The sequence below is a fragment of the Bacteroidales bacterium genome (assembly GCA_016707785.1).
Classification (GTDB): Bacteria; Bacteroidota; Bacteroidia; order Bacteroidales; family UBA4417; genus UBA4417.
Genome location: JADJGZ010000021.1, coordinates 1 through 57,671 on the forward strand (window position 1 = coordinate 1; position 57,671 = coordinate 57,671).

Annotated in this window: 46 protein-coding genes and 1 pseudogene (1 of these 47 running past the window's edge); 15 read left to right on the plus strand and 32 right to left on the minus strand. The window is 41.4% G+C overall.

Going from position 1 to position 57,671, the window contains the following annotated elements; genetic code table 11:
- From IPH84_12595 to IPH84_12615, 5 genes are all read right to left on the minus strand, one after another.
- A partial coding sequence (locus IPH84_12595) for a hypothetical protein (GenBank protein MBK7174043.1) occupies nt 1–620 on the minus strand: 620 nt, incomplete at its 3' end.
- A 138-nt stretch (nt 621–758) separates the two neighbouring features.
- The gene (locus IPH84_12600; GenBank protein ID MBK7174044.1) at nt 759–1,898 is read right to left on the minus strand and encodes a DUF4173 domain-containing protein; all 1,140 of its coding nucleotides are present in this window, start codon (nt 1,896–1,898) and stop codon (nt 759–761) included.
- A complete protein-coding gene (locus IPH84_12605) occupies nt 1,871–2,248 on the minus strand; it encodes a hypothetical protein (GenBank protein ID MBK7174045.1) in 378 nt (125 codons plus the stop codon). Before IPH84_12605 ends, IPH84_12600 begins: the two co-directional genes overlap by 28 nt.
- Nucleotides 2,249–2,353: 105 nt before the next feature.
- Nucleotides 2,354–2,653, minus strand: coding sequence for a transcriptional regulator (locus IPH84_12610; protein MBK7174046.1), 300 nt, complete (start codon nt 2,651–2,653; stop codon nt 2,354–2,356).
- Between the two features lie 371 nt (nt 2,654–3,024).
- Nucleotides 3,025–3,657 carry a hypothetical protein gene (locus IPH84_12615; protein MBK7174047.1) on the minus strand — a complete coding sequence of 211 codons (633 nt, stop codon included), beginning with the start codon at nt 3,655–3,657 and terminating at the stop codon, nt 3,025–3,027.
- 668 nt (nt 3,658–4,325) lie between these two features.
- On the opposite strand from IPH84_12615, the gene rplM reads away from it, so the two are divergent.
- The 4 genes from rplM to IPH84_12635 all read left to right on the plus strand — a co-directional run bounded on the left by rplM (nt 4,326) and on the right by IPH84_12635 (nt 7,223).
- The gene (gene rplM, locus IPH84_12620; protein ID MBK7174048.1) at nt 4,326–4,781 is read left to right on the plus strand and encodes a 50S ribosomal protein L13; all 456 of its coding nucleotides are present in this window, start codon (nt 4,326–4,328) and stop codon (nt 4,779–4,781) included.
- A 5-nt stretch (nt 4,782–4,786) separates the two neighbouring features.
- The gene (rpsI, locus tag IPH84_12625) at nt 4,787–5,173 is read left to right on the plus strand and encodes a 30S ribosomal protein S9 (GenBank protein MBK7174049.1); all 387 of its coding nucleotides are present in this window, start codon (nt 4,787–4,789) and stop codon (nt 5,171–5,173) included.
- A 109-nt stretch (nt 5,174–5,282) separates the two neighbouring features.
- Entirely contained in the window at nt 5,283–6,200 is a 918-nt protein-coding gene (gene rpsB, locus IPH84_12630) for a 30S ribosomal protein S2 (GenBank protein MBK7174050.1), read from the plus strand.
- A 186-nt stretch (nt 6,201–6,386) separates the two neighbouring features.
- On the plus strand, nt 6,387–7,223 hold the full coding sequence (locus IPH84_12635; GenBank protein MBK7174051.1) for an elongation factor Ts: 837 nt from the start codon (nt 6,387–6,389) through the stop codon (nt 7,221–7,223).
- Between the two features lie 98 nt (nt 7,224–7,321).
- Here the strand turns inward: IPH84_12635 and IPH84_12640 are convergent, their stop codons facing one another.
- The 14 genes from IPH84_12640 to IPH84_12705 all read right to left on the minus strand — a co-directional run bounded on the left by IPH84_12640 (nt 7,322) and on the right by IPH84_12705 (nt 23,555).
- Nucleotides 7,322–7,777, minus strand: coding sequence for a GatB/YqeY domain-containing protein (locus tag IPH84_12640; GenBank protein MBK7174052.1), 456 nt, complete (start codon nt 7,775–7,777; stop codon nt 7,322–7,324).
- Nucleotides 7,778–7,823: 46 nt separating this feature from the next.
- Complete coding sequence (gene ftsZ, locus IPH84_12645; GenBank protein MBK7174053.1) at nt 7,824–9,407, minus strand: cell division protein FtsZ; 1,584 nt, start codon at nt 9,405–9,407, stop codon at nt 7,824–7,826.
- Nucleotides 9,408–9,635: 228 nt separating this feature from the next.
- Complete coding sequence (ftsA, locus tag IPH84_12650) at nt 9,636–10,925, minus strand: cell division protein FtsA (protein ID MBK7174054.1); 1,290 nt, start codon at nt 10,923–10,925, stop codon at nt 9,636–9,638.
- Between the two features lie 6 nt (nt 10,926–10,931).
- Nucleotides 10,932–11,732: a hypothetical protein gene (locus tag IPH84_12655; GenBank protein ID MBK7174055.1), complete on the minus strand. Its 801-nt coding sequence runs from the start codon at nt 11,730–11,732 to the stop codon at nt 10,932–10,934.
- Between the two features lie 4 nt (nt 11,733–11,736).
- Nucleotides 11,737–13,107: a UDP-N-acetylmuramate--L-alanine ligase gene (locus tag IPH84_12660; protein MBK7174056.1), complete on the minus strand. Its 1,371-nt coding sequence runs from the start codon at nt 13,105–13,107 to the stop codon at nt 11,737–11,739.
- Between the two features lie 54 nt (nt 13,108–13,161).
- A complete protein-coding gene (murG, locus tag IPH84_12665) occupies nt 13,162–14,280 on the minus strand; it encodes an undecaprenyldiphospho-muramoylpentapeptide beta-N-acetylglucosaminyltransferase (protein ID MBK7174057.1) in 1,119 nt (372 codons plus the stop codon).
- Complete coding sequence (locus tag IPH84_12670; GenBank protein MBK7174058.1) at nt 14,267–15,427, minus strand: cell division protein FtsW; 1,161 nt, start codon at nt 15,425–15,427, stop codon at nt 14,267–14,269. Before IPH84_12670 ends, murG begins: the two co-directional genes overlap by 14 nt.
- A gap of 34 nt (nt 15,428–15,461) precedes the next feature.
- Entirely contained in the window at nt 15,462–16,802 is a 1,341-nt protein-coding gene (gene murD, locus IPH84_12675; protein MBK7174059.1) for a UDP-N-acetylmuramoyl-L-alanine--D-glutamate ligase, read from the minus strand.
- Entirely contained in the window at nt 16,802–18,058 is a 1,257-nt protein-coding gene (locus tag IPH84_12680) for a phospho-N-acetylmuramoyl-pentapeptide-transferase (protein ID MBK7174060.1), read from the minus strand. Before IPH84_12680 ends, murD begins: the two co-directional genes overlap by 1 nt.
- 36 nt (nt 18,059–18,094) lie before the next feature.
- Nucleotides 18,095–19,552 (minus strand): UDP-N-acetylmuramoyl-L-alanyl-D-glutamate--2,6-diaminopimelate ligase, encoded by a 1,458-nt coding sequence (locus IPH84_12685; GenBank protein ID MBK7174061.1) that lies wholly within the window; start codon nt 19,550–19,552, stop codon nt 18,095–18,097.
- 38 nt (nt 19,553–19,590) lie between these two features.
- On the minus strand, nt 19,591–21,687 hold the full coding sequence (locus tag IPH84_12690; protein MBK7174062.1) for a transpeptidase family protein: 2,097 nt from the start codon (nt 21,685–21,687) through the stop codon (nt 19,591–19,593).
- A 16-nt stretch (nt 21,688–21,703) separates the two neighbouring features.
- Complete coding sequence (locus tag IPH84_12695; GenBank protein MBK7174063.1) at nt 21,704–22,102, minus strand: hypothetical protein; 399 nt, start codon at nt 22,100–22,102, stop codon at nt 21,704–21,706.
- Nucleotides 22,086–22,997, minus strand: coding sequence for a 16S rRNA (cytosine(1402)-N(4))-methyltransferase RsmH (gene rsmH / locus IPH84_12700; GenBank protein ID MBK7174064.1), 912 nt, complete (start codon nt 22,995–22,997; stop codon nt 22,086–22,088). Before rsmH ends, IPH84_12695 begins: the two co-directional genes overlap by 17 nt.
- Before the next feature lie 90 nt (nt 22,998–23,087).
- A complete protein-coding gene (locus tag IPH84_12705) occupies nt 23,088–23,555 on the minus strand; it encodes a division/cell wall cluster transcriptional repressor MraZ (protein ID MBK7174065.1) in 468 nt (155 codons plus the stop codon).
- A gap of 310 nt (nt 23,556–23,865) precedes the next feature.
- Between IPH84_12705 and IPH84_12710 the strand changes: the two genes are divergently transcribed.
- The 3 genes from IPH84_12710 (at nt 23,866) to IPH84_12720 (ending at nt 26,434) form a co-directional block, all read left to right on the plus strand.
- Nucleotides 23,866–24,729 (plus strand): 1-acyl-sn-glycerol-3-phosphate acyltransferase, encoded by an 864-nt coding sequence (locus tag IPH84_12710; GenBank protein MBK7174066.1) that lies wholly within the window; start codon nt 23,866–23,868, stop codon nt 24,727–24,729.
- A gap of 18 nt (nt 24,730–24,747) precedes the next feature.
- Nucleotides 24,748–25,683 (plus strand): GNAT family N-acetyltransferase, encoded by a 936-nt coding sequence (locus IPH84_12715; protein MBK7174067.1) that lies wholly within the window; start codon nt 24,748–24,750, stop codon nt 25,681–25,683.
- Between the two features lie 118 nt (nt 25,684–25,801).
- Nucleotides 25,802–26,434, plus strand: coding sequence for a YihA family ribosome biogenesis GTP-binding protein (locus tag IPH84_12720; GenBank protein ID MBK7174068.1), 633 nt, complete (start codon nt 25,802–25,804; stop codon nt 26,432–26,434).
- On the opposite strand, the gene IPH84_12725 is transcribed toward IPH84_12720, so the two are convergent.
- The 3 genes from IPH84_12725 to IPH84_12735 form a co-directional block, all read right to left on the minus strand.
- On the minus strand, nt 26,427–26,726 hold the full coding sequence (locus IPH84_12725; protein ID MBK7174069.1) for an acetyl-CoA carboxylase biotin carboxyl carrier protein subunit: 300 nt from the start codon (nt 26,724–26,726) through the stop codon (nt 26,427–26,429). The two genes, IPH84_12720 and IPH84_12725, sit on opposite strands and share 8 nt — an antisense overlap.
- Nucleotides 26,727–26,898: 172 nt before the next feature.
- Nucleotides 26,899–28,446, minus strand: coding sequence for an acyl-CoA carboxylase subunit beta (locus IPH84_12730; GenBank protein MBK7174070.1), 1,548 nt, complete (start codon nt 28,444–28,446; stop codon nt 26,899–26,901).
- Between the two features lie 205 nt (nt 28,447–28,651).
- A complete protein-coding gene (locus IPH84_12735; protein ID MBK7174071.1) occupies nt 28,652–30,640 on the minus strand; it encodes a tetratricopeptide repeat protein in 1,989 nt (662 codons plus the stop codon).
- Between the two features lie 262 nt (nt 30,641–30,902).
- On the opposite strand from IPH84_12735, the gene IPH84_12740 reads away from it, so the two are divergent.
- Nucleotides 30,903–31,259 carry an MmcQ/YjbR family DNA-binding protein gene (locus IPH84_12740; GenBank protein ID MBK7174072.1) on the plus strand — a complete coding sequence of 119 codons (357 nt, stop codon included), beginning with the start codon at nt 30,903–30,905 and terminating at the stop codon, nt 31,257–31,259.
- A 23-nt stretch (nt 31,260–31,282) separates the two neighbouring features.
- Here the strand turns inward: IPH84_12740 and trxA are convergent, their stop codons facing one another.
- The 4 genes from trxA to IPH84_12760 form a co-directional block, all read right to left on the minus strand.
- Nucleotides 31,283–31,696 carry a thioredoxin gene (gene trxA / locus IPH84_12745; GenBank protein ID MBK7174073.1) on the minus strand — a complete coding sequence of 138 codons (414 nt, stop codon included), beginning with the start codon at nt 31,694–31,696 and terminating at the stop codon, nt 31,283–31,285.
- A gap of 74 nt (nt 31,697–31,770) precedes the next feature.
- Nucleotides 31,771–34,197 (minus strand): Smr/MutS family protein, encoded by a 2,427-nt coding sequence (locus IPH84_12750; GenBank protein MBK7174074.1) that lies wholly within the window; start codon nt 34,195–34,197, stop codon nt 31,771–31,773.
- Nucleotides 34,198–34,248: 51 nt separating this feature from the next.
- Complete coding sequence (locus IPH84_12755; protein MBK7174075.1) at nt 34,249–37,446, minus strand: CHAT domain-containing protein; 3,198 nt, start codon at nt 37,444–37,446, stop codon at nt 34,249–34,251.
- 266 nt (nt 37,447–37,712) lie between these two features.
- Complete coding sequence (locus IPH84_12760; protein ID MBK7174076.1) at nt 37,713–38,924, minus strand: T9SS type A sorting domain-containing protein; 1,212 nt, start codon at nt 38,922–38,924, stop codon at nt 37,713–37,715.
- Between the two features lie 521 nt (nt 38,925–39,445).
- On the opposite strand from IPH84_12760, the gene IPH84_12765 reads away from it, so the two are divergent.
- A complete protein-coding gene (locus IPH84_12765; protein MBK7174077.1) occupies nt 39,446–40,030 on the plus strand; it encodes a sigma-70 family RNA polymerase sigma factor in 585 nt (194 codons plus the stop codon).
- A complete protein-coding gene (locus IPH84_12770) occupies nt 40,020–40,772 on the plus strand; it encodes a hypothetical protein (GenBank protein ID MBK7174078.1) in 753 nt (250 codons plus the stop codon). The genes IPH84_12765 and IPH84_12770 overlap by 11 nt, the downstream gene beginning before the upstream one ends.
- 80 nt (nt 40,773–40,852) lie before the next feature.
- Here IPH84_12770 and IPH84_12775 read toward each other — a convergent pair whose 3' ends face one another.
- Both IPH84_12775 and IPH84_12780 read right to left on the minus strand, forming a co-directional pair.
- The gene (locus IPH84_12775; protein ID MBK7174079.1) at nt 40,853–42,328 is read right to left on the minus strand and encodes a hypothetical protein; all 1,476 of its coding nucleotides are present in this window, start codon (nt 42,326–42,328) and stop codon (nt 40,853–40,855) included.
- Nucleotides 42,329–42,391: 63 nt separating this feature from the next.
- On the minus strand, nt 42,392–43,390 hold the full coding sequence (locus IPH84_12780; GenBank protein ID MBK7174080.1) for a dihydroorotate dehydrogenase-like protein: 999 nt from the start codon (nt 43,388–43,390) through the stop codon (nt 42,392–42,394).
- A 323-nt stretch (nt 43,391–43,713) separates the two neighbouring features.
- Between IPH84_12780 and nifJ the strand changes: the two genes are divergently transcribed.
- Together nifJ and IPH84_12790 are read left to right on the plus strand one after the other, a co-directional pair.
- On the plus strand, nt 43,714–47,247 hold the full coding sequence (gene nifJ / locus IPH84_12785; protein ID MBK7174081.1) for a pyruvate:ferredoxin (flavodoxin) oxidoreductase: 3,534 nt from the start codon (nt 43,714–43,716) through the stop codon (nt 47,245–47,247).
- Between the two features lie 251 nt (nt 47,248–47,498).
- Nucleotides 47,499–48,227, plus strand: coding sequence for a hypothetical protein (locus tag IPH84_12790; protein ID MBK7174082.1), 729 nt, complete (start codon nt 47,499–47,501; stop codon nt 48,225–48,227).
- A 76-nt stretch (nt 48,228–48,303) separates the two neighbouring features.
- Here the strand turns inward: IPH84_12790 and sppA are convergent, their stop codons facing one another.
- Nucleotides 48,304–50,076: a signal peptide peptidase SppA gene (gene sppA, locus IPH84_12795; protein MBK7174083.1), complete on the minus strand. Its 1,773-nt coding sequence runs from the start codon at nt 50,074–50,076 to the stop codon at nt 48,304–48,306.
- A 169-nt stretch (nt 50,077–50,245) separates the two neighbouring features.
- Between sppA and folK the strand changes: the two are divergent.
- From folK to IPH84_12810, 3 genes and pseudogenes are all read left to right on the plus strand, one after another.
- Nucleotides 50,246–51,453 (plus strand): annotated as a pseudogene (folK, locus tag IPH84_12800) (2-amino-4-hydroxy-6-hydroxymethyldihydropteridine diphosphokinase).
- A 133-nt stretch (nt 51,454–51,586) separates the two neighbouring features.
- Nucleotides 51,587–52,465, plus strand: a complete 879-nt coding sequence (locus tag IPH84_12805) for a hypothetical protein (protein MBK7174084.1) — start codon at nt 51,587–51,589, stop codon at nt 52,463–52,465.
- The gene (locus IPH84_12810) at nt 52,465–53,664 is read left to right on the plus strand and encodes an exo-alpha-sialidase (GenBank protein MBK7174085.1); all 1,200 of its coding nucleotides are present in this window, start codon (nt 52,465–52,467) and stop codon (nt 53,662–53,664) included. Before IPH84_12805 ends, IPH84_12810 begins: the two co-directional genes overlap by 1 nt.
- Before the next feature lie 47 nt (nt 53,665–53,711).
- Here IPH84_12810 and IPH84_12815 read toward each other — a convergent pair whose 3' ends face one another.
- From IPH84_12815 to IPH84_12825, 3 genes are all read right to left on the minus strand, one after another.
- Entirely contained in the window at nt 53,712–55,943 is a 2,232-nt protein-coding gene (locus IPH84_12815) for a TonB-dependent receptor (protein ID MBK7174086.1), read from the minus strand.
- A 312-nt stretch (nt 55,944–56,255) separates the two neighbouring features.
- Entirely contained in the window at nt 56,256–56,795 is a 540-nt protein-coding gene (locus IPH84_12820; protein MBK7174087.1) for a hypothetical protein, read from the minus strand.
- Between the two features lie 40 nt (nt 56,796–56,835).
- A protein-coding gene (locus IPH84_12825) for a PKD domain-containing protein (GenBank protein ID MBK7174088.1) crosses the window boundary here: on the minus strand, nt 56,836–57,671 show its 3' end. 1,114 nt of this gene lie beyond the right edge of the window; the window shows 836 of its 1,950 coding nt (coding positions 1,115–1,950); its start codon lies beyond the right edge, outside the window — the gene reads right to left on this strand; the stop codon is at nt 56,836–56,838.

Genomic DNA, 57,671 nt, shown 5'->3' on the forward strand with positions numbered 1-57,671 from the left:
ACCGGGATAAACAATGAAGCATATCCTACCAATTCATCCATTTTCGAACCATCAAACAATTCAGCAAACGGGAACTTCTCCATCATATAGACAGTATATCCTCTCACATAAGCGATGATCACCAATCCTGAACCTGCAATCAAAAGCGACCATTCCAGCAGTGCAAGGTTAAAAATCCTAGTTTTATTCGCCATGATCAATAAAACAGCCAACAGGATCATCATCAATGAGTTGATTACAGGCCCCAGCACTGGCCCGACCCATGTCAGTGGAATCAGGAAAAGGATATCCCATGTCATAAGCGAATCGGGCCAGTTAACCAGCCATTTCAGGAAAATGTAATAGAAAATATCCCAGATTGCGAAAGCATAGATAAACCAGGCAAAACGCGTAGTTCCATTTTTCCCCGCGATAATTCCAACAGTCAGCAGCATCACCAGGGTGGCAAGTTCCCGCAGCAACTCCGTGGAAATGATATGAGGAGCCATCGCCTTCACCGGGAAAACAAAACCTTCCGGATAATACAATTCCCTGAGGTAGATAACAACGATAGTCTCAAGCAACCCCATCGCTATGGCAAAAAGGGTTACGGCTATCCAGGGTTCTCGTTTTTGTAACATACGCATCAAATTATGTGGCTAAAATCTCAAATTCATCTCAATTATTCAGAAACAAGAAGCTTTATCCACGAATTTCACGAATCTTTATATCGGTTGAATTAACAGGTTGCTCAGAACATATTTTGTTTATAATTTTAATTATTCCCGGTTCTCCAGGAATCTCTTTGCCTGCCAGTCTCTGAGGCTGTATGATTGCCATTCTTTTGATGCAAGTGTTTTCTGATAGCTTTCTGACATTTTCCTTAGTTCCTCATCAATATAGCTGGCAACATTGGGATCAGCCTGTCGTATTCTTTCTTTATTCAAATTAAGCAATTTGATATTGTCCTGCGGCATTTGTAATAAATACCATCCATCCACCTTGGGTGCTGTGGGACGCAGATTGTAATGAATAATTAAGGTGTCCCAGTCTATCACACTCAGAATCAGGAAAAGTGCATAAAAACTCCAGGCATTTGCTTTCACAAGGTACCATCCCGATTTCCGTTTCCTGATTTTTGTCATCAGCAATACTAATCCGGTCATTATTAGTAACAGGAAAAAAATGATACCTATTCTTTTATATGTTAGTCCATACTGACTAATATAGAACCAGTTTTTCCATGCTACATTCAACCCCAATACCAGGTTTTGAAAAATCCAGACTATAGCGCCCTTTACCAGCCACTGATTACGGGAATAGAAATTCAGATTCCGCCTGAAGAGCACCATCATCACAATAATCGACAGTATAATGCTGAAGATCAGTAGGAAAGTTCCATCATGCAGGTTCCCTGACATCCGGGCAGCAGAAATTGTATGGTAATCTTTGCCCATTTCAAGGACTTCTGTAACGTTCACCACCAGCAATAGCAGATTCAACATCACCAGCAGGATAATGCCTACTCTGTATTCATCTTTTAACGCCATATTCCGTTGGGAAAAGGGTAGGGTATATCTGCTCTTCTGCCTGGTTCGGATCAGATGATCATTTTTGTGGATCTCTCTTTTTGACCAGTCCACCCACTTGCTTTGGTATAAGCCGCCAATTATAAGGAGTGAGGTGAATATGATAAAGAAAACATGCTCAAGGGTCAGGTATTGTTCAAGCCAGGCGAGGAATTGCCTGAAATACTCATCCAACTGAAGGAAATATTCATTGAACCGAAGATTGGCAAAGCGAAAGATGGTAGTGAAAAGAATCAGGAGCAGAATCGGGATGACAAATAGTTTCACTGCTTTCAATAACCAGGGTAAGCGGTTCCTGATTCTCAAAATATCAGATACTTCCGATAACATTGCGAAAGGCGCAGAAAAAAGTTAAGACCTGATTGCATTACCGCCGATAACAAGGATTTCAGTTCCGGTTTGAAGCTGAATCCAAGGAAGGCGAGAAAACTACCCATATATGCCAGTACGGATATGGGAGAAGTATAAAGTGCAACACCTATTCCTGCTATTCCCCAGCCCAGCAGACTGATTATTAGCTGCGCACTTTTTATTTCAGGCTTCCTGCTTACATAGATAAGGATGATAAGGATAGGCACAAAAAGAAGCGTATTCAGTCCCGGTGACTGATTATAAAACAGGAAATCGAAAATGATGATCCCTGCGAGAAGTGATAAAAGTCTTAACCATTGAGTTTTCATAGAAATAGTTTTAAAAGAACTTTGAAAGACAAAGTGAATTAACCAAAAAAAAGTGTTTGATTTTGTATATAGATGTCAATTTGGAGGGATTAAGGATGTCATGAATTATAACTCTGTTTTAAGCATTTGTTCAAGTCCGTCGATATGTTTTTTAAAAGCTTCCCGGCCTGCAACAGTTGCGAAGAAGGTCGTATTAGGTTTTCTTCCGATAAATTGTTTCTGTACCCTAATAAATTCAAGTTGTTCGAGTGCTGAGAGGTGGCTGGCCAGGTTTCCGTCGGTCAATTCCAGGGTATCTTTGAGTGTATTGAAATCCATCTTCTCATTCACCATCAGCAATGCCATGATCCCCAGACGGATGCGGCTGTCGAATGCTTTATTGAGTTGGCGGATTGGGTTGGTCATTGTGGATTTTAGATGTCGGATGTCGGATGTCGGATGTCGGATGTCGGATGTTGGATGTTGGATGTTGATGTCGGATGTTGGATGTCTGATGTCGGATGTTGAATGTCTGATTTTTGATGTCGGATTTGGATGTCGGATTTTGATGTCGGATGTTGAATGTGATTTGATTTTGGTATGTCTGATGTCGGATGGTCGGAATTCATTTTCAGATTCTTGGATTGTTCCTTGAAATTGTCGAATTGTCGGATTTCAAATTTTGAGCCGCAGGCTGGTGGATGGTAAATTTTCAGTTTTTCAAATCTTTCCATTTTCAATTTCACATCCTCATCATCTTCCAGCCTCATCCCTCACATCCTCAAATTGTCAAATTTTCAAATTTTCAAATTAACTTCATGTTTCCTGTAAACGTAAACTCCAAAAACAACATTCATCACCCCAAATCCCAGTCCCCAGAAGATCAGGCTATATTTCCAGAGGAAGAAAGCGATGAGTCCGAGAAGGAGGTTTACAATTCCCAGCCAGAAGAGTTCATTCAGGCTATACCGGCTGGCACTGATGAGAGCAAGTCCGTAGAATACCAGAGTGAGAGCGATGGCTGTTGGGAAGAGTATGGGTCCGCTGCCACTAAAGTAGGGGAGAAGTAATATCCCGCCACTTGCCATTGGGATCGACCAGAATAGCAGTACTCTTTTAAATATAGGAGTCCATAGCTTTTCTTTATGTTTTTGGGCGTTTCGTTTTGTTAATACAAAGGCCATGATCAGCGAGACCAATAGTATAACGGTTCCATCCATCATTAAAAATGGAACAGTTTGGTAGTTTACGAAAAGGAAAGGTTCGAAGAGGCTATAGCCGAAATAGAGGTAAAAAATTGCAAGTCCGGCTAAAGCTGCCAGTCCTGAACTAATTCCGGCCAGTCCGCTTAACGACTGAAACCTGGCTGAATGGTCCATCAGGTTACGGATGTCGGCTAAGGTTTGTTTGTAATCTTCCTTCGGTTCCATACAGGATATTTAAAGTACTTTGAGATGCAAAGTTAATGTTTTTATTCTTTCCACCTACTTAAAAGTGGTTTTTTTTTTAAAGTCCCATACGCCTAGCGGACCAAGTCTCAAGTCTCAATCGCCAGCTGGCGGACCAACCAAGTCCCAAGTCTTTTCTCGAATGAGCGCAGAAGTTGAATCTATCCTGGCTAGATCTCCAGGTCCACCCTCTGGCTCCGCTCAGGGAGACACTAAAATTTGCTGTTTCTTAGCTCCTCATCTCCAACTCCCCAAGCCAATGCTCCCCTTCGGGGCATCCCCACATCCCCAAATCTCCACCTCTCCTCATCTCCAAGCCAGCCCCCCTGGCATCCCTCCTCTCATCCCCTTCATCTCCACATCCCCAAATCTCCGCCTCTCCTCATCTCCACCTCTCTTCATCTCTAAGCCAAAGGCTCCCCTTCGGGCACAATCCGCAATCCACAATCCGCAATCCGCAATTAGATATTCACCATTAGACATTAGACATTATACATCCGAAATTATACATTAGACATTATACATCCGCCATTAGACATTAGACATTAAAATATTCTCTTTCATTTTTTGTATAATAGAAAAAAGGTTTTACCTTTGCACCCCTTTTAAGACAAAAAGGAAAATTTGATTAACAGACTATTACAATTCACATGAATACACTAAGTTACAGGACGCTGACCCCGAAAGCTGACCAGATCACAAAAGAATGGTTGCTGGTGGATGCTGAGAACGAAGTCGTAGGTCGCCTTGCTACCAAGGTTGCCAGCTTACTCCGTGGCAAGTACAAAACCAATTATACTCCGCATATGGATTGTGGCGATAACGTCATTATCATCAATGCTGAGAAGGTTCGTTTTACTGGTGCCAAGATGGATGATAAGGAATATATCCATTATTCAGGATATCCCGGAGGTCAGAAAAAGGCTACCCCAAGGGAAGTTCTGCGTAAGAAACCTGAATATATTGTGGAAGAAGCCATTCGTGGAATGCTCCCCAAAAACCGCTTAGGTGCAGAATTATTCCGCAACCTGCGCGTATTCGTTGGAAGCGAACACGATCACGGAGCTCAGAAACCAAGATTGATTAACATTAACGAAATCAAATAAATCACATGGAGAATACGAATGCTGTTGGCCGTCGTAAGACTGCAATCGCAAGGGTCTATCTAAAGGAAGGTACCGGTACCATTACCGTTAACGGACGCGACTATAAAGAATATTTCCCGGTGGCTATCCTGCAGGCAACTGTAGAACAGCCTTTCCATATCACCAATACATTTGGCAAATACGATGTTACTGTCAATATGGACGGTGGTGGAGTTAAAGGACAGGCTGAAGCCCTTCGTTTGGGTATCTCCCGCATCCTTTGCGAAATTGATCCTGAAATGCGCCCCCCTCTTAAGGCTAAAGGATTACTTCGTCGCGACCCACGTATGGTGGAACGTAAGAAATTCGGTCAGAAGAAAGCCCGTAAGCGCTTCCAGTTCAGCAAGCGTTAAAATGTGCGTGAAGGTAGTTTAGCATCTAAATTGCCAGGACTCCTCCTAAGGCGGACTACCTGGCAATTGTTTAATTAACGGAAAGTAAACTAAAACAGGAATAATTAAAATGGCAAGAACAACTTTTGAAGAATTACTCGATGCAGGTGCACATTTCGGTCACCTCCGCCGTAAATGGAATCCCAACATGGCTCCTTATATTTTTATGGAGCGTAACGGAATCCACATCATCGACCTCTATAAAACCGTCGCAAAAATTGACGAAGCAGCCTCTGCCCTTAAGCAGATCTCTAAATCAGGTAAAAAGGTGCTTTTCGTTGCCACCAAGAAACAGGCTAAAGCTCTTGTTTCGGAACTGGTAAAGCCGGTAAATATGCCTTACGTTACTGAACGCTGGCCCGGTGGAATGCTTACCAACTTCGCTACCATCCGTAAAGCCGTCAAGAAAATGGCTTCCCTGGATAAACTGATGACAAGCCCCAGTTTTACCAATATTTCAAAACGTGAACGTCTGCAGATTACCCGCGAACGTGCTAAACTTGAAAAGAACCTGGGTTCAATCGCCGACCTGAATAAGCTGCCTGCAGCCATTTTCGTTGTCGATATCATGAAAGAACATATTGCAATTGCAGAAGCCCGCAAACTTAACATCCCTACTTTCGCAATCGTTGATACCAACAGTGACCCGAATCTCGTGGATTTCCCTATTCCAGCCAACGACGATGCTTCAAAATCCATCGCACTGGTTGTAAGGAAAGTAGTTGAAGCCATCGAAGAAGGTTTATCAGAACGTAAACTCGACCGCGAAAAGAGAAGCGATGACGATCACGAAGAGTTTGATGAAAACGGTGTTCGTATCGGTATTGATGATCTGGATGAAGAAGAAACTGCAGCTGAACGCGAAATTGCCCGTAAGAAACGCCTTGCAGAAGGTGAAGAATCCAGTGACGAACGTTCAAAACGTCCCCGCAAAGTGGTAGCCCGCAAACCAGGCCCAAGTAGCGCTCCCAGGAAACCAAGACCATAATCTCTTTTTTGGGTTACTTTCTGATCACACTTTTGAGTATAAGGGGTTTAAGCCCGGCGCGTATTAAGTGGATCAGATTCTCTTAAGCTTTTAACACAAAGTTTTCGATAGAACAATAATATGATAATATGCAGATATGCCTTAAATGGTATATTGCATAAGTTATAACAATAAGAAATAAAACAAATGGCTAATATTACAGCTTCAGAAGTAAACAAACTCCGTCAGCAGACCGGTGCCGGTATGATGGATTGTAAAAATGCCCTCGTAGAAGCCGATGGCGATATTGAAAAAGCAATTGATATCCTTCGCAAAAAAGGTCAGAAATTAGCACTGAAACGTGCCGATCGTGATGCCAACCAGGGTATTGTGATTGCCAGGACCAGTGACGATAAGAAATTTGGTGCTATCATCATGCTGAACTGCGAAACTGATTTCGTGGCCAAGAATGAAGAATTCATTGAATTTGCTAAACGTGTACTTGATCTTTCTATTGAAGTTAAATGTAGTTCACTTGAGGCTCTGAAAGCTCTTACCCTCGATGGACGCAGCATTAGTGAGAGTGTTACTGATCTTACCGGAAAAACCGGCGAGAAGATGGAACTTGCTCATTACGAATGTATCGAAGCTCCCCGCGTTGTTGCTTATAACCATTTTGGAAATAAGCTTGCTACCATTCTTGGTTTCAACATGGACAATGTAGCTGAATTAGATGAGGTTGGAAAGTTTGTCGCTATGCAGGTTGCTGCAATGAACCCTGTTGCCCTTGATAAGGACGATGTGGCTAAGGATTTGATCGAAAGAGAAATGGAAATCGGTAAGGACCAGGCTCGTGCTGAAGGTAAACCAGAAGAAATGGTTGAAAAGATTGCCATGGGCAAACTCAATAAGTTCTACAAAGAAAGCACCCTGTTAAACCAGGAATTTATCAATGATAATAAGCTTTCAATCCGTGATTATATCACTAAGGCCAATAAGGATCTAACGGTAACTAAATTCTACCGTCTGCAGTTGGGCGCATAAGCCTGGCTTCTGAAAAGAAAAAATCCTGTCATTGCTGACAGGATTTTTTTTTGTTACCCATTGATGAATGATGGGTCTTGGTGGTTGGTTTACACCAGTTAAGATCCCAATGCTTGTTTGATCAGATCTGCAACGGTCTTGTTATCGGCCTTTCCGGCCAGTTCCTTGCCTGCTATTCCCATTACCTTGCCCATATCTTTTATGCTTTGAGCTCCGGTAGTTACGATGATCCGCTGGATGACAGCTTTCAACTCATCTTCACTCATTTGTTCAGGAAGGTACTTTTCGATGATAGAGGCCTGGAAAATTTCAACTTCTGCCAGTTCAGGACGCTGCTGGGCTTTATAAACCTCAGCACTTTCCCTGCGTTGTTTTACCAGTTTCTGTAAAAGTTTGAGTTCAACTTCACCGGGAATCTCGCCACTGCTGACATCTTTGCCTGTTTTTTCAAGGAGGAGAGCGGCTTTGATGGCACGCAAGGCTTCAAGTTTGGCTTTGTCTTTATTGAGCATTGCCTGCTTGATATCTTCGTTGATGAGAATTTCCAGTTCCATTTTCTGAGACTTTTATAAAGAAATGGCCAGGTAAAGCCAGTTTAGTTTAATCGACATTATCAGTAAAGAAGGGATTGCCCTCTTTTAGAATGGTTCTTGAAGCATTTTCAGTGTTCAAAGTATACCTCGAGATATTGGTATCATCGGTATTATTCGTATCCTGAAGTTCCACATTCCTGCGCATGTAAGCCGGTTGTTTTTCCATTTCTTCAATGGAGCCTGTATTCTTCGACTTCATGAAACTCAGGTCTTTCAGCTTGCTAACCCTGTCAAGGCGCTGTGATTCAGGTTCCCTTTGATTTGGGAATACCAATGGTTTATGCGTGCTTACAGGAGCCTGGGGAGTGGGAGGGGTTTCAATGCGCGGACGGCTGATTATCTCGAATTCAGGTTCATTTTTGATAACAGGACGAATTTCAAGAGGTTCCGGGGAAACTGGAGTTCTGTCTATAACAGGTTCTTCCTTCACGATAGCTTTTGGAGCCTGTTCGAACAGGGTAAGAGGAGTATCAATATTTATTTCCGGTACAATCTGAATAGGTTCTTCAACCCGGGCAACGGGTGCATGAATACTCTTATCAATAAGTGTAACCTCATTTACAGGTTCGGGTCGGCTGGTGAGAAAGGAAGGCAGTTGAAAGCTGTTCTGGGTCTCCTCATCCATTTTATGAACAATACGGTTTTTTTTATCAAACCCAGTGGCAATCAATGTAATGGCTATCTCATCGTCGAGCGATTCATCGATGCCATCACCCCAGAATACATTCGCGGTTTCGCCTGCCTGTGATGTAATATAGGCAGTAATCTCATTCAATTCTTCAAGAGAGATTTCATTCTTTCCGGAAGTGATATAAAGCAGGACATGGTCAGCACCTTTGATATCAGTATCATCAAGCAAAGGAGATGTAAGTGCGTGTTGAACGGCTTCCATGGCACGGTCGGGGCCACTGGCAATGCCTGCACCCATAATCGCTTTCCCACTGCTGCTCATCACTGTCTTAACATCTTCAAAGTCCACATTGATGCGGCCTGTAACAGTAATGATTTCAGCAATACCTTTGGCTGCAATAGTCAGGACATCATCAGCCTTGCCAAATGCCTGGCTTAACTTGAGGTCACCTTGCAGATCGAGAAGTTTATCATTGCAGATAACCAGTATGGTATCTACATATTTCTTGAGTTCTTCAATACCAACTTCAGCTTGTTGTAGTCGTTTCCTGCCTTCGAAATTGAAAGGTTTGGTTACGATGCCTACTGTGAGGATACCAAGTTCACGGGCAATTCGTGCAATTACAGGGGCAGCACCGGTCCCGGTTCCACCACCCATTCCGGCAGTAATGAACAACATAGAGGTATTATGCTCCAGTATGCCACGAATATCAGATTCCCTTTGCAGGGCAGAATCGCGTCCAACAGAAGGTATTGAGCCGGCCCCGAGACCGGTAGCTCCGAGTGATATCTTATTGGGAACAGGACTCAACGACAATGATTGAACATCGGTATTGCAGATGTAGAAATCAACGCCTTTAATTCCTTGCTTGAACATATGTGTTACAGCATTGCTACCGCCGCCACCAACACCTATGACCTTGATGATTGAAGCCTGTTCCTTTGGCAGGTCGAATTTCAGCATTTCTAACATTTTTCTCCTCCTAAAATTAGATGATTATTAATCCTGTATTGTTTACTATCCTTGAATATTTACTAACAAAATGATTGTTAATTATTAACTGCATTTTATTGAGATTTTTCGTCAATTGGTAATTTCAATTTTAAGCAGTTTTTTTCTTTGCCAGTCTTGATTGTATTATTGATTTGTCGGTGTATTGCACGTGTTTGATGCATTTCCTCACAAACCTTAACTTATACCTTCTTCAAAGAACTTATTGAACCAGTCCACTATACCTTTTCCGGCTCCAGATTTTTTGGCTGTTTTCTTTGGTTTTTCTTTGTCTGGTTCTTGAATTTCTACTTCCTGTGGTAAGGATTTAGTCTGTTCGAAACGATCCAATCCTAACATTACCAATCCTATACCTGTTGCATACATAGGACTTGTGATCTCTTCAGGCACAGTACTTGCCAGGTGTTCGCTGGGATATCCAATCCTGGTATCCATTGCGGTCATGAATTGAGTCAGCTGTTCAATATGTTTCAGCATGGCTCCACCACCGGTGAGTACGATTCCACCAATAAGCCTTCTTTCAAGTCCGGTAGATTTAATCTCCTGGTAGACATATTCAATGATTTCTTCCATTCGGGCCTGTATAATGCTGGCCAGGTTTTTCAGGGTAATTTCTTTTGGTGGCCTGCCTCTCAGTCCGGGTATAGCAACAACTTCTTCATTCTTGTTTTCACGTGCCAGGGCAGAACCAAATTTTACCTTCAGGTCTTCAGCATGTTTCTTGATGATGCTACATCCTGTCTTGATGTCTTCTGTAATGATATCTCCTCCGAAAGGTATTACAGCGGTATGCCGGATAATTCCATCAAGGTATATGGCAAGGTCTGTGGTGCCTCCGCCAATATCAACCAGCACAACACCGGCTTCCTTTTCTTCGTCACTAAGAACCGATTCTGATGATGCCAGGGGCTCAAGTATCATGTTTTCTACATTATACCCTGCCTTCTGAACGCACTTCAGGATATTCATCGCTGCCGAGGTCTGCCCGGTGATAATATGAAAATTAGCCTCTATCTGATGGCCCATCTGTCCTTTTGGCTCTTTTACACCGGATTCTCCATCAATGGTATATTCCTGCGGAATCACGTCAATGATTTTTTCTCCGGGATTCATAGCCAGGTTATACATACTTGATGTCAGGTAATCCAGGTCATCCTGGCTGATCTCAATATCCGGATTCCTGCGGATCATATTGCCACGATGCTGCAAACTGCGGATATGTTGTCCTGCTATTCCGACATTTACCGTGCGGATATTCACTCCTGACCTGGATTCGGCTTCCTTTACAGCAGCCTGTATCGACTGCACAGTATTTTCAATATTGGTGATTACACCCCTGCGCACCCCAATAGATTCACTGCGTCCATATCCGAGGACCTCGATCTTTCCAAGGTCATTCTTACGGCCTACAATGGCTGCTATTTTGGTTGTTCCTATGTCGAGCCCGACAATGATTTCCGATTCCATGATAATTTATTTAGTACAGACAACTTGATTCTTATAGGTGAGGTTGATCACCTTGTATTTTTGCCAACCCGTCCTGGATAAGCCGTGTTTATAAAATATTTTCAGGTTCTCAAACTTTTGACGGGCATCAGAAGTATCCCCAAATTCAACCGAATGTGAACCTGCTTTGGTAGCCATTCGGATGGTTCCGTCCGGTTTGATGTATATCTGCTCAATGAGCGCATTCAGGACACTGTCAGTCTCCAGCATCTCTGCTATCATGTGAATGTCGGCCAGAGATTTTGCATTTGGGATAGCAGTGGTTTTACCATCTTTCTTTGTAAAAATGGACTTTCCCGTTTTAATTGGAATATTGAATTCTCCATTGGCAACAACCACGCGTGAAGGATAAAAAGGATTTGCCGGGATCAGTTTGCCATTCACATCCAGGTAAAAACTGGTACCCATTGAATTGATCAGGCGTACCAGGGGTCGACAGGGTGTAACTTCTACTACTATCTTGCCTTCAATTGTGGTATGAGCATCCACGTAGTCAATGCTTGGGTTCTTACCCAGGAATTCAATGATTTTTTCAATTTCAATATCAAGTAAGAGTTGCTTCTCAAATTTTCCAAAGCGATCATTAAGCTGTTTCTTCAAATCAAAGGCTGTGAAAAGGGGGTCGGGACCGGCATCTCGAAGTTTAACCTCCAGGCCGGAACACGCTTTAACCTCATGGTTCCTGTTCGAAAAGCCCATCAATACAACAGCTCCGGCTGCCAGGCCGAGCCATAATACCAGGAGGAGAATCTGCAGGAATATTTTCATTTTCTTATGATAATTTTAAGGTCAGGTATCGTTCGATGGGTGCAGCCAGAGTATCAATATCGCCTGCACCTAAGGTCATTAGTACTTCTAAATTGTTCACATCCAGGCGTTCCGGAAAATCCTGCAAGCTGGCAAGGATACATTTGTCACCTTGGATTTTTGATTGCAGCATTTCAGAGTTTATTCCGGGTATAGGCATTTCCCTGGCAGGATAGATTGGTAAAAGGATGATTTCATCCAATAACTCCAGGGACTTTGCAAAGTCATCAGCGAAGTCACGTGTTCGGCTAAAAAGATGCGGTTGAAAAATACCGGTAATCTTTTTCCCCGGGAAAAGCTTTCGTGCCGCGGTGATACTGGCTGTTAGTTCAGCCGGGTGATGGGCATAGTCATCAATATACACTTTGTTCTTTCCCCTGAATCGAATATCGAATCTTCTTCTAACTCCCTGGAAAGATTCAAGCGCTGGCCTGATGTCATCTTCATCAGCTCCGCAAAGCCATACTGCTGCCAATGCTGCAACGGCATTTTCAACATTATATAATCCGGGAAGCCCGAGTACTAAATCTTTCCAAACACCTCCGGGGAAGTGGAAGTCAAAATGATAGAGACCTTCCCTTAGTTCCAGATGGGTAGCCTTGAAATCACCGGAGCCTTCCATGCTGTAGTGATATAGTGTGCACTCTTCCTGGAGTTTAAGAGGAAGTTCCAGGCCTGATTTGAGGATCAGGGTTCCACCTGGCATAATATTGCCTGTAAACTCAGTGAAAGTGCTCAGCATTTTGGAGTGGTCACCATATATATCCAGGTGGTCAGCATCAATACTGGTGATCACTGCAATGAATGGGAAAAGCTGTAGGAATGACCGGTCAAATTCATCAGCTTCAGCTACCAGGAAGGGTGATTCATCGGACAGTAAAAGATTGCTTTCATAATTCTTGCTGATTCCTCCAAGAAATGCCTGGCAATCCAGTTCTGATTGTTTCAGCAAGTGGGAAACCAGGGTCGTTGTAGTTGTTTTACCATGAGTTCCCGCAATAGCAATGGTTTGGAAGTCCTGAGCAATTAGTCCCAATACTTCGGCTCTTTTCAGGATACTGATTTTCTTTTGGATAAAATACCTGTATTCGGCATGGTCAATGGGAACTGCCGGTGTATAAACGACAAGATTAACCTGGTTGGGAATCAGAGTTATATTCTCCTCAAAATGGATAACCATTCCTTCTTCCTGCAACTGATCAGTGAGTGCAGTAGGAGTCCGGTCATACCCATGCACTTTCCATCCGGAGGAGAGGAAATATCTTGCCAGGGCACTCATACCTATACCTCCTATTCCCAGGAAATAAATGGTGCCGGAAGTGGGAAGCTGTTGCATAAGTTGATGGTTGTTGCTATTTTGAGTGATGAGTGTAATTTCCTATTTGTTGTTTTAGTTTTTGATTTTAAGCAGACTTAAAGCATGCTTTGCAATGGTTTCAGCCGCATCTGGATGAGCAAGGCCAAGTATGTTCTTCCGGAGTGAATCCTGAAGCACCTTGTCAGCTGAGAGCTTAATCACCTCTTTCACCAGTGTTTGTCCGGCATCCTTGTCCTTTACCATGATTGCTGCATTTTTAGCCGTCAGGGCAAGGGTATTTTTAGTTTGATGATCTTCAGTTACATTAGGGGAGGGTACCAGGATGCATGGTTTTCCAATAGCACATAATTCGGAAATGGCAATGGCTCCTGACCTCGATATCACGATGTCAGCAGCTGCATAAGCCATATCCATCCTGCTTATAAAGGCTGTAGTCATGAGTCCTTTTCCCTTGTAAGGACTCACTGATGTTGCCGCGATTTCAGCATATGATTTACCGGTCTGCCAGATGAGCTGTATATTTTGTTCAGCCAGAAGATTGAGTCCGGAATGAATGCTTTGGTTGATGGTACGTGCCCCTAAGCTTCCTCCTACAACCAGCAGGGTTATTGGGCCTTCCTGCAAGCCAAAGTAACTTAGAGCCTCTGATTTCGTGAGGTTATTTCTTGTGATATCTTGCCGGATGGGGTTTCCGGTAATTCTGATTTTGGAAGCGGGGAAGAATTTTTCCATTCCTTCGTAAGCAACACAGATCAGTTGGACCTTACTGGCCAGCATCTTATTGGTGATACCAGGATATGAGTTCTGTTCCTGGATGAGGGTTGGAATACCCATTGAAGCTGCAGCGTTTAAGGTCGGGCCTGAAGCATAACCACCGGTTCCAATTACGATATCTGGTTCGAATGACCGGATAATGCTGCGGGCTTTGATAAGACTGGAAATCACTTTGAAAGGAAAACTGAGATTATCAAGGGTTAACCTTCTTTGTAAACCACTGATCCATAGTCCTTCGATTTTAAATCCGGCTGCCGGAACCTTTTCCATCTCCATGCGTCCTTTGGCTCCTACAAACAGGAATTCTGCATTAGGTACCTGGTTCCTGATAGCATTGGCAATGGCGATAGCCGGGAAGATATGTCCCCCGGTACCTCCTCCGCTGAGGATTACTTTTATGGAATCAGGTTGTTGCATATTCTGCTTGTTTCTCGTCTTTATTCGATTCCAGTTCCTTGCTCACGCTTAAAATGATTCCCAATGCTATACTGGTAAACCATATACTGGTTCCTCCCATACTTACTAATGGCAAAGGTTGTCCTGTAACCGGCAACAGGTTAACTGCCACGGCCATATTAATCATTGCCTGGAAGACCAGGCTGAATGTGACACCAATCGCAAGGAATGCTCCATAGTTCCCGGGCGATTTTGCCACAATCACTATCCCCCTGTATAGTAAAATCATGTACATAAGCAGGATTAACACAGCTCCAATCATGCCATACTCTTCAGCTATAATGGCATAAATGAAGTCGTTGAAAGGATTTGGAAGGAAATTTTTCTGCATACTGTTTCCGGGTAGTTTCCCTACCAATCCTCCCCTGGCAATAGCGATCTTGGCTTGTTCTACCTGGTAGTTTTCTTCACTATTCCCACTTGAGAAATTAGTCACCCTGTTTTGCCAGGTGCCTAATCGGCCACTGGATTTAGGGGAAATGAATAGTACGGCAATGAAAACTGTAAGTAAGATTACCCCAATTCCAGCCATCCCAAACAGATACTTCATATTCACTCTTCCGATGAACATTAATACAGCACAGGTTGCAAACAGGATGGCAGCTGTAGAAAAGTTAGCCGGGAGAATGAGAAAACAAATTACCAGTATTGGCAGAAGGATAGGAATGAAAGCATTATTGAACTCCTTGATGTTTTCCTGTTTTTTGGCAAGCATACGTGCAACAAACATGATTAATGCAAGCTTTGCAAAATCAGAAGGTTGGAACATGATGTTTACACCTGGAAGGGTTGTCCAGCGTGATGCTTCATTGATGGAGGCCCCAAATACCAATGTATAGAGTAGAAGGGGAATTGAAATAATCATTGCCAGCTGGGAGATCCGGGCATAATATACATACTTGATCTTATGGGCAATATACATCAGGAAGAATCCGAAAAGCAGAATACTCAAGTGCTTCAGCAGGTAGTATTCAGTATTTCCTTGTTTAAACCGGTAAGCTAAAGTTGTAGTGGAGCTATAGACCGCCAGAATAGAGAATACCGAGAGGATAATCACCACTCCCCATATTACCTTGTCACCTTTTATTTTTGGCAGTATCTGCACCATGATCAGTTCCTTTGAATGTTGTATTTTATATCAGTTAAAGGCTTTTTACAGCTTTTTTGAATTGTAGACCCCTATCTTCATAGTTCTCAAATAAATCGAAACTGGCACATGCCGGTGACAATAATACCACTTCACCCGGTTTGCCTATGGAATAGGCCAGCACAACAGCCTGTTCAGCAGAACGGGTTTCATACAATGAGTCTACCTTGCTTCGGAATGCGTCAATAAGGATAGAATTATCAGTGCCCAGGCAAATCAAGGCTCTTACTTTCTTCTGTACAAGTTCGAAAAGCCTGGTATAATCATTTCCCTTGTCAATTCCCCCTGCTATCCAGATAATCGGACGGTCAATACTTTCCAGGGCAAACCAGGTGCTGTTGACATTGGTTGCTTTCGAGTCGTTGATGAAGTCGATTCCATGGATGTGGGCAACCGATTCCATCCTGTGTTCCAGGTTCTGGAAATCACTGAGCGACTGTCGGATACTCTCTTTACGGATATCAAGCAATCGTCCGGCAATACCTGCTGCCATGGAATTGTAGACGTTGTGACGTCCTTGTAGTGCTAATTCTTCCAATGTCATTTTTAGGGGGTCGTTATTTATGTTTATACTCATTTCATTTTTGATCAGGGATGCACCCGGGCTTGTTAAGGCCCTTTCTGTCGAAAAAGGATATTGCTGGCCAATAATTTCCCTTTTCTGTATCTCTTTCCAACTCACTTCATCATCCAGGCAGTAGATAAAAGAATCTGTTGCAGCCTGGTTCCTCAGTATTCCAAACTTTGAGTCAACATAGTTCTCAAAGCGGTGATCATATCGGTCCAGATGATCTGGAGTTATATTGGTCAGTATGGCTATATCAGCTTTGAACTCAATCATATTATCGAGTTGAAAGGAACTGATCTCCAGTACATACCAGTCATGCTCCCCTTCTGCTACCTGTAATGCAAAACTTTTTCCTACATTACCGCCTAATCCTGCATTGATGCCTGCCTGGTTTAGAATATGCCATGTAAGCATCGTAGTGGTTGTTTTACCATTACTCCCTGTGATGCAGATCTTTTTAGCCCGGGTATACCGGCCTGCAAATTCAATCTCAGAGATTACAGGAATTCCTTTTTTAAGGAGTTCCCTGACCAAGGGAGCTGAATCCGGAATTCCGGGGCTCTTGATCACCTCTGTTGCATTCAGGATATTGCTCGCAGTATGTTTTTCTTCTTCAAATGCAATCCCAGCTTGTGAAAGAACGTTTCTGTATTTTGATTTTATTTTTCCGCTATCCGATACAAATACCTCAAATCCTTTTTGTTGAGCCAGGATCGCCGCACCTGTTCCACTTTCTCCGGCTCCGAGTATGGCTATACGCTGGCTCATTACCTGATCTTCAGGGTTATAATGGTCAGCAATGCCAAAGCAATTCCTATAATCAGAAACCTCATGACAATTTTCGGTTCTGAATATCCTTTCTTTTGAAAATGATGATGAAGAGGCGCCATGAGGAAGATTCGCCTGCCTACTCCATATTTCCGTTTTGTTCGTTTAAAATTTGCTACCTGTATCATCACTGAAAGGCTTTCAACAAGGAAGATCCCGCATAACACCGGAATTAGCAATTCCTTGCGGATCATGATAGCAAAGGCTGCGATGGCGCCACCTAAAGCCAGACTCCCGGTATCACCCATGAAAACCTGGGCTGGATAAGAGTTATACCAAAGGAATCCCACACATGCCCCGACAAATGCACTTATATACACTACCAATTCACCCGTGTTTGGGATGTACATGATTTTCAGGTAATCTGCAAAAACGATATTGCCACTTACCCACGCCAGTACTCCAAGCGTGAGTCCAATGATTGCGGAAGTCCCGGTTGCCAGTCCATCCATGCCATCCGTGAGGTTGGAACCATTGGAAACAGCAGTTATAATGATGATGACAATGAGCGTAAACAGAATCCAGGTATATTTCTCATGATTTTTCCCCATCCAGGAAATAAGCATCGAATAATTGAATTCATTATTCTTGAAAAAGGGGATAGTAGTCTTCGTTGATTTTACCGGATCAGGATAGAACTTTACATTATGATCCTTCACTTGCTCAAATGGGGTAAGCTGACCTGGTGTGAGTGTGACTTTGTTATCAGGCATCCTTTCCCTGAGCACGACACTATCATTGAAATAGAGTGTCAGCCCAATAACGATCCCTGCCACTATCTGTCCCATAATCTTGAATTTGCCTGCCAATCCCTCCTTGTTCTTTTTGAATACCTTGATATAATCGTCGAGGAACCCAATGAATCCAAGCCAGATGGTTGCAAACAGCATTAAAAGAATGTAGATGTTATTGAGTTTGGCAAATAATAGGGTAGGGATGAGGATCGCCCCAAGGATAATCAATCCACCCATTGTTGGAGTGCCGGCTTTCTCATTCTGACCCTCGAGTCCAAGTTCTCTGATGGTTTCACCAATTTGCTTGGCCCGCAGATAGTTAATGATCCGCTTTCCATATATCAGGGAGATAAATAGCGATAAAATGGTAGATAGAGCTGCCCTGAATGAAATATACTGGAACAGCCCTGCTCCGGGAATATCATAAACTCTGTCGAGGTATGTGAATAAGTAGTGAAGCATCGTTGATTACGTCGTTGTTATGATCATTCCTGTTTATTACAGATTAAATAGTTCAGCTAAAATTTTCTTGTCATCAAAGGGGTATTTTACACCTGCAATTTCCTGGTACTTCTCATGGCCTTTCCCTGCCACCAGTATGATATCACCGGGTTGCGACATCATCACTGCCGTCTTGATGGCTTCATGCCGGTCGGTTATTACCAGGGTTTTTCTTAGCTGATTGGCATCCAATCCGACCAGCATTTCTTTCAATATTTCAGCCGGATCTTCAGATCTTGGGTTATCAGAGGTAAGTATCAGCTTCTCACTTCCTGAACATGCAATATTTGCCATCACTGGCCTCTTGCTGCGGTCCCTGTCGCCTCCGCAACCAACAACAGTAATAAGCGTTTCTTTGCCTTTTCTGAGTTGATGGATGGTGTCCAGTACATTTTTCAATGCATCGGGCGTGTGGGCGTAATCAATTATGCCCACAGTTCCTTCCTGACTCCTGAGATAATCGAATCTACCCTCAACAGAACCCAGGTTGCTCAGAATCGTGAGAACTTCGGTTGGGTCTTCGCCCAGCAAGACAGCAGCTGAATAGGCAGCAAGCAGGTTGTAACCGTTAAAAAGTCCAACCAGTCTGCACCAGGCCGCTATTCCATCAAATTCCATATGAAGTCCATGCAATGGAGATTCGATGATCTTGCCTTTGAAATCGGCAAGGCTGAGAAGGCTATAGGTTTTCCTTTTGGCAGCTGTATTTTGAATCATCACCCGTCCATTGCGGTCATCGATATTGGTAAGTGCAAATGCTTCCGGGCTTAGTGTATCGAAAAACAGCTTTTTTGCCTTTAGGTAAGCTTCAAATGTTTTATGGAAATCCAGGTGATCATGGGTCAGATTTGAGAAAATGCCTCCGGCAAATTGCAAACCTGTAATCCTGTTTTGAATCACAGCATGGGAACTCACTTCCATGAAGCAATACTTACATTCCTTTTCTACCATCCTGGCAAGCAATTCGTTTAACTGGATGGCATCAGGAGTAGTGTGACTTGCAGGAATTTCCTCTTCGTCAATCTTGTTCTTGATGGTTGAAAGGATTCCTGAATGATATCCTAATTGCCTGAATAGCTGATGAAGCAATGTAACGGTGGTAGTTTTTCCATTGGTGCCTGTAATGCCTAACAGTTTTAGTTTGGCCGATGGATTGCCGAACCAGTTGGATGCTATGATTCCCAACGCTTTACTGCTATCAGGAACTTTAATATAGCAGACTGAATCAATGATGATCTCAGGCAGCACTTCACAGATAATGGCACAGGCGCCGGCTTCAATGGTACTTTGGATGTATATATGTCCATCAGTGTGCAAGCCTTTAATAGCAATAAACAGGGTTCCGGGCTGGATTTTCCGGGAATCAAAGCTGATATCTCTCACCAGGCATGAAGGATCTGCCCCGGTCATTTCCAGGGTTTCCACACCATCAATTATGAGATTCAGCTTTTTCATCTATTGATTTCAATCAGTTTTTTCTGTTTTTACTAATATTACACCCCTAATTCCAGTGCAATCTGTTCTCCAGGGCTAATCTCTTTCCCAGGTAACAGCGATTGTTTTCTTACTAATCCAAACCCGGATAGTTTTACTCTTAGTCCAAGTTTTTCAAGTAGATAGACAGCATCTCTGGCGCCCATCCCGGTAACATTTGGTATGGATTTAACCTTTGGATTATAAGTGGCAAGTTTTTGTCCTGTACTGTCTGATTCTGTTACTATCCAATCAGTGGAGGGTATGGCACTTCCCGGGATTCCCATCCATTTATACAGGTAAGCCAGGTCTTTTCCCATTCCGGATGATACAGGCATGGCATAGGTATTCCTCACAGAGTCCGCCCAGTTCAATCCCATCCCGGGATCTGTGGCATAGACTCTGTCGGCAATTTCTCTGAATACCGGTGCTGAGATTGCTCCCCCGTAATAGACTCCTTTGGAAGGATTATTTATGACTACTATGCAGGAGTATTTCGGTTGTTGTGCAGGGAAGTATCCTACAAAAGAAGCTTTGTAGTCCGATTTATTATAACCGCCTGCATTTTGTGCTATCTGTGCTGTACCTGTTTTCCCGGCAACTTTATAAATAGGATTCTTCAAGGCGCTTCCGGTACCATGTTCAACTACACCTTCAAGCATGATCTTTGCCTGCGTAATAGCCTCCCTGGATGCGATCCTGGAATTGATAATCTCTGGTTGGATCACTTTGACGGAATTGCCGAGGTTCCGGATTTCCTTTACAAAATGTGGCTTCACCATCACTCCGTCATTGGCAACGGCATTGTAAAAAGCTAGAATTTGAAGAGGTGTCAGAGCTACTTCATAACCGATGGATTTCCATGGTAAGGATACCTTTGACCATGTTTTTGACTCAGTTCCTTTTATGCGTGGAGTGCCTTCCCCGGGAATTTCCAGTCCCAGCGGTTTTGCCACGGAAAAGCTATGAAGTCTGTCGATAAAAGCTTGAGGTTTATCAGAATAGCAGCGATAAATTAGCTTTGAGACTCCAACGTTGGACGATTTTTCAAACACCTGCTGAACGCTCATTACACCGCCACCGAGGTGTGAATCACGCATGGTCCGGTTGGCAAATTTTGTGATCCCCCCGGTAACATCAACCATATCAGTTAACTTGATCTTCTGATCTTCGAGGGCTGCCAGCAAGGAAAACAGCTTGAATGTGGAACCGGGTTCTGTGCTTTCACCAATCGCATAGTTATAGGTCTCTTCATAGAAACCTTCTTTGTTTTTCCCCAGGTTGGCAATTGCTTTTACATTACCTGTTTTTACTTCCATCAGGATAACACACCCATGATGGGCGTCATTGGCCTCCAATTGCCTTAAGAGGGCTTCTTCTGCGACATCCTGAAGGTTTATGTCAATTGTACTTATGATATCACTTCCATCCTGGGGTTCTACCTCATTTTCATCATTTATCGGACTCCAGTTCTTATTGGCGATCAGTCGGTATAATCTTTTGCCACTGGTTCCTTCCAGCATTTCGCTGTAAGCACCTTCCAGGCCGAGGTCATTCTTTCTTCCTTCTTTATCCCATCCAATTGTCCTGGAGGCCAGGTGCTGGTAAGGAAGAACCCTTCTATTCCTTGCTACTGCAACTAATCCGCTTGAATTCCCCTTGTTTCTGAAAATGGGGAATTTCCTGAGTTTCTTAAGTTGCTCAAAGTTCACACTCCGCCTGATTAGCAGGTACCGGTTATTCTGATCTCGGCCTTTCTGAAGCATTGAACGGTATTCTTTGCGGCTACGGTCTTTGAACAAGCCTGAAAGGCAGAGGGACAGAGAGTCAACATTTCGGTCAAAAACGCTATCGCTGATTAAGGGTGATGCAACATCCATCCGGACTTCAAAAATGGGAATTGAGGTGGCGAGAAGCTCACCATTGGCATCGAAAACATTTCCTCTTGTGGCTTCAATGTTGAAGTATTTCAGGGAGAGTTTATTGGCTTTCTCTTTCCACATTTCGCCTTGTACGAACTGGATGTATGCCAGGCGTCCGATAATGGCTACTGAAAACAGGAACATACAGGCATACACCAGGTATACCCTCCATAATATGTCTTTTCTGTTTTCCATCTCGTTATGCACTTTTTTAGTTTGCTTCTTCTATGATGATCTTCCTGGGTGGAACCATCGATTCTTTTACACCCCTTGAGGCAAGGCGATTTACTAATTCTGACTGTCTCGAACCTTGCATGAGTTTTGATTTGGTATTGATATAGTTGTATCGAAGTTCCTTGAGTTCTTTTTTTGTGTTGTTGATCTGAATAACCAGCTTATCAGCATAGTTTGAATTGAAGATGTAAAAAACACCCATCAGGGTAATGATGACCAGGAAGGGCAACTGCCGGATCACTTTTTCACGGGTGAGAAACGAACCTTCAAGGAGCACCAGGAATTTGTTCCGGCTCTTTTTCTTCTCTTCAGGCTTTGGTTCCGCCTGTGTCGAAGGTTCTTCTTCCTGCTTAATTGTATTATGCGTTGTTTCCATCTTTGATCTTTATTGCTATGCGCAATTTTGCTGAACGGGATCGTGGGTTTAATTTCAACTCCTCCGGTCCGGCGACCCATGCTTTCCTGTTCACTGATTCCAGGGGTGTTGAGGTATTCCCGAAAAAATCTTTTTCAAGATTTCCCTCAAGATTGCCTGTCCGAATGAAATTTTTCACCAGGCGGTCTTCCAGGGAATGATATGACATCACCACCAACCGTCCTCCAACCTTGAGTGCTTTAGGAGTTTGTTTGAGCATGATGCCTAGAGCTCCAAGTTCATCGTTTACTTCTATCCGGATGGATTGGAACACCTGTGCCAGGTATTTATTTTCTATTTTCCCCGGGATGAGCGGTGTGATAACTGACCGAAGCCTTTCAACTGTAGTAATAGGTTCAGTTCGGGCTTGGATTATACTGGCAGCCAGTTGCCTTGAATTACTGATTTCACCATATGTGAAAAAGAGTTCTTTGAGTTTTTCTTCTGAATAGGTATTGATGACAGTAGCCGCGGTGAGTTCCTGCTTTCGGTTCATTCTCATATCCAATGGCCCATCAAAGCGGGTGGCAAATCCGCGGTCAGGTTCATCAATATGATGTGATGATATACCCAGGTCCGCAAGAATGCCATCCACCGGGAAAGCATGATGATACCTCAGGAAATTGAGCATATACCTGAAGTTCTGATCGACGAGCAGAAAGCGTGGATCTTTCAAGGAATTTGCCTGTGCGTCAGCATCCTGGTCAAAGGCTATCAACCTGCCATTTTCATTCAGGTTTTCAAGGATTTTTCGGGAGTGGCCGCCACCTCCAAAAGTCAGGTCAACATATACCCCATCGGGCCGGATATTCAGGCCTTCGATACATTCATTGAGCATGACGGGGTTGTGGTACATATGCAGTTAAAATGTGATCAGGTAGATTCATTGAGAATCGATGCCTCAATCCGGTATTATTGTAAGGTATATTCAGCAGTCAAGCCCGGATCATTCGTCATCCACGGAGATACCACCCATCACATCCTCAGCAAGTGCTTCTTTGTCAATTCCTTCGCTGTTATTGAAATGAGCTTCATATTTCTGTTTGTCCCAGATCTCCAGAATTTCCGAAAGCGACGATAGAACGATATCCGTCTTGAGTTCTGCAAATACCACAAGGTCTTTGGGTATTTGAATGCGTCCGGAATTATCGGGTTCCACTTCACGGACACCGGCCATGAACAGGCGAACAAAATCGTTATTCTTCTTGATGAAGCGGTTTAGCTTGCCAATCAATTTCATTTGCTTATCCCATACTGGCCTGGGATATATTTCCAGGCAGGGATGAAACATGCTTCTTTTGATAACAAATCCCTGGTCAATTACCGGCATGAGTTGTTTCTTCAACGAACCAGGCAGGAGAACCCTGCCCTTCGCATCCAAAGTGCAATCATGACCAGCAATCAGAGATAACATATTATAGTTTTAAAACCGATGTAAAAATAATTCAGAATTCCCACTTTTTCTCACTTGTCACCACTTTTTTTTATTAACAATACACAGAGGTATTGTTCATTAAGGGATATATCAAAAAAAAGCGCTGTATGAGGCATTTGGTAAGGTTTTTATTTTGAATATATTGATATTATTGTGTTATAGAGAATAATATTTCAATAATTTGATGTCTTTCGGATGGAATACTCAATGATTGGTTTTAAGAACTGATTGTTTTTTATTAATTTTGCATATATATGGCTTCTGTTGAGCCTGTTTCTTCTGTTTCAAAATGATGGACGATTTATCTGAGAACGGGAATACCCATAACGATTTGATCAATCTTGAGAAAGTAATTTCCAGCAAGAATCCTCATTTACTTAAGGTAATACCGCGATTTGTCCTTAATTACCTGAAAAGGATCATCCACCAGGAGGAATTAAATAAGGCTATTTGTGAAAACAGGCATCTGTTTGGGGTTGATTTCCTGGATAGGGTTTTGTCGAATTTTGGTGCACGGATTGAAGTGAATGGTCTCCATAATTTATCCGTTGACGGGAGGTGGATTGCTGCATCCAATCACCCGCTTGGAGGGCTTGACGGGATGGCACTCATGTGGGCTATTGGGAAAGTGAGGAGAGATATCCTTTTTCCCGTGAACGATTTGTTGATGAATCTTGGAAACCTAAGTGAACTCTTTATCCCAATCAATAAGCATGGCAGTAATTCAGGCAACGTCAGGCTCATTGATGATACATATGCTTCTAATAAAGCAATATTGTATTTCCCTGCAGGCTTGTGTTCCAGGAAGAAGAAGGGGGTGATTTGTGACCTGGAATGGAAAAAGAGTGTAATTTCCAAAGCCAGGGCTCATAAGAGGGATATTATACCGACCTTTATAGATGGAAGGAACTCCGACTGGTTTTATAACCTTGCATGGTGGAGAAATGTCCTGGGAATCAAAGCAAACCTGGAGATGCTTTACCTGGTTGATGAAATGTACAAGCAAAAAAACAAGAGAATAGCTATATCTTTCGGTAATCCTATCTCTTTTGAAATTTTTGATAAGAAATACAGGGATGTTGAATGGGCCCAATTACTGAAAAAGCATGTGTATGAGTTGGAGATGGATCCGCTTGCTACTTTTAAATTTTAATTAATTCAATGATAGCTGATGGTTAAAGATGTAATTCCCCCGGTTGACAAAGAGATTCTTGCAAAGGAATTGACTGCTGATAAATTTGTTAAAGCTACCAATAGTGGAAACAATGAAATCTTTATTGTCAATCACAAGAATGCACCCAATGTCACAAGGGAAATAGGTCGATTACGGGAAATTACCTTCCGGGAAGCCGGAGGAGGAACCGGGCTTGATTGTGATCTGGATGAATTTGATACAAACGATGATATTTCCTTTAAACAACTATTAGTCTGGAATCCCAGGGAACTTGAAATTATCGGTGGTTACCGTTTTATCCACGGGAAAGATCTGAAGATTCGCCCTGATGGGCAGGTTGATACTCCTACTACTGAGCTCTTTTCCCTTTCTGACCAATTTGTTTCTGAATATCTTCCCTACACAATTGAATTAGGCCGTTCATTCGTTCAACCTGCCTACCAGCCCACTGTTGACCTTCGTAAAGGAATGTATGCTCTCGACAATATCTGGAACGGATTAGGTGCCATTGTGGTTCAAAATCCCGATGTTAAATATTTCTTCGGGAAAATCACAATGTATCCGCAGTTCAATATACAGGCAAGGGATCTGATATTGTACTTCATGCAGATGTATTTCGGTGATCCCCAAAAATTAGTTTTTCCTAAAGTTCCATTTGTTATCCAAACTCCTGAGCATGATCTCAAGGCCTTTTTTAACGGAGGCTCTTTTGATAAAGATTACCGGTTAATGGTGCAAGGAGTCCGTCAATACAAGGAAAATATCCCTCCCCTGGTAAATGCTTATATGAACCTTTCATCAACGATGCTTTGTTTCGGAACATCACTGAATCATCATTTCGGAGATGTTGAAGAAACCGGGATTTTGGTAACCATTGATGATATTTACGATTTTAAAAAAGACAGGCACATCAATGTTCCGTCGGGAAAGTAGTTGCTGATTCTTTTTTATACTACAATCTCGGATTGTTAGGGACAGAATGAGTGGTTTCTATTAAAGAATACCATTATATTGCCGTTAAACCCGGTCAGGATATTAAAAAACCAGAGAGATGCAGATCAGGAAAGCCGTTTTTACGATCAGTGCAGCGAATTATGCGGGTTGCCCACCCGTCAGATTTCCTGAATATGCGTTTGTGGGAAGGTCTAATGTGGGGAAATCATCATTAATAAATATGCTTACCGGCATCGGTAACCTGGCCAGAACGTCTGCCGATCCGGGGAAAACCCGACTGCTTAATTATTTTCTGATTGATGAATCCTGGTACCTTGTCGACCTTCCCGGGTATGGATATGCCCGGATTTCGAAAGATAAGCGAAAGGGATGGGATGCTATGGTGCGGGAGTACCTGGAAAGCAGGGAGAGCTTGTTCTATACTTTTCTGTTAATTGATTCCAGGCTTGAGCCCCAGGCAAAGGACCTCCGGTTTCTTGATTGGCTTGGAGAGAAAGGGCTCCCTTGTTGTATAGTTTTTACCAAGGCAGATAAGCTATCAAAAAATAAACTTCAGCATACCATTGGTGCATTTAAAGCCTATATACAAGAAAAGTGGGAGGAATTACCTCCCACTTTTACAACATCTTCTCATAATGGTGCAGGAAAGATGGAAATTCTGGATTTCATCGAACAGGCAAATAAGGAGTATGCCCATCTATTGCCTGTAATTGGTAAACCTTCTATTTAAATTTGAGCAAGAGTTGGTTTTTCGAAACCAAATCCCCTGGTTTAACCATTATATCCAGAATAACAGCATCAAATTCAGCAAAGATGGTGTTGACCATTTTCATTGCTTCCAATTCCAGTAACTTTTCACCTGCTTTAACTTTCTTTCCCTTTTTAGTGTAAACATTTCCGATTGTACCAGGAATAAATGAATTGATTTCCTTAGGGTTAGCCGGCTGATACGGTTTGCGGGTGAGAAATTTTTTGTTTAGCCGGGTTTTATATTTTACATCCTCAATAATAAGGGTCTGCATAATATCTTTTTCTTTCAATTCAGGCACAATTGCTGAATCTACGGCATCTTTTGGTTTTTCTTCCATAACCATAATCTTTAAAGATCCATAATGATCATAAACTATTGGTAGGAGAGGGATGCATTATTCCTCTCACTATGAGAAACAGGAATAGCTGATTCCGGGAAATGCATCAGAATGGTGGGATTCCATGCTTTTTAGTAGGGGTCGTCACGATCTTATCAGCTGAAATATGGAGGGCATGGATTACCATATCCCTGGTTTCCTGCGGTTCAATCACGGCATCAATATAACCATAGGCTGCAGCAACATAAGGATTTGCAAATTTATCCTTATATTCTTTTACCTTCATTTTGCGCATCTCTTCAGGATTTTCTGCATCCTTGATTTCATTTCTGAAAATGATGTTGGCAGCGCCTTCAGGTCCCATTACAGCAATTTCTGCAGTAGGCCAGGCAAATACAAAATCTGCCCGTAGATGGCTTGAGCACATTGCGATGTATCCTCCACCATAAGCTTTGCGGGTAATGACTGTAATTTTCGGAACAGTAGCTTCACTGTAAGCATAGAGTACTTTGGCACCATGCCTGATTACTCCGGCGTGCTCCTGGTCAACACCTGGCAAATAGCCTGGCAGGTCAACCAGCGTAACTAAAGGAATATTAAAAGCATCACAGTAGCGAATAAACCTTGCCGCTTTATCGGAAGAGTCCACATCAAGCACACCTGCCAGAACCAGGGGTTGATTGGCCACAAATCCAACAGTGTTTCCACTCATTCTGGCAAAACCAACCACAATATTCTCAGCCCAGCGCTCATGAACTTCAAAGAAATCGGAGTCATCACTGATGGAGCGGATAATATCCTTCACGTCATAAGGCTGACGGGAGTTGGTAGGGAATAGTTTATCAATATTGAATTGCCTTGTCCTGGGGGGCTTTTTCGGAAATGAATCCGCCTTTTTAGTGTTATTCCATGGAATATAACTGCAAAGTTGTTTTATCTGCTCAAAACATTCAATTTCATTCTCTGCATAAAAATGGGCATTCCCGGTAATTTCTGCCTGTACCCTGGCACCACCGAGTTCTTCCATTGAGATTTCTTCACCAAGTACCGTCTTAATAACTTCTGGTCCGGTAATAAACATCTTTGAAATTTTGTCTACCACAAAAACGAAGTCTGTAAGGGCAGGAGAATAAACAGCTCCTCCGGCGCAGGGACCAAGGATCACGGAAATCTGTGGAATTACACCTGATGATTGAGTATTTCTGTAAAAAATTTCACCATAACCTGCCAGGGAATTAACACCCTCCTGAATACGGGCACCACCGGAATCATTGATTCCAATGAGGGGAACTTTTAATTTCATAGCATGATCCATGATCTTTGTGATCTTCTTGGCATGCATATAACCCAATGAACCACCGGCTACAGTGAAATCCTGTGCAAAAACACATATAGCGTAGCCATTAATGGTTCCTGTTCCGGTAACCACACCGTCACCCGGAAGGTACTTTTCACTCATGTCAAAATCACGACCTGCATGTTCTACAAAGAGATCATATTCATGAAATGACTTTGGATCAAGTAAAGCGATAATACGTTCACGAGCGGTAAGCTTACCGGTGGCTTTCTGTTTTTCAATGGCCTTCTCGCCTCCACCCCTTAAGGCTTCACGCATTCTACGCTTTAGATCAGTTGATTTTTGGCTTAATGACATAATATCCTTTTTAATTTGTATTCGTTTTTGTCATCCGGCAATCGCCTCCATGAAGCGGCTAAAATACAAAGATAATCACATAAAATGACTATTTGTGGATTCACAGCATAGGTATGCCTTCTGCTTTAAAAGCTTTCTTCTTGATAATTAGAGAAATGGAGAAGCTCCTGATTTTTTTATTTCCCGGCTTCAGGAGCTGGGTTTTTTAGTTGCTGGAGGCTGGCAGCGTGAATTTGAATGCACTTCCTTTATTAATTTCACTTTCCACCCAGATTTTACCATTATTTCGTTCAATAAACTCCTTACACAGGATAAGCCCAATGCCGGTGCCTGATTCACCCGTAGTTCCCTTACTACGATAAAGCATATCATACCTGAATAGTTTTGATTGATTTTCTTCAGATATGCCTGTTCCTTCATCAATCACTGCAACTTCAACCATACCTTCTGATTCAGCAGTCTTTACCGTAATTTTTCCGCCACGGTAGGAATATTTTATCGCATTGGTCAGCAAATTCTGCACTACAGACATAATCATATTATCATCAGCAAAAGCACTATGTTCAAGGCTGGATTCATGATATAGGCTAATATCCTTGAGCTTGGCAATTGGTTGAAGCCTGTTCACCGAGTTGTGACAAAGGGTATTGATGTCAAATTCTTTAGGTTGATGTGAAATCATCCCATTCTGAGAAATAGCCCAGTTAAGTAGGGTTGTGACAATTTCAAAGAGGTTGGAAGACGATGAATGGATGTCATTGATAAATCCCATCCTCTCTTCTTCTTTCAATTCCGCATAATCAGTACGAAGTATGTCACTAATGCCCAGGATTGCACTTAAGGGATTTTTTATATCATGTGCCAGCAATGAAAGGAATTTGTCCTTTGAAGCATTTAGCTTGATTAATTCTTCCTTTTGAGCATTAATCAGCCGGTTTTTTGCCTCAAGCTGAAGATTGGCTTTATGCTTTGACCTGTTCCAGAGCAGCAATATTACTACGACAACAGCGATAAGCAGGAGCAGTGCAATCAGGATGTATACCATTGTAGTCCTCTGCGTCAGCTTAAGCTCCTTTTGAAGATTTTGCTTTACCAGTTGAACATTCTCAGCTTCCCTCTTCGCGATTTCATAATGATATTGAATCTGGGAAACCTTTTTAACCATTTCGGCATTGAGCGTGCTGTCATTGACAGTTTTTGATTTCAATAGCATTTCATATGCTCCCTTAAAATCTTTTCTTTTCACATAATAATCAGAAAGGAATTCATATGACCGGACTTTCAACTCCATTACTTCCATATCCTCAGCAAGTTCCCTGGCTTTATCAAGATGGGGCTTTGCCTCATCAAGCCTGTTAAGTTGCAGTAATAGCTCTCCTATATTCACATGGTAATAACCAATATGTAGCTTGTCGTTAAGATTGGTGAAAATTTCAAAGGATTTATTCAGATAATCCAATGCCAGGTCAAACTTCTTTTGGTTTTTTAGTGCTAAAGCCAGGTTGATATAAGAAGCTCCTACATAGGCCATGTTATTGGTTTTCTTGTATATCTCAGATGCTTCAATAAAGTGTTCACTTGCCTTTTCAAACTGTTTCTGTTTGGTTAGTAATATGCCTATATTCAACTTGCAGTTTGCAATTCCTGATTCGTCCCTGATCTGGGTAAAATAGTCCAGGGCTTTGTTGTAATAGGTCAGCGACATGGGAGTATTGCCAAGACAGTCGTGAACAATACCGACATTCATCAGGCTGGTTGCCTGCTTGGCTGAATCACCTAAAGCACCATACAGGGCTTGTGCCTTCATAAAGTAATTCAGGGATTCATCGTACCATGACATTTCCAGCATCACCAGTCCAATATGACGGAATGCCTTTGCTGAATCTGCAAGTGTCCCGGATTTACTAATTACTTCAATTAGTTTGCGATCGGTTTCCAGGGCTTTCCGGTAGTCAGAAGCATTAAAATAGGCTTTCCCAAGGGCATAGAGGCTTGCAATTCTTTTCTCCGGATCAAGTTTCTTTGAAAGGACTTCCTGCAGGCTATCAATCTCACGGGATTCCTGAGCATTAAGTTTTGGTAAGACTAACAAACCTACCAAAAGAAAAGTGAGGAGATACTTTACTTTGCAGAAAGATGAGCAGTTGAGATCTGGACTGCTTTCTTTTTTAACTGTAAATGGTATAGTTCTCATTGTGGATATTGCTGCTATTAGTGCTGAATTTATTGTGGATCGGTGGTTCAATTGCAGGACGAAAAAGTGACTGATATTAATTACTTATATTTGTGTAAGTCTTGTTGGCTTCCATGCTAATCTTTAAATTGATAGGAAGTCGTTTATGGAATTTAACCACTTTTATCAGCTAGTGGCTTAGTATTAAGGTAGATACAAGTAAATGTAAGATCGAAGAAGATCTGATTAATTATGTAAACGTAAAAGTAGCACTATTTGAAATATGAATATCGAAATCCTCCGTGATTATTGTCTGTCAAAAAAAGGTGTCACAGAAAGCTTCCCTTTTGATGAGTTTACTCTTGTTTTCAAAGTAGGAGGGAAAATGTTCCTTCTTACTGATTTAAAGGATGATCTGGCTATGAACGTAAAATGCGACCCTGATCTGGTTTTGGAACTAAGGGAACAATATCCCTGCGTTCTCCCTGGTTACCATATGAATAAGAAGTATTGGAATACAGTGAATATTGACGGAAGTATTGAGGATGCAAAACTAATTGAATGGATCGATCTATCCTATCAACTTGTAATTGCTTCCCTTTCCGGAAGTCAAAGGTCTTTACTCAATGCGGATGAATAAATCTGTTTACAGAAAAAAGGTAATTACTGTAACTTGATGTGACGTTCAAGTGCCTGAATCAATGCTTCCTTTGATTGTATTCCAACCATATTTTCTACAACCTGACCATCCTTGAAAATGAGGAAATTTGGGATTCCCTGCACGCGGTAACGGTTGGCGAGTTCACCCTGGGCATCAACATCTACTTTTCCTACCTTTATTTTCCCTTTCGTTTGTCCTGCTATTTCATCAATCACAGGAGCCATTGCTTTACAAGGCATACACCAGGAAGCCCAGAAATCAACCAGCATAACGCCTGACTGAATTTCAGAATCAAAATTATCCTGGGTTAGAGTGATAATATTCTTATTCGACTGTTCTCCTTTTGGGGATGAACAAGAAAATATGAACAAAGTAAAAAGGCATACAGTGGTGATAAAGAGGTATCTGGCTTTCATAGTATTGAGATTGAGTTGTGAATATTTGGTTACAAGAAGATTTTTTGGCAATCAGCAGTTTACTTTGAGATTCATCAGTACCTAAACCGAACAAGTGTAATTCCCGAGCCACCCATTTCCAGGGTCTCATCAGCGAATCCCTTTACTTCGGGAACTCCCTGCAAGTATTGCCTGATGGTCTGACGGAGTATACCATTGCCTTTACCATGGAGGATGCTTACCTCTGGTACATGAAGCATGATTGATTCGTCAATATATTTTTGAATCATATTCAGGGCTTCTTCTGCCCGATAACCCCTAACATCGATTTTTAACCTGAAGTTAGCAATGCGGGCATTCAGGTCATTCACCATATTATTGTAGGCAAGGCTTTTCTTTGCCTGCACAGGTTTTCGTTGCTGGGTTACAAGTTCGAGCTTCTCCAGCTTTACCCGTAGTTTCACTGTCCGAAAGGCAACCAAAGCATCATGCATGGTGATTTCCACCAATTCGCCTGCTTCGTGCTGGCCTTCCATAGTAACCTGATCCCCAATCCTGAATTGATCAGGATGAATTTTTTTTGTGACCAGAGATTCTGGCGCCAGAGCTTGAGGGATTTCTATTTTTGGACTCGTAACATTTTCTATTTGTGCAGAAAACTCCTTCAATTCATCCCTTAACTCCCGGGTTTTGTCTTTATCAGCCTGTGATTGACGGATCTCTCTGACGGTCTTTTCAATGATTTTATTTGATTTTTCAAGCATATTCCGGGCTTCAGACCGGGCTTTTTCCAGGATATCTTTTTTCCCGGTCTCAAGTTCCTCTATGAGTTGTTTGTATTTACTGAGGATCCCATTTAACATCTCATCAGCCTGGTGCAGTTGTTTTTCTTTTAAAAGAATTTCTGACCGCTCAGATTCCAGTTCCTGGATTTGCTTATCAAAATCAAGCTGAGCATGCCCAAGTTTTTCACCTGCATGTTTCAGCACGGATTCCGGGAATTTAATATTTCCAGCTATTTCGAAGGCAAAAGAACTGCCTGGTTTTCCAATTTTCAATTGAAACAGAGGCCTCATAAGCCTTGTATCAAAAAGCATGGCACCATTGATAAATCCATTTCCTTTACCTGCTAACAACTTGAGGTTGGCATAATGTGTAGTAACCACTCCAAAAGCCTTTTTTTCATTGAGTGCTTCCAATACAGCTTCAGCAATGGCGCCTCCTGACTGAGGTTCAGTACCGGATCCAAATTCATCGATCAGGAAGAGAGTGGTCGGATTGGCTTGTTCCAACAACTTTTTTATATTCACTAAATGGCTGCTGTAGGTACTTAAATCATCTTCGATCGATTGTTGGTCCCCTATATCAATAAAGACAGAAGAGAAAACCCCTGTTTCAGACGTTTCACGCATGGGTACCAATAATCCGCATTGAAGCATGTATTGAAGCAATCCGACGGTTTTCAGGCAAACAGATTTCCCGCCGGCATTGGGACCTGAAATGATCAGGATTCGATTCTCTTCTTCAAGGTGAATATCAAGAGGTACAACTGTCTTATTCTGACGTTGGTGGGAAAGGTATAGCAAGGGATGCCTGGCTTCACGCCATGAAAATGAAGGCCGGTTTGAAAGTAAAGGCTTGCTGGCGCCGATCTCCAGAGCAAAAAGTGTTTTTGCCCTGATGAAATCTATTTTCCCAAGCAATTCATAACTATGTATCAGCTCTTCCAACCGGGGTCTCAGGAAGTCAGCGAATTGCGTCAGTATCCTGATGATTTCTCTTTTTTCAGCCAGTTCAAGTTCCCTGATTCCATTGTTTAGCTCAAACACTTCTGTGGGTTCAAGGTATACTGTTTGTCCACTGGCTGATTCATCATGGATTACTCCGTTGATTTTTCTTTTATTCGTTGCAGGAACCGGAATTACAAGCCTGCCATTCCTCACAGCAATTTCCACATCTGAACCCACCCACTTCTGTGTTTTTGCCTGGTTCAGCATCACGGCAATTTTTTTATCAACCTGTTTTAACTGAGAGGATATATCTTTCCTGATTTTACTAAGCTCTGAAGAGGCATTATCCTTAATCTCTCCTTTCTCATCAATAATTCGGTTTATTTCTGAAATAATCCGTTCATCGGGATAAAACCCATCAATAATGGAAATCAGGTGAGGGAACTGAGAAACATCCAGCTTTCGGATAAACAGAATACTTTCTGCAAAAAAGAAATAGGAATATTTTAAAAGAAGCATGGATTCCACATCCAGGTAGGATCCCGGAATTCGGATTGAAATGAGTTCGGGACGTAAATCAGCATATTCTTCTGCAGGAAATCCGGGCATTGTGATCATCATGGTCCTGAACTCATCAGCTACACTGAGTTCCTGCAAAATCAAATCATAATCTTGCATAAATCCAATCGCTGAAATAAGTTCTCTTCCGGGTGCACCCAGGCAATGAGATGCAAGTTGACTTCTGACCTGGTCAAAGCCTAATTTTACTTCCAGAAGGGATGTGTTTAACACGAGAGGTATTTTACTGCAAAATTAAGAAAAAGGATACGTCCTGAAAGCCTGTTATCCTGATCGTCTTCGTTTATAAATAAAACCTGCAGCTCCAATGAGGATAAGGCCAATAACGGAATAAAGAATATAGATAAATATTGAAGTAGGGGCTTTCAGATCTTTAATCGGGGAAATATCACCGATATTCATATAAGCAGCCCAGAAATGTGGATGAGATTTTAATTGATCAGAGGTTTCCAGGTAATCCAGTTTGGCGAGTCGCAGGGCTTCATTTTTGGGCTTACCTTCTGCCAGGTATTTATAGAATGAACTCATCAATTCGGCGCCTGACTGGTCTTCAACAGCCCATGAGGTCATAATGATACTGGGCACTCCGGCATAAAAGAAGCCTCTCGACAGACTCATAATACCTTCCCCTTGTTCAAGTTTGCCGGTTCCGGTATTACAGGCACTAAGTACTGCCAGGTCTGCATTTAGCTGAATCCCGAATAATTCGGAGGTGTTCAATAAACCATCTTCAGTAGAATCGGCATTATGGAAGAATACCAGCTTCGAATAAAGCGGGTTATTGTTATTGATGATCGTGTGCATCGCCAGGTGAAGGATGGAATAGTTTCGGGCATTTTTCTTGAAACTACCTTCAGTAGCTTCATCCCCTTCAAATACTTTACTTTTGAATATCTTTTTCAGGTTTTGTACTTCTACCTGGGCTCCGGGAATAGGAAGCAGGTAATCTCTATATGTTTTTCCTCTTAAAAGTTCTTCAACCTTTACTCCTTTGATATTTTCGTAGGTTGGGGCAAAAGCAAGCACCTTATGATTTGTATTGGCTTCGGGATTCCTGAAACCTTCAAATAAAGCAGTGGCAGATGGAGCATAGCTTATGGGTGACTGTTTAATAAGATATGAAAGCCCTCTGTAGCCTTTTGTTTTTGGTTCCGGTAGTTTGGTGAGTAAAATATCAAATGAAAGATAGCCAAGATCAGCATCAGGAACAACAATCAGGTCCTTGCCTTTAATAATCGCTTCTGCGGGTTCAAGTAATACTTTATACAGATTATTGGATGCTTTTGTAAAGGATTGAAAATCTTCAGGTGAATAGTTATTGAAGGATTTCCCGATCAGCATCTCCCTAATCGTTTTCAGGTTATTATAAAATGTTGAATCCAGACTTCTTACAAATAAATTGCAACTATCATGGTTAACAGCAAAGGTATAGACCACTGAATCTGACAATGCAAACTCAACCAGGGCCTGGTTTGGATTTAACCTCTTACGGGTATTGTTGATACTGATTACAGAGTTATCGTATTTGAGATTATAATATGCAGGGTATTGAGTTTCTACTACTTTAATCAGACTGTCATGTTGCCTGCTTAATTCAAAAATGGTTGTATTCCAGAGATTAATCTTATCCTGGTTGGCATTTCGTTTAGTACCTTCATCAAAGAGCAGCTTGTTATAAAAAGCAATATCTGATTTAAGGCGACTGTCAAGTTTCCTCAGTTTATCAGGGATTTTCCCCAGATCTTTAGCTTCCATATCTCTCAGGTAGGACAGCAGGACTGAAGATTTCCCCTTTTCTGAATAGATAAATGCTTTTTCAATCGCTTTTTTGTCATGTGTTTGATTGTACAGTTCAACCTGTACCTTGATGGCATTTAATAAGGTGTTTTTTTCACTTCCCGCTATCAGAAGTTTACTGTCTTCCTCCTGGTATGAGGAACGGAGCATTTCCATAAGTTCCAGTGAAAGATCATAAGTAGCAGCACTTGAATAAAGATAATCCAGGCGTTTAGGTTCAGATCTGTACAGTGAGAAGAGAGCTGACGCTTTTCCTGAAAGCATGTTCAGCTGGATATAATTCAGGTTGTTTTTTTCTGGACTTGGATTTTTAAGAATGTCAGGATCGCTGAAATTTGCGAAACCGGAAATGAGTGCTTTCTGGAAATAGTCAAGCGAAAGACGGTATTGTTTATTCCTTTCATGAAAATTGGCAATAAAAAGATAGGCATATCCAACATCCCTGCTTTTTTCTCCATAAGCTTTCAGGTAAATGTTCAATCCTTGATTCAGGAATTTAATAGCTTTTGCATTGTTTCCTGTAATAGAGCAAAATTCACCATATTTAAAATAGGTGAGGGCTGTTTCCGGATGTTCAGGACCGTTTAACTGAACACTGCTGTTGATCGCTCTTTCATAAAAGATTTCGGCTTCCTTGTTCTTTACTTGCAGGAAATTGATATTTGCTAGCCCCCTGAGGATTTTAACAGAATTGTGACGTTTTTCACCAATCTTAAGTCCTTCCAGGTAGTAATTACTGGCTGCAGTGAAATCTCCCTTTTTTTCATAGATAAATCCAAGGTTAAGCAATGCAGTAATCAAGTCCGACTGATTACCTGTCGGGCTGGATTGAATAATTGCCAGTGCTTTGTTATAATAGGAGAGGGCTTTCTCAATATTCGCCTTATTAACATATATAGCGCCAATATTCAGATAAATAGATGCAAGTTTGTAGGATTTCTTGTCTTTCAATTTGAAGATTTCTTCTGATTGAGTAAGCACTTCAAGGGCCTTCTCATCTTTCCCAATCAAATTGAATAATCGTCCAATATTTAAATAAACCAGGGCTAGCTTAGGATCATTTTTATCCAGGATGGATGTATTTAGTAGGAGAGAGTGCTGGAAAAGTTCCATGGCTTCATCAAATTCTCCCCTCAAAGCATGGATAATACCAACATTTTGAATAAACATTGCATAGTCCACTGTTTTATTCATCCCAAGGCTATCATAGCTTTTTACTGCTTTGGTATAGTAAGTAAAAGCCTCATCATAATTCCCCAGGTAATAACTATTGGTGCCCATTCCATTGTAGATGAGGGCCACAGCAGTATCTTTTTTAATACCCAGGCTGAGTCGTAGGTTTAAAGCTTGCTGGAATCCGGAACTTGATTTTTCATATTCACCATCTTCAGAAAGCAGAATTGCACGTTTCTGGATCAAACTTGAATACTCAATACTCCTGACACTGATTTTATTTCGGGCAATACTATCCCATTTATCGAGAGCACGCGTGGCTTCCTTGATATCTGGTTTGAAACGGTAACAATCAACAATACCATTAACACCCTGGACCCATTTATCCCAGGTATTGGATTTGAAATAAAATTCTGTTGCTTTTGTATAAAAAACGATTGCACTATCATAGGCATTTCGCTTTTTGCATTGATCCCCCTTTCTCCAAATCATTTTGCAATGAATCAGAAGATTCTGTATTAGGAGATTGTTTACACTGTGTAAAAAGAAACAGGATGAAAAACAAAACGACTCCCATCTTATATGGCTGCTGGAACACCAACGATAATCCTGCCATATGGTTGCGCCTAGAGAGCACGTGTTTCGATTTAGTATAATTTGAAACTGTTTACTATTTGCAAATATACCTTTATTTGTTTAAAAACTTTAGACAAAAAAGGGGACATAATTGTCCCCTTTTATTGTCAAAAGATCTTAGATTAATTTGTTTTCAATAGTCTGATCGTTTGTGTGTTGCTGCCTGACAAGCTCAGCTTGCAGAAGTAGCTTCCGGGGGTCAATCCGCTTCCTTCAATAGTGAGTGAGTGGTATCCTTGTGCAACCTCGCCAATTTTGTATTCCCTTATCTGACGTCCATTGTAATCAAAAATTGCAATGTTGACGTCGCCGGAATTTGGCAAGTAGTATGCCAATGTGGTGGATGTTGTAAAAGGATTGGGGTAGTTGCTCAGCTTAAGAGCTGGCATCGAGTATTCAATAATTGGAGCCTGTAATTTGGCATCCTTGATTTCAGTGTAGGTATTGCTTACAAGACTTGAATTTCCATTCAGAGTAAATTTAGCACTCATACCCTCTGCAAAGTTGGCATTGGTTCTGCAATGGAAAGTGATGAGGCTTGAGCCTTCTTCGAGTTGTAATGTTCCACCATTGAGGTCGTTCCATACCAGGCTGATGCGGTTGCCATCAATCTCATATTCATAACCTTCTACAGGGAATTCAATGGATTCGATGGTAACAATTTCAGAAGGATAGTTTACAAAGAGTCCGGCTCCGCTTAAGGTCAGTGCATCATTTGTTCTGATTGATACGGTGAATGGCTCATTGGCAGTTACTTTTAATGATTCTGACATAGCCATTGGATAAGCTTCCAGGTCTCTTGTTCCGGGTACGAATACGCCGCCAACATCACCTGATGAGGAACCTGTCAGGCCACCGGGTCTGGAGTCTTTTAAATCGGTGACTTCAATTATTTCATTCAAGAACACCCACTCACCAATTGGGAAAGCAGTCCCTCTAACAATATGCCTGACGATAAGATTATAGTCAGCCAGACTGATAGTTCCGTTTCCGGTAACATCAGCAGCAAGGGTCTGGATATCATCAAATGGGTAAAATCCAAGGATATGGAATAACACCAGGGTGGCATCAACCATATTAACACCAACACCAGGACTGTTTTTTGTACCAATAATCTGGTAGGTGCCAGCCTGAATATTTGTAAAAAGATAATTTCCGTCAGGTCCAGTAGTAAATGAAGAGATTTGGTTACTCTCCAGGTTTTTCAGGGTAACAACAGCCTGATTAATCGGCCTGGTAGAATCACCATGGTAAAGACAAGTTCCTGATACAGTACCGGCTTGTACAATCTGACCAATAAAGATCGCGAGCAGTATGGACAGTAAATTTTTCATGTTTTTTTTGTTTTAGGGTAATTGCTTGTTTTCTATAATAGATTGCTTGTTTGGAATCCTTGTAATATAGTGTGCTTGATTTTTCAACTCATTCAACTAAATCTGCCGTCCCCTCTTTTCAGTCTAATAGATTGTATTTCTCTGGCCTGTTTATTACCTTTATCCACTAATCAATAAAAGGTAATACATTTTGTCATTTTTTTTATATTGAAGTCAATGAATTTACGAAGCGGTATCAGTTCAGAGTTATTAATGCCATTGCATTCAGATACTCAAAATTCAGAAATTGAAATTGCAACAGTATAATAGGTGTATTTCTTTCGCTCTGATGAAAAAATTTGTTCAATATATTATTTCCTTTTTCTATTAATGCTATTAACTCTTAAAAGTGATATACAGCTTCAAAAATCAGTAATCGTAATTAGCTAAAAAACAAAGGTTTGTATTTCGATGAAAAAAAGTTTAAAAAAAAGTTGTAAATCCGTATTACCTTTTTTCAAAATCTGGATAATACTCGTCTGATGATCCACTACTCTGATGAAGCAATAGTTGAAGGACTAAGACTGCGTAGCGACTACATTATCAGTTTCGTTTACAGGGAATTTTTTCCATTGATAAAATACCTTGTTAACGAAAATACTGGTTCTGATGAAGACGCAGAGGATGTATTTCAAGACGGTTTGATCATTGTCTATAAGAAAATCAGTGAAAATCAACTCACGCTTACCAGTTCTTTCAAAACGTTTTTGTACTCTGTTTGCAGAAACCTTTGGCTTCAAAAGTTAAATAAGAGGAAAGCAATTTTCGATAAATTAACTGATGTAGAAGAATATCTCGATTTACCGGCTGATATTCTGAAAGAGGTTTCAAACGAGCAGGTGGAAATGCAGAGATTAGTCCAATTGCATTTCCTCTCTTTACATGAAGATTGTCAAAAAGTGTTGCGGTTATTTATGAAAGATGTTCCGTTACGCGAAATTGCAACGATCATGGGCTTTAAAACTGAGAAGTATGCAAAAACCAGGAAATACCTCTGTAAGGAAGAACTGAAGAAGAGAATTGCAAATGACCCCAGATGTCAAAAATTTTTTAGGTATGAAGAATAACTTTAAACACTCGGCTAGCGTTGAGCAGTTTCTTTCCGGCGAAATGTTGCCCGCCGAAAGAGAAAACTTTGAGCGGGAGGTTGCTTCCAATCCGGGTTTAGCTGCTGAACTCAGATTCTCCAAAGCAATTGATGATGCCCTTCTAAAGGATGATGTTATCGATTTCAGGAAAAAACTCCTTGTTACATACAGGGAAAACAAGAAGGAACAACGTGATGTTCCGGTTGTAAGACTTCAAATCAGGAAATTCTGGTATGCAGCTGCATCCTTTATTCTTCTGGCAACATTGGGCTCAACCTTGTATTTCTCCTTGCCATCAGGAAATTCTACTGATAGTCTTTTCAAACAATATTATTCTTCCGAAAACCTTGTAGATGTTACCAGGGCTGGAGATGCAAATATTGTTGAAGCAGTTATTAAATTCCAGGAAAAGGACTACCAGCTCTCAGCAAGGTTATTCCAGAAAATCCTTGAAAAAGACAACAATAATATTGCTTGCTGGTTCTACTTCGGTATCTCAAGTATTGAAACTGAAAACTTTGAACAGGCTGAAAAAGCTTTCAACCACATCATTGCCGACAATGGAAATCTCTATGTTGAACATGCTGAATGGTACCTTGGCCTGTCTTACCTGAAAAGCAATCAATTGGATAAAGCAAATCAACAGTTTGTATCGATCAGTAAAAATTCTGATAATGTTCATCAGGATGACGCAACACGACTGATTGATAAACTGAAATAAAGATAATTCTCCTCCATCACTCTGCTTAAGGTCGACGAGTTTCGTCGGCCTTTTCTTTTTTTCCCAAGATAAAAATTGAGCTATCTGATACTTCTCATAATTTTGATTTGACAGGTTCCTTCATCACCAAGGTATTTCGCAAAATAAAGCCCCGGAGAAGCGTTGTTGCCATTATTTGAAGTGCCATCCCATTCAATAGTATAGGAGGTCAGACCTCCTGAAGGGATTGAAAAACTTTTTATAATAACGCCGTTTGAATTATAAATATCTAACTGTCCTTCATGAATTCCTTGTGGAACGATGATCTGACATGTTTCATGAAAAGGATTTGGAACTGCCTTAAGCATTTCCATTCCCTCATACTCTTCTCCTCCAAAAACCATATCGTAATGGGTTCTGAATATTGTCCAATGGCCATCCCTTAATGATTCCCATAATAACTGGATTTGAAAAACACCCTGGTCAACCGAAGAGAAGAAATGCGGATTACGATCAGGTCCCTCAAATTCCGATTGATTTTCATAAAAACCTATAGTATTTGGATATCCTGTCATAATTTCATCATTACCCAATGAATCAGTTACAAAAGTGATAAATGAAGGGAATTTTGTGACAATCGGGAAATCGAACAAATCCGGAGAGTGATAATTGAATTGTGTGGATCTGTGTTCAAAAATTTCTGGCCCAAAATAATGGAGTTCGGCATACATGACTCCCAGCTTTTCCCCGGGAATTTTGTTTTGCCAAACATAGAGCCCATTGGATGCACCGAATTCATTGAAGCCCTTGCATTGTTCAATTTCACTGCTTTGTCCCTGGGAATAAAGTTCATTAGGTCCAGTGAAAAGATAATTCCCCGATTGATATTCTCTTTCGAAGTAATAAACATTGGATGAATCATCAGGAGTATCAAGATAGAGAAGGTTGGCTTCGGTTCCGGCAGGATCTGAGCCATTTGCCTCCACAAGAACCTCAGGTGGATAAAAGGAAAGGTTTGATACATTTAAGCTGGAAACCAAAATTTTACCCTGGTTTTCCCAGGTAACATATTTCCCCCATGAATTGGATATACTCAAGTTCTGATCATCACCGGGCAACATTGATAATTCCTGAGGTGCTGAGAAATTACCATCCAGGTTGTATTTCATGTAATAAATACCTTTCTGACCAGAAATATCAGATTCATAGAAGAGAATAAAAGCAGTATCCTGAATAGGCTGATAGTCAGGGATCATATACAATGGATGCCGGAAATGCACCCCTGGAGCTGAAAGCAATTCTACGGGCTCAGTGAGCATTCCATCCTCAATTCCACGGTAATAGAGGGAAGTTGATGTGGTATCTGTAGAACGTTCCCAGAATATAAGGATCTGATCATTCCAGAAATTATCCTTATAGTTGACAAGGCAGGGATTGGTGTTATCGGCAGAAGAATCTGTCAGGGCTTGCTGTGGAAGCCAGAAATAGAATTGTGCATGGACCTTTGTTAATGGCACTGCAATGAATAGACAAAGTGTAAAGACACTCTGTAAAATAATAAAACCTGTCTTTTTCATATTTTGATAGAATAAATATCAAAATTAAAAAAAACAGGTTTCTGATGCGGATAATCAGTCTGTTTATTTGAGTAATTGTTCAGAGCTGAGGAGTAGGTCAATATACTGTGCCCTTTTATAAATAAATGGATCTTTAACTTCTGATTTAGACAGCTTGCCTTTAAATTCAGATATTTTGCCAAATCCTTTTGCACTCATCCAGTTGGTAAGATCTTCAAGCATTGTAGCAATATATTCAGCTTTGTGTTTGTAGAGGGTACTAACCACCTGAACACAATCGGCACCGGCGAGAAGCATTTTTACTACATCATTCCCATTATAGATACCAGAATTGGCACAGATGGATGCAGAGATCTGCTTGTAAAGCAAACCTGAATAACGCAACGACAGGCGATAGTCTCCTTCATGGCTCAGGTTAAAAGGAGCAATGTGTTTGATTTCCTCTGTATTGATCTCAGGTTCAAACAGTTTGTTAAATATGACTACTCCTGCTGCGCCGGCTTTATCGAATCGGGAAATTGTGTGCAGAGGATTGGAATAGAATGAGCTTAATTTAACACTCACCGGAATGGTCACCTTATTCTTTACCAGTCTCATGAGTTCAACCTGGTGTTCTTCAATTCCACGGCCATCAGTTTCAAAATCTTTTGGAACATAAAAGAAGTTGAGTTCTAAGGCATCTGCACCTGCTTTTTCGAGAAGCCGGGCATATTCAACCCAGGTTTCATCCTCTAGGCAGTTCAGACTGGCAATTAATGGAATGGAAAGGTTTTCTTTTGCTTTTCTGAAATTTACAAGATGAACTTCGGCACCGGCATGTTGTAACTTCGGGTGAAGGCTGATCATTTCGGCATTCATTTCATTGAATGAACCCATTGCGTCATCCATCTGAGCGCTCTCCAGGTGGATCTGTTCTTCGAATAAGGTCTTATAAACAATTGCTGAAGCACCGGCTTCTTCCAGCTTTTTAAGCTGATGGATGTCACTTGACATACTGCTGGCACCGGCAATAATTGGGTTCTTTAACTTCAGACCCAAATATGTGGTCGAAAGGTCAGTCATTTTTATATCCTCCTGTTTATTAATAAGTTAAAATGAATTGATTTCTGGTTGATGAAAGTAATTTCAAACCCGAAAGGTAGTAATAATTTCATATGAAGGATTTGTAATACCTGAGAATTAACAATTTTTGAGGAGACAGGTTGACAAATTTTAAAGTATTGGTGGGTTAAATACTGCACAATCTAAAATCAATTTAAATAAGTCGATTTGAGTGGAATTAATCCCTTATTTCCCATTCAATAAACTTTAAATAAGTAATTTTGCACCGCAAAAAAAGAATACTTCATAAAATATTTTTCGAAGTTAACATTAAACTCTATCATATGACGAGTAAGAACAAATTCCTGACCTGCGACGGTAACTATGCAGCAGCGCATATTGCCTATATGTTTAGTGAAGTAGCAGCAATTTATCCCATCACGCCTTCATCCACTATGGCTGAATATGTTGATGAATGGTCAGCAAACGGGAAAAAGAATATTTTTGGTGAAACCGTTCGCGTTGTTGAAATGCAGAGTGAAGGCGGTGCCTCCGGAGCTGTGCATGGTTCATTACAAGCTGGTGCTTTAACCAGCACTTTCACTGCATCCCAGGGCTTACTATTAATGATACCCAACATGTATAAAATGGCTGGTGAACTATTGCCAGGTGTTTTTCATGTTTCGGCCAGAAGTCTTGCCGCACAAGCCCTTTCAATTTTTGGAGACCATAGTGATGTTTATTCTGCACGCCAGACAGGTTTCGCCATGCTGGCAACCGGTAGCGTTCAGGAAATTATGGATATTGCTGGTGTAGCACATCTTGCCTCTATTCGTTCAAGGGTTCCTTTCGTGCATTTCTTTGATGGTTTCCGCACCTCTCATGAAATTCAGAAAGTAGAATATCCTTCTACTGAAGACATGGCCAAACTGATCGATTGGAAATCATTAAAGGCATTCCGCGACAGAGCACTTAATCCGGAACATCCTGTTACCAGGGGCACTGCTCAGAATCCAGACATATATTTCCAAAGTCGGGAAGCCGCAAATCCTTTTTATATGAAGGTTCCTGATATTGTTGAAGAATATATGCAGGAAATTTCCAAAGCAACCGGTCGCGAGTATCATCCTTTCACTTATTACGGTGCTAAAGATGCTGAGAATGTGATTGTTGCTATGGGTTCAATCACTGAAACCATTAAGGAAGTTATTGATCATCTGAATGCTAAGGGAGAAAAATTGGGACTGATCAGCGTTCACCTCTATCGTCCATTCTCTCCAAAATACTTGTTCAATGTAATGCCCAAAGGGGTCAAAAGGATTTGTGTTCTTGACCGTACCAAGGAACCAGGGGCAACCGGAGATCCACTCTTCCTTGACATCAAGGAAGTATTCTATGAAAGTGAAAATCGCCCAATGATTATTGGCGGTCGCTATGGCTTAAGTTCGAAAGATACAACTCCAGCCATGATCATCTCCGTTTTCAATAACCTGAAGATGAATGAACCAAAGAATCATTTCACATTAGGGATTGTTGATGATGTAACATTTACTTCTTTACCCCAGATGCCTGAAATTGACCTGGCTGATAAAGGAACTTTCCAGGCTAAGTTCTATGGTATTGGTTCTGATGGAACTGTTGGAGCTAACAAGAATTCCATTAAAATTATCGGTGATTCCACAGATAAATATGCACAGGCTTATTTCGCATATGATTCAAAGAAATCCGGAGGGGTTACTACTTCTCACCTTCGTTTCGGAGATCATCCAATTCGTTCACCTTATCTCGTTAATACACCTGACTTTGTAGCTTGTCACGTTCCTGCTTATCTCACCAGGTACGATTTGCTCAAGGGCCTTAAAAAAGGAGGGACATTCCTTCTGAACAGTATATGGGATGGAGAAGAAACCAAGAACCGACTGCCGGATCATATGAAGAAATACCTGGCAGAAAATGAAATTAACTTCTACATCATTAATGCTACTAAGATTGCTGAAGAAATCGGGCTTGGAAACAGGACCAATACCATTACCCAGGCTTCTTTCTTCAAAATTTCCGGTGTGATTCCTTATGAAACAGCGCTTACTGAAATGAAGAATGCTGTTAAGAAATCTTTTGGCCGTAAGGGAGAAGAAATTGTCAAGATGAATATCGAAGCAATTGAAATGGGAGCTGAAGTAGAAAAGGTTGCCATCCCAGCCGAATGGAAAAATATTAAGGTAGCTGAAACGAAGGATACCAGGAATATTCCGGACTTCATAAAGAATGTGGTTGAACCTATCAATACAATGAAAGGTGACGACCTGCCTGTTAGCGCTTTCCTCGGACGTGAAGATGGTACTTTCCCTGCCGGAACTACCGCTTTCGAAAAACGAGGCATCGCTGTCAATGTACCTGAATGGGTTTCAGGTAACTGTATTCAGTGTAATCAATGCGCATTTGTTTGTCCTCACGCTGCTATTCGTCCATTCCTGCTTAATGAAGAGGAGTTGAAGGGATTCCCTGCAGATACCGCAACATTAAAAGCTATTCCAAAGACCTTCGACGGTTTACAGTTCCGTATCCAGGTTAGCCCATTGGATTGCACAGGTTGTGGAAATTGTGCTGATGTTTGTCCTGCCAAGGTTAAAGCATTAGTAATGAAGCCACTGGATTCCCAGAAACACGAAATCAGTAATTGGGAGTATGTAGCTTCAAATGTAACTTATAAGGATACCATTGCTCCTAAAGACCAGAATGTTAAAAATAGTCAGTTTGCCCAGCCTTTATTTGAGTTCTCCGGAGCTTGTGCCGGTTGTGGTGAAACTCCCTATATCAAATTAATCACCCAGCTTTATGGTGACAGGATGATGGTTGCAAATGCAACAGGTTGTTCTTCCATTTATGGTGGTTCAGCTCCTTCAACTCCTTATACTGTAAATGCGGATGGATGTGGTCCGGCCTGGGCTAACTCACTATTTGAAGATAATGCTGAGTACGGACTAGGTATGGCACTTGGTGTTGGTAAACTTCGTACCCGCATTGCTGAACGAATGAGTAAGATAATTGAAGGCGGCTATAATGAAGAATTGAAGAATGCTTGTCGTGAGTGGATTGAAAACATGGAGAATCCAACCGGTTCAAAAGAAGCCTCAGCAAAAGTTCTTCCTTTACTGGAGAAGGAAAATGATGATTTATGCAAAGAGATCAGTGCATTGAAACAGTATTTCATCAAGAAATCGGTATGGATGTTTGGCGGAGATGGTTGGGCCTATGATATTGGTTACGGTGGATTGGATCATGTGCTGGCATCAGGTGAAGATGTAAACGTGCTTGTTCTTGACACTGAAGTCTATTCAAATACAGGGGGTCAGGCTTCGAAATCAACTCCGGTAGGAGCTGTTGCGAAGTTTGCTGCTTCAGGCAAGAGAGTTCGTAAAAAAGACCTGGGAATGATGGCTATGAGCTATGGTTATGTTTATGTTGCCCAGGTTGCTATGGGAGCCAACCAAACCCAATTCCTTAAAGCTCTGCGTGAAGCCGAAGCTTACCCGGGACCTTCATTGATCATTGCTTATTCAACCTGTATCAATCATGGTTTGCATGCAGGTATGGATAAAGCTCAGGATCAGCAGGATAAAGCAGTTCAGGCCGGTTATTGGGCTAATTATCGCTTCAATCCTGCACTGGAAGCTGAAGGAAAGAACCCATTCCAGCTTGATTCAAAAGAACCTGACTTCACAAAGTTCCAGGAATTCCTCAAATCTGAAGTACGTTATACTTCACTCATGAAGTCATTCCCTGCTCAGGCTATAGAATTATTTGAAGCTGCTGAACAGAATGCAAAATGGAGGTATAATTCCTATAAACGACTGGCGGAACAGGATTTTTCGAAATAATGTTCGTTAGCTAATGTAAAAGCCGGGTCCTTGTTTGGATCCGGTTTTTTTTTGAACTTAAATAGAAAATAATCAAATATTATCCGGACGAAAGAGTTATCAGAATCTGGTTATATATTTACACAGACATTCACATATAAATGAATAGTTAAACAGATTTTAGATACAAATCCTATATTTACTTCATGGATTCGAACATATCAAACATTTTTATGTTTCAAGCAACTGATTACTAACTTATCAATACAACTATGAAAACCTTTCAGCGCATTACCCTTTTTAGTTTTTTTGTTTTTTCTGGTTTTTTGCTAACTGCTCAAACCAGCATGCCGGAGATTGTCTTTAAAGAAGATCCCCTGACCCATAATATGCATATTGCATCGGATGGCGAATTTCTTTTTACTTGCAATGGTGGAGTAGCTGATAAAGGGCAGGTATCTATTTTCCGTCTTAACGGGGAGAAAATCGGCTCCTATTCATTTCCCCTTGATATGCGCAGTATTATGTATAATCCTTCAGATAAGAAGCTTTACATAAGTACCTATGATAAGAAAATATACAGAATTAATGATGTGAAGATGGGTAGCTATGTGGAAGTGATGACCTTCGAAGACAGGGATGGCCAAAGCACTCCAGCCATTGATGCCAAAGGAAAGTACTTCTGTTTCTATGAAGATGGAGTGGTTTACATGTATGATATTAAGAAAGGAAAACTCAAGAAAAAAATCTCAGGCTTAAATCTTGCCCCCCATGCTCCTGATCAAAGTGTCGCCATAGCAATTGATAAAAAGCATATTTATCTCTGGAATTCTTATGAACAGCTAATTTTGGCTTTTGATTTGAAAGGCAAGTATATTAAGACATTTAAAGTGAACCAGGGAGACTATATGTTTTCTCTTTCAACGGCTAATGGAATGGTTTGGGTTTCAACCGATGGAAATTATGATGTAGGTACATGGTATGGTTATCGCTTTTGGTAGCATATTCTATTATAAAAAGATAAGAGGCTGTCTCAAAAATCCTGAGACAGCCTCTTCCATTTATAGCTTTTGACTACTATCGAATACTGATATCATAAGGCATCAGGGCTTGTACACCTTTTATCTGGCTCATATTTTTTAGGTATTCCAGGTAGTTATAGGCAGGACCCAGCTGCTGTTTCATTAGAACAGATGTGTTGTCGCCATTGAAGGCTTCCATGATCCTGGTGAATGGATCTTTCACAAACGGTAGTTCCATGGTCTTATAATCTTTCAGATTTGCCAGTGTTGCAGCGGCTTTTATTGCGTCATTCAGTCCACCGAATTCATCAATTAATCCAAGCCTTTTTGCATCGGTTCCACTCCATACTCTACCCTGACCGATACTGTCAACACCTGCAACATTCATTTTGCGGCCTTCAGCTACATGTGAAATAAAAGTCGAGTAGATATCTTCAATTTCCTTTGTAATGAACTTCTTTTCATCTTCAGACATGGGCCTGTTTAGTGGAATGTAATCAGCATATGTGTTAGTCTTTACCCCATCGAAGGTGATCCCAAGTTTATTGTTGAAAAACTTCTGGGTGTTTGGAATGATCCCAAAAACCCCGATTGAGCCCGTAAGGGTAGTAGGGCTGGCATATACTTTAGAAGCACCACAAGCGATATAGTATCCTCCGGAAGCAGCCAGGTCGCCCATTGATACTACGACTGGTTTCACCTTTTTTGATAAAGTTACTTCTCTCCAGATGACATCTGAAGCAAGGGCGCTTCCTCCGGGAGAATTCACTCTCAGGACAATAGCTTTCACTTTATCATCAAGCCTTGCCTTCCTGATTGCTTTAGAGATCCTCTCTGATCCAATGGAGCCTTCATCGCCTTCCCCAGAGATAATATTTCCGGCGGCATAGATCACAGCAATTTTGTTGGAGGATGAAGAGCCTTCACCTTCATTCATTGGACTATCAGCATATTTAGAAAATTTGAGCAGATTGAGATCTTTGATGGAAGCACTTCCAACCCGTCCTTTTAATTCTTCAAGTAGTTCATCCTTATACATAAGTTTGTCCACCAGTTTAAGCTGAACAGCATCCTGTGGACTCTGGCATAAAAACTTGTCGGCAATTGTATTTAGCTGGTCGGTTCCGATTTTGCGGCTCTCAGAAATCCCTTTTAGCATTTGGTTCCAGATGGCTGAAACATAGGTAAGTGTCTGCTCTTTGCTTGCATCACTCATCTTATCCAGCATAAAAGGCTCTACAGCGCTCTTGAATTTTCCATGACGAATGATTTGAGCTTCAATATCAAGCTTTTCAAGCATTCCCTTGAAGAAGACAACATCACCGGAGAGGCCTTTTAATTCTAAACTTCCTGCCGGATTCAGGTAAATTTTATCTGAAACACTAGCCAGGTAATATGATTTCTGAGTGTACATTTCAGCATAGCTGACAATGAATTTTCCTGATTTTTTAAATTCAATCAGCGCATTACGGATTTCTTCCACCGTAGCCATTCCCGTTGGAATGATGGAAAGGTCCAGGTATATACCTTTAATGTTTGAATCTTTGGATGCATTTTGCAGTGCTTCAAGAATGTCATTCAATCCCATTCCTTTTGTGCTGCTCATGGAATTGAAATCGAAAGATGCAAATGGGTTTTCAGGTGCCCTGTCAGATATCTCATTATCAAGTGCAAGCAGAAGAATCGTATTGTCTTTTACAACAACAGTTTCTTTCTTTGTAAACGAAATGGCTGAAGCAATAATGGCAAAAAAGAGCAAAAAGGCTACCAGGCTGGCCAAAATGAAACCTAGCATGGAAGCAAAAGTGAATTTAAAGAATTCTCTCATAGTGTATAGTTTTTAACTTAAGTAGACGTCATCATCAATACGAAGTTACAAAATCTGGTCGGTATGGTGAAAAAAGAATTTCGGCATTGTTGAAAACTTACACTTCAAAATTCAGCAAGCCACAATTGACATTTGGATTCAAATTGTACCTTTGGATTTTACGGTCGGGATGTCTAGAGTATTTCTATCCTTAGGGAGTAACAAGGGCGACAGGCTCGGTGCATTAGGCAGTGCATTGGGAAAATTGGAGGCACTGGTGGGCAGGGTGATTTCAGTTTCATCTGTTTATGAAACAGAACCGTGGGGGTTTATATCAGACCAGCAGTTTCTGAATATGGCAGTGGAGATAGAGTCAATCCTTGGCCCTGAGCAATTGCTCGAAGTTTTGCTGAGCATTGAAAAAGAGATGGGCAGGGTAAGGCTACAGGGAGGTTATGCCTCCCGATTGATTGATCTCGATATTCTCCTTTATGATGATCAGGTTATTGAAAGAGAATTCATTCAATTACCCCATCCAAGGCTGCATATCAGGAAGTTTGTACTGATCCCTTTGGCTGAAATTGCACCCGGGCACTTTCATCCTGTATTGAGAAAGACTATAAGTGAATTAATGCAGGAATGTGATGATCAAACACAGGTTACCTGCTTTATGGACCGAAGTCATCCTGAGTTTAAGTTTAAATATTGAAGAATTCAGGATTACAAAACAAATATCCTTATCTGTTTACAACACTTTGAATGAACACACCTTATAAATACATTGCTATTGAAGGGAATATTGGAGCAGGGAAGACTACCTTGTCCACACGGCTTGCAGAGCAATTTAATGCCAGGTTGATCCTGGAGCAGTTTGAAGATAATTCCTTCCTTCCCAAATTTTATGAGGACCCTGAACGGTATGCTTTTCCACTTGAATTATCTTTCCTGGCAGATAGATACCAACAATTGAAAAATACCTTGAATGTCCAGGATCTGTTTCATCCTTTTACGGTAGCGGATTACTTCATTCATAAGTCATTGATATTTGCCAGGAAAACCCTGAATGACCAGGAGTTTACACTGTATTCAAGGTTGTTTGCAATCATTGATAATGCGTTGCCAAAACCTGATCTGTTAGTTTACTTGTACCTGAATATCGGAAGGTTACAGGAGAATATAAGGAACAGGGGCAGGAGTTATGAGCAGAATATACAGGATGGTTACCTGCTGAAGATACAGGAAGGTTATTTTGATTATATACGACAGCAGCAAGGGATGAGGGTTTTACTGATTGATACCAATAATCTTGATTTTGTAGCGAGAAAGTCGGATTATGATCGCTTACTGGACTTGATTATGCAGGAGTATCCAATTGGTGTGCATCGCCTGGTTGCATAACTGATTAGGTTAACTGATTCTTCTTTTCTAAATTTGTAATCTAATTTTCAATACATTAAGTAATTAATTTTCAATTCAGTTTATGGAAGGCGTTTCGATTCTCACTTGGATAATGCTCATTGTGTTACTGATTATGGCTATAGCTATCTTTATGCTACTTGCCAGATTAAAAAAGCATGATGCTGATTTTCATCGCATTACTACAGAGAATGATAACCTCATTGATGAGCTGGAAAGAGTAAAAAATGAACTGCATTTTAATCGTGAAAAAGCCGGTGAATCAGACCGCCTGAAATCTGCTTTTCTATGTAATATGTCCCATGAAATCCGCACACCTCTTCATGCAATAATGGGATTTTGCGGATTGATTGCAAATACTGCTATTTCTGACACAGAAAAGGTTAAATATGCGAATGTCATTAATCGTAATGTTGATTCAATGTTAGAGTTGGTGAATGACATATTTGATATTGCCCAGGTTGAAGCGGGTATTACTCATGTTGAAGATGAACCTGTAAAAGTGAACGATTTGCTGGGTGCGGTTCAAACCTGGATCAACCTTGAAAAAGACAATGCAGGAAAGGAATATTTGCAGGTGAAAGTAATGAAGGGCAATAAGGACAATGACTTCTTTATCTATACCGATGGTTATAAGCTTCGCCGCACCTTGAATAACCTGGCAGCTAATGCATTAAAATACAGTACAGAAGGATTTATAGAAATTGGTTATAGATTCGGATCTGAAAATATGGTAGAATTTTTTGTGAAAGATGAAGGAATAGGTTTCTCAAAAGATAAACTGGATATCATTTTTCAACGTTTCCGCCAGTTGGATGAAAGCCAGACACGGCAATATGGTGGCCTGGGGTTAGGCTTAACAGTGGCTGATAAGTTTGTCGGACTTCTGGGAGGCACAATGTGGGCTGAAAGTGAACCCGGACAAGGTTCTACCTTTTGGTTTGCCATACCTTACCGTAAGCACCCATTCCCTGTAAACCAAACAGTTGCTTAATGTCTGGTGTTAATCGCTCAATAATAGCTGCTTTCATTAATCCCGGGGCTTTCAAACCATATTCTTTTGTATTCTCCATTGCCCTGCTGCTGTTATCCTTTACCGCATCTTCACAAAGCATTGTCAGCAGCTTTGATTCCACTGTCAGATATCCACATCTTCAGATTGAGAGATCAATGATATATTCTCCTGTTCATGAATATATGTACTCTCATCATCCATATATCACCAGTTTCAATGGCCGTTTTATTGCTACCTGGTCTAATGGCATGAAAGATGAAGATGACCCGGGTCAAAGAGTGAGCATCAGTTATTCAGATGATTTTATTCATTGGACTTCTCCCATAAGCCTGGCTGAACCGGGGACAGACAGTAATGGTATTCCTGAAATTCTCACAGCTGCCGGCTTCTATACGAATCAACAAGGTCTGGTAGCTTACTATGGATCGTACACAAAAAACCGTACTTCTACTCGTCTTTATGCCAGGACATCAACAGATGGAATAATCTGGGGAAAAACCATAGATTTGAATCTTCCTGTTATTCCCAATCATGCTCCTGCATTATTAAAAAATGGCCGGTTGCTGATCTGTGGAAATTTTACATTTCCATTTTCTGATGATAATTCGGGATTAAGTGGTTGGACGCAATCAGGATTTTATCCACAGGAATTGGGAAACGTAAGTGATAATCCCTGGAGTTTCTGGAAGATTTCCAAAGCCATTGAGCTGCCAGTGAGTCTTTGCGAAGGATCCTTCTATCAAACAGAGGATAACATAATTCATATGTTTTTACGATCGGCAGGGATAACTTTTGCCGGTTATTTATGGTTGACAGAGAGTGCGGATAATGGAATTAGTTGGTCAAGACCTGTCGCCACAACTTTTCCCGATAATGACCATAAGTTTCATTTCGGTAGGTTAAATGATGGAAGATATTATTATGTTGGTTGCCCGGTTTCATTTCCAAGGGAGAGAAGAAGCCCGTTGGTCCTGTCCATTTCAACTGATGGGAAGTTATTCGATCGTCACTTTATTATAGCCGATTCACCTTACTCCAGGCGTTCAGAAGGGCGATATAAAGCCGGGCAATATGGTTATCCATCTACTTTTGAAAAGGATGGATACCTTTATATTATCGTTTCAAGACAAAAGGAGGGAATAGAGGCTATGCGTGTGAACCTCGCTGAATGCAAATGATTCAATTGGTGGTGAGTACTTGAAAAGACATTCCTGATTTTGTGTCATTATTGTGTTTCCTGCTCTTCAAATCCGGGAATATTTCTTTTTTCATCCTTCTTTGGGATTCCAAAGTTATATCGAATGTTGAAGCCGACCCTTCGGTTATCCGTATAACGATCACCAATACTGCGGATCGTTCCCTGGTTAAATTCGAATTCAGTTACCATAGTCTTTAGAATGTCCCTGGCATTTAGGGTTATTGACAGCTTCTTATCGAAGAAAGTTTGAGTGATTCCGAGATTCAGTTGCCCGAAATTCTTCATTTCATAGAAGTTCCATTGTCCGTTGGTCATCATGAAACCATTAGCGGTGATCTTGGTATTGGGTAAAATGGTAAAGGAATGAAATGTGAAGAAACGCCAGCTTCCCCGTTTGAAGTTCATGGGAGCATTTTCATAGAATCCTTCATATTCATTATAATTATACTGGGCGCCCATGGCAAAGAAATACTTCCCTCCGGGAGGGATACCAATCATACCGCGAAAATAGGTTTCTGTACTTTTACCTAGGTTATCATAGGTCCTCACCAGGTGTTCCCCTTCCTCCTCATCATGATACATTACTGACGAAAAGATATCTGTTGTCACGTTTCTCCCAATAGCGAAAACAGGCATATCCTCAAAGCTTATATTGAGCTCATAATTATTGGTAAACTGCGGCTTGAGGGCGGGATTTCCTGCTTCCGACAAGTATTGGTCAACAAAGCGCGAATAGGGGTTTAACTCCTGGTAGCCAGGCCGGTTGATCGTTTTCCTGTAGATGATGTACCCGGTTAGATCGGCTCCCATAATTTTAAACAGTGGTCTGCTCAGGTAAACATAGGGGAACCAATCTGCCCGGTTGATCAAAAAACTGGTATCTGAAGGGATTTGCTGATTCCCATTCATATAGGTATGCTCCATTCGAAGACCTGTTTTTAGTTGCAATTCACCGAATAGTTTCCGGGATCCCTGGATATATATCGAGTTGATACTTTCGGTATAACTGAAACGGTTTGTACGTTTTGGGTCTGGAACGCTCAATTCATTGAGATTCAAAAAATATTCAGCTTCACTTTCATGGGATTGCCATGAACTTTTCAACCCACTTTCGAGCTTAATTTTTAGGGGCAGATGATAGGTGAGGTCCGACTGAAATACAACGAAATGACGGCTTTGGTCATTGGTGCCATTCCCATAACTGCTGTAGTTGACCGGGAAGTTATAAATAGTGCTGTAACGCTGATCATTCCCTGAGGAATTATAACTATAGCTAAGTTTAAGGTCAAGCATTGATCCCAGGGTATCGAATTTCGTACTCATTCCCAGGTCCTGCTGAATATTCAGTTGAAGTGCATCTGTCTGAATCAGGTTATTGCTTTCCAGCAGTTTACCAAAGTCGGTAGCAGAGGTAGTGTTCAGATTTGATGACTCTGACTCTCTTTTAGTAGCATTGATCCTGCCATCGAAATAATAATTAGTTCTTTCATTTAACTGGTAATTGCTTCCAAAGCCAAGGTATACCTGGTGATTGCTACTGGATACTTCGGAAGCCTGCAAAAGTGTTGTATCAATTCCAATGAACCTGGTACTGTTCATTTCATCAAATTGTTGATTCCGGTTATAATTGGCATTAACATAATTGCTGGTCTTGTCGTTGCTGAAGTTAATACTGAAGCCTGCATAGCGGTTTCCTACCTGCCCCTGGTTCATTCCCGCATTCACTGACCCGGATCTGCCAAGTTTCACCCCTTTTTTAAGCACTACATTAATGATTCCACCTGAACTGGATGCATCATATTTGGTGGAGGGAGTTCGCATGATTTCGATCCGTTCCACGCTATTAGGGGGAAGACTGCGGAGGATGGTAGCAATATCCTGGGAGCTCATTTTTTGCTCCCTGCCATTAATATAAATGGTGGCTGCTGTAGTACTTGACAGGTAAATACCGCCATCAGGATCAACATACAGCCCGGGTGTGCTTTCAAGTACTTCCAGGGTATTGCTTGTAGTGGTGGCCAGTGATTCAGGATCAATAATCATTTTATCATCTTCCTGGCGAATTACAGGTTTGCGGGCTACTACAGCAACTTCTTTAAGATTAAGGGCATCCGGTTGAAGAACGAATTTGAATTTCTCAATGCCAGAGGTTACCTTAACTTCGGATTCCAGTGTCTTATAACCCATAAAGGAAATCTTCAGGGTGTATTTCCCGGCCTGAATCCGCTTTAAAACCGCCAGGCCTTGCTGATTTGTCACCGCAAATTTTTTGGTATCGGATACAGCACTGAAAAGCTGAATGGTAGCTCCGGGCAGGGATTCATTTTCAGGGTTTAATCACCAAAATCTCAAGCTGATCCGATTGTGCGAATGCCCTGAATGCCATAAAGAAGATCAGAGTGAATATGATGAGAAGCCTTGGTGAAAACATATTTTGGGAATTTGTAGCTGGATTATTTAACTGAAATTTCAAGGATTTGTTGTTTAGAAAAGGAAAAACCCATCTGATGCTACCATTACATCAGATGGGTTCAATGGGAATTGACAGTATTATCTGTCAAGCCGTAAACTTTATTTGCTGATCACAAAAGGCAGGTGAATTATGGTTCCGTTATTAAATCTGCAATTCAGAATATAATTGCCACTGCTGAAAGATCGTAGTTCTACTGAAACTGTTGTTGCATCAATAGTATAGGTTCGGATTTCAGTTATTACCCCGGTGGCTGCAGCGCTGACGGAAATACCTGAGAGTTCTTTGAATCCGATGCCTGCACGAAGGTATAACATATCAGAAGCAGGGTTTGGGAATAGCTGGATCGCACTTTCCCGGGATTCCTTCAAGCCAGGGCAGGGGTCGATGATGACGTTAAAAAGTTCAGAACCGCCATCACACCCTTGTTCTGTGACTTCAGTAACTGATAGCGTACCATTGCCGGGATCATCCCATTGAATCCTCACCAGGTTGGTGCCTTGCCCGGTATAGATGGAACCTCCTGTAACTATCCAGGTGAAGGTTGAACCTGGATTGGAAGTAATTTCATAGTCAGCATTGTCATGCTGGCAAACGAGGGAATTACCTTCAATAACTGGTTGAGGCGATGCATTTACCACTATACTTAGGGGAGGAGATGCTGGTCCGGCTCCACATTCGTTAGCGCCTGCAACCGTGAGGGTAGCTGTCCCGGAGAATGCTCCGTTCCATCCGATGGTTAGAGCCGTTCCCTGAAGGTGTCAATGTGCCGGCTTCAGATGGGGTGAGTGTCCAGATCAGCTCATATGCCCCATTAGGATATACACAGGTATATGTTGAGCTATTATTGTTGCATACCTCGGTAACACCTGTTGGAACTGATGCCTGGGTCGGGAGGTCAATAAGATAAACGATACAGGTGCCATTCATTTCATCTTCACATGGACCGGCAATTCCAGTTACTGAATAAGATCCTGTGGTTTGCATGCCAAAACTCAAGGAAGTTCCGGTTCCCGGTAATATAATTCCTGTTGTAACACCATCTTTGAAAAGCTCATAACTCACTCCCGGGTCGGAGTCTTCAAGCCTGACTTCATAACCCGGATCTCCATCGCAATAGCCTCCCCCTGCAAAAAGAAAATAGGGGTTTGGCTGGAAGTAAAGAGCAGCTGCCAATGATGGTGATGCCGGACCGGATCCACAACCATTTTGACCTGAAACCTGAATGTTAAAGTTACCCTGCCAGGTGTTGGAAGAATTTAATGTGGTAGTTAAGCCGTTTCCTGAAAAAGTACCGGCTGTTGCAGGGTTGGCAGACCAGCTATAGGATGATGCATAATTTACTGCAGTAGTGGTATAATCATAAGTTCCTAGTCCACATATTGCTGAAGGTCCGGAGGGAATGGAAGGTGCTTCTGTCACTGGCTGGTCAACATGAATCAGGTCAGGTTGAGAGAAGGTACTGTTTACAGGACCTTTGGTTGCAATCAGTGTGACATCGAAAATACCCGGACCGG

Excerpts from the sequence above, each read along its gene's own strand:
- IPH84_12600 (MBK7174044.1), bottom strand. The coding sequence starts at position 1,898 with ATGTTATCGGAAGTATCTGATATTTTGAGAATCAGGAACCGCTTACCC.
- IPH84_12605 (MBK7174045.1), bottom strand. The coding sequence starts at position 2,248 with ATGAAAACTCAATGGTTAAGACTTTTATCACTTCTCGCAGGGATCATC.
- IPH84_12610 (MBK7174046.1), bottom strand. The coding sequence starts at position 2,653 with ATGACCAACCCAATCCGCCAACTCAATAAAGCATTCGACAGCCGCATC.
- IPH84_12615 (MBK7174047.1), bottom strand. The coding sequence starts at position 3,657 with ATGGAACCGAAGGAAGATTACAAACAAACCTTAGCCGACATCCGTAAC.
- rplM (MBK7174048.1), top strand. The coding sequence starts at position 4,326 with ATGAATACACTAAGTTACAGGACGCTGACCCCGAAAGCTGACCAGATC.
- rpsI (MBK7174049.1), top strand. The coding sequence starts at position 4,787 with ATGGAGAATACGAATGCTGTTGGCCGTCGTAAGACTGCAATCGCAAGG.
- rpsB (MBK7174050.1), top strand. The coding sequence starts at position 5,283 with ATGGCAAGAACAACTTTTGAAGAATTACTCGATGCAGGTGCACATTTC.
- IPH84_12635 (MBK7174051.1), top strand. The coding sequence starts at position 6,387 with ATGGCTAATATTACAGCTTCAGAAGTAAACAAACTCCGTCAGCAGACC.
- IPH84_12640 (MBK7174052.1), bottom strand. The coding sequence starts at position 7,777 with ATGGAACTGGAAATTCTCATCAACGAAGATATCAAGCAGGCAATGCTC.
- ftsA (MBK7174054.1), bottom strand. The coding sequence starts at position 10,925 with ATGGAATCGGAAATCATTGTCGGGCTCGACATAGGAACAACCAAAATA.
- IPH84_12655 (MBK7174055.1), bottom strand. The coding sequence starts at position 11,732 with ATGAAAATATTCCTGCAGATTCTCCTCCTGGTATTATGGCTCGGCCTG.
- IPH84_12660 (MBK7174056.1), bottom strand. The coding sequence starts at position 13,107 with ATGCAACAGCTTCCCACTTCCGGCACCATTTATTTCCTGGGAATAGGA.
- murG (MBK7174057.1), bottom strand. The coding sequence starts at position 14,280 with ATGCAACAACCTGATTCCATAAAAGTAATCCTCAGCGGAGGAGGTACC.
- IPH84_12670 (MBK7174058.1), bottom strand. The coding sequence starts at position 15,427 with ATGGTGCAGATACTGCCAAAAATAAAAGGTGACAAGGTAATATGGGGA.
- murD (MBK7174059.1), bottom strand. The coding sequence starts at position 16,802 with ATGAGCCAGCGTATAGCCATACTCGGAGCCGGAGAAAGTGGAACAGGT.
- IPH84_12680 (MBK7174060.1), bottom strand. The coding sequence starts at position 18,058 with ATGCTTCACTACTTATTCACATACCTCGACAGAGTTTATGATATTCCC.
- IPH84_12685 (MBK7174061.1), bottom strand. The coding sequence starts at position 19,552 with ATGAAAAAGCTGAATCTCATAATTGATGGTGTGGAAACCCTGGAAATG.
- IPH84_12690 (MBK7174062.1), bottom strand. The coding sequence starts at position 21,687 with ATGGAAAACAGAAAAGACATATTATGGAGGGTATACCTGGTGTATGCC.
- IPH84_12695 (MBK7174063.1), bottom strand. The coding sequence starts at position 22,102 with ATGGAAACAACGCATAATACAATTAAGCAGGAAGAAGAACCTTCGACA.
- rsmH (MBK7174064.1), bottom strand. The coding sequence starts at position 22,997 with ATGTACCACAACCCCGTCATGCTCAATGAATGTATCGAAGGCCTGAAT.
- IPH84_12705 (MBK7174065.1), bottom strand. The coding sequence starts at position 23,555 with ATGTTATCTCTGATTGCTGGTCATGATTGCACTTTGGATGCGAAGGGC.
- IPH84_12710 (MBK7174066.1), top strand. The coding sequence starts at position 23,866 with ATGATGGACGATTTATCTGAGAACGGGAATACCCATAACGATTTGATC.
- IPH84_12715 (MBK7174067.1), top strand. The coding sequence starts at position 24,748 with ATGGTTAAAGATGTAATTCCCCCGGTTGACAAAGAGATTCTTGCAAAG.
- IPH84_12720 (MBK7174068.1), top strand. The coding sequence starts at position 25,802 with ATGCAGATCAGGAAAGCCGTTTTTACGATCAGTGCAGCGAATTATGCG.
- IPH84_12725 (MBK7174069.1), bottom strand. The coding sequence starts at position 26,726 with ATGCAGACCCTTATTATTGAGGATGTAAAATATAAAACCCGGCTAAAC.
- IPH84_12730 (MBK7174070.1), bottom strand. The coding sequence starts at position 28,446 with ATGTCATTAAGCCAAAAATCAACTGATCTAAAGCGTAGAATGCGTGAA.
- IPH84_12735 (MBK7174071.1), bottom strand. The coding sequence starts at position 30,640 with ATGAGAACTATACCATTTACAGTTAAAAAAGAAAGCAGTCCAGATCTC.
- IPH84_12740 (MBK7174072.1), top strand. The coding sequence starts at position 30,903 with ATGAATATCGAAATCCTCCGTGATTATTGTCTGTCAAAAAAAGGTGTC.
- trxA (MBK7174073.1), bottom strand. The coding sequence starts at position 31,696 with ATGAAAGCCAGATACCTCTTTATCACCACTGTATGCCTTTTTACTTTG.
- IPH84_12755 (MBK7174075.1), bottom strand. The coding sequence starts at position 37,446 with ATGATTTGGAGAAAGGGGGATCAATGCAAAAAGCGAAATGCCTATGAT.
- IPH84_12760 (MBK7174076.1), bottom strand. The coding sequence starts at position 38,924 with ATGAAAAATTTACTGTCCATACTGCTCGCGATCTTTATTGGTCAGATT.
- IPH84_12765 (MBK7174077.1), top strand. The coding sequence starts at position 39,446 with ATGATCCACTACTCTGATGAAGCAATAGTTGAAGGACTAAGACTGCGT.
- IPH84_12770 (MBK7174078.1), top strand. The coding sequence starts at position 40,020 with ATGAAGAATAACTTTAAACACTCGGCTAGCGTTGAGCAGTTTCTTTCC.
- IPH84_12775 (MBK7174079.1), bottom strand. The coding sequence starts at position 42,328 with ATGAAAAAGACAGGTTTTATTATTTTACAGAGTGTCTTTACACTTTGT.
- IPH84_12780 (MBK7174080.1), bottom strand. The coding sequence starts at position 43,390 with ATGACTGACCTTTCGACCACATATTTGGGTCTGAAGTTAAAGAACCCA.
- nifJ (MBK7174081.1), top strand. The coding sequence starts at position 43,714 with ATGACGAGTAAGAACAAATTCCTGACCTGCGACGGTAACTATGCAGCA.
- IPH84_12790 (MBK7174082.1), top strand. The coding sequence starts at position 47,499 with ATGAAAACCTTTCAGCGCATTACCCTTTTTAGTTTTTTTGTTTTTTCT.
- sppA (MBK7174083.1), bottom strand. The coding sequence starts at position 50,076 with ATGAGAGAATTCTTTAAATTCACTTTTGCTTCCATGCTAGGTTTCATT.
- IPH84_12805 (MBK7174084.1), top strand. The coding sequence starts at position 51,587 with ATGGCTATAGCTATCTTTATGCTACTTGCCAGATTAAAAAAGCATGAT.
- IPH84_12810 (MBK7174085.1), top strand. The coding sequence starts at position 52,465 with ATGTCTGGTGTTAATCGCTCAATAATAGCTGCTTTCATTAATCCCGGG.